We start from the raw sequence: 57,671 nt of genomic DNA, 5'->3' as shown, positions 1-57,671 counted from the left end.
CAGATTGTAGCCAATAAATGTGATGGCGTGATTATGGTAGTGTCGAGCGGCAAGACAAACAAACAAAGCGCAGTAAAAGCAAAGGAGCTTTTATTGAAAGCTAACACATCCTTGCTTGGAGTCGTTTTAAATGGCGTTGAAATGGATAACAGCAATTATTACTATTATAAATCTTAAATGAAATAAGACAAAATTCGACAAAATAACACCCTGTTTAATGGCAGTTTTATATGCTACGATTATTCAGGGTATTAATTCCTATCTGTTTTCTTAGTGATTAAGCCTATTATCCCAATTTGTTAAAAGGAAGTGTGTGAAATTTGATTGACATACATTGTCACATTCTCCCAGGAGTTGATGATGGATCCGCGGACATGAAGGAAAGCTTGAGCATGGCAAAGAAAGCGGTAGAAGCAGGAATCACCCATATATTTGCCACGCCACATCATTTAAATGAGAAATATGTAAATGTTAAGAGTAACATCATTGACCGTGCAGTGCGGTTAAATGAGAGTTTACAACAAAACAATATTCCTCTTATCATCCATCCTGGACAAGAAGTAAGAATACACCGAGACATATTTACTTCACTTGAAAACGAAGAAATCCTAACGTTAGACGATAATGGTACATATTTGCTGCTAGAGCTTCCATCGGGAAGGGTTCCTACATACACACAAGATGTAATTTATGAGCTGTTGCTGAAAGGAATCACACCGATTATCGTACATCCGGAGAGAAATAAGGAATTGATTGAAAATCATAAACTATTATTTGAATTGGCCCAGGAAGGCGCATTAACTCAACTTACCTCTGGCAGTATCATCGGGAACTTCGGTAAAAGTATCCAATCATTTTCGAAAAAGATAATCGAACATAATCTGGCTCATTTTATTGCAACAGATGCACATAACAGAGGCTCAAGAGGATTCACGTTACAACAAGCATATGAAACAATTACAAAAGTATATGGGATAGAACGTACATTTTATTTCAAAGAAAACGCTGAACAACTATTAAAGGATCAAAGCCCTGCTGTTGAAAAGCCCGTGCCATTCAAAAAGAAAGTTTTAGGAATCTTTTAGAATGATAGATAATTATAAAACGCTTTCATCATTATAATATAAGTTTTACCTATGTAAAACTATATGGATTTGAGTCAATATTTTGGACACGAAAAAGTTAAATCTTAAGCTGCATTTCTAATTTGGTCTTCAAATGCTTGTGGAGTTTTATATCCTAAGCTGCTGTGAATTCTTTTTCGGTTATACCAACCTTCAATAAATTGGAATATCGCTAATGTAGCTGTTTGGTAGTCTAGATACTAGACGTGGTTGACTTCTTCCTTTTTTAATATCGCATGAAAGGATTCAATACAGGCATTATCATACGGGCAACCTTTCTGACTAAAGGATTGCTTAATATGATGGTTTTGGATATGTTTAGTAAACTCACTGCTTGTATATTGTAAGCCAAGGTCCGTATGAAGAACTAAGCCCTTCGAGGGCTTTTGTGAAAAGTGAACGTTATTGAAAGCTTTTATGACCAGTTCTGTCGTCATAGAACGTGAAAAGGAAAACCCTACTACTTTTTCTTAGAATGAAGATCCAATACAGAAGCTATATAACACCATCCGTCTTTTAACGTGTGGATATACGTAATATCAGCTACCCATTTCTCATTAATGGTCTGGGTGGTAAAGTCTCGTTTAAGCAAATTATTTAACTGAATAACCTTTTCTTTAGATGGATAAGGACGGTATTTTTTCTTCGTGATAGAACGAATACTCGCCTTGCTTTCTAGGTAAATGAGATGAATTTGCTTCATTAGTCTTTGTTTTCCTGTTCGCGTTGGATACGATAAGTTGAAGAGAATGATAATGGCTGCTTCTTGGGATTTCTAGTATTTCACACATCTTCTGTACGGGATATAAATTCTTATGTTCCTCGATAAATTCGGTAAGATCTGTCTCGGTTACTTTTTTGCGAATATGGCCATAGCCTTTTTAAGATTTCAACTTCCTACTTTAACCGAAGGTTTTCCTTCTGTATGGCGGCTAATTCCTTCGGGGTCATGGACTCTTCCCCTAAACTGATAGGGGTAAATTCTTTAACTCATTTATAATTTGTTACTTCTGATACACCATATTCACTACTTAATTCTCTTACTGAATTACCCGAGTGATAAAGATCTACAATGGTCTTCTTGAATTCATTATTATATTTCTTCCCTGTATTCTTACGTTCCAATACGAACACATCCTCTCAAAAGTCATTGTAAGGACTTAACTAAAATGTGTCCATGAAACTATACTAACTCCAATATATTGTTTTTTTTTTTGAATAAATTAGCTAGAAAGGGCTGATATCTAAATGAAAAAAGTACGTAAAGCAATAATACCAGCAGCAGGACTAGGAACAAGATTCTTACCAGCTACTAAAGCTATGCCAAAGGAAATGCTTCCAATAGTAGATAAACCGACGATTCAATATATTATTGAAGAGGCTGTAGCATCTGGAATCGAGGATATTATTATTGTTACCGGAAAAGGGAAACGAGCAATTGAAGATCACTTCGATAACGCGTTTGAGCTGGAAAACAATTTAATGGAGAAAAATAAATTTGAATTATTGGAGAAAGTCCAAGCACCTTCCAAAGTAGATATTCACTATATCAGACAGAAAGATCCAAAGGGATTAGGCCATGCGGTTTGGTGTGCAAGAAAATTCATTGGTAATGAACCATTTGCCGTATTGTTAGGTGATGATATCGTCCAAGCAGAAACACCTTGCTTAAAACAGTTAATGAATGAATATGATAAAACCTTATCTTCTGTCATCGGTGTACAAACAGTTCCTGAAGAAGAAACTCATCGTTATGGAATTGTCGATCCAAGTAACCAAAATGGGCGACGCTATGAAGTAACTAACTTTGTCGAAAAGCCTGCAAAGGGTACAACTCCATCCAACTTGGCAATCATGGGCAGATACATTTTTACACCTGAAATATTTATGTTCTTGGAAAAACAAGAACTAGGAGCAGGCGGAGAAATTCAGCTGACTGATGCGATTCAAAAATTAAATGAAATTCAACGAGTATTTGCTTATGATTTTGAGGGAAAACGATTTGACGTAGGGGAGAAGCTAGGATTTATCCAAACGACAATTGAGTTTGCTTTGAATGATATAACTCTAAAAAATGATGTTTTAGAGTTTATAGAGAACCTACTAGAAAAACAAAAGATATAAGAATAATAAGAGTAAGGGAGGAGCCAATTTGAAAGCTGTAGCAGTTGAGCAGAGCGTGGCATCATCGAAACATTTATTAACCGCTGAACAAGTAAATTCTAATTTAAGCTATTTAAGAATGAAAAGATTGATAGACATAATTGGATCACTATTTGGACTTGTTTTTCTGTCACCCATTTTTTTGATCGTAGCTATTTTAATAAAAATAGAAGACCCAAAAGGACCTGTGTTTTTTAAGCAAATTCGAATTGGAAAAGATGAATCTGAGTTTCATATGTATAAATTCCGATCGATGGTCTCAGATGCGGAAGAGCGGTTAAAAGAGTTATTAGTATTAAATGAAGCTTCAGGGGCAATGTTTAAGATGAAGGATGATCCTAGAATTACAAGAATCGGGAAATTTATTCGGAGAACAAGTATTGATGAATTACCACAGCTATGGAACGTATTTAAAGGAGAAATGAGCCTGGTAGGACCAAGACCCCCGGTTCTGCGTGAAGTAGATGAATATTCTTCATATGATAAACAGAGATTGCTTGTTACCCCAGGATGTACTGGATTATGGCAAGTTAGTGGAAGAAGCAATCTCCCTTTTAACATGATGGTTGAGCTTGACCTTAAATATATAGAGCAACGTACCATATATTTTGATATGAAAATTATTTTTAAAACATTATTTGTTTTATTTGGTTCTAAAGGTGCCTATTAAGAGTATAAGTAAATCTATGGATTGGATGGGAATTAAACACCACTTTCTTTAATTTGGTTCAATATATAGAAGTAGAATGAAAAATTGTAGGCTTGAAATTTATTATATTAAGCTTATTTGACAGATGTAAAAGTGAGTTTAAAATATACTTGCTCTTTATGTAAAGCATAAGAATTTAATTATAAAAGGTGGTCTGGTAATTGAAAAACATACTCTTACTCTGCGAAGCATATGGTGGTGGTGTTAAAACTTATATTGATGCTATCACTTTAAATGAAGAGCGGTTTCCTAAGTGTCAATTTAATGTTCTTGTTAGTTCAAAACGTAATGAAACCGGGTCAAAAATCAATAGGGACTTTATTATCGATGACAATTTATCGTTTGGTAAATCACCACTTAAATTAATAAGAGCGATAAATAAAATTCATAGTGTGGTTAAAAAAAATAATATTAATATTATCCATTCTAATAGTACATTTTCTGGACTTCTTATTTATATCTATTCTTTCTTTAATCGCCGAATCACATTTATTTATACGCCTCATGGGTATTACTCACTTAAATCTATGAATAAGTTTAAAAAAAAAATTATAAGATTTGTTGAGAAAAAAATAAATCATGTTTCTCATAATGTGATTCATGTTTCCAATAGTGAGGAAAATGAAGCTATTAAACATCAGATTGTATCCGAAGAAAAATCTATGGTTATATTTAATGGAGTAGAGGATCCCGATAGGGATTATAATAAGAAAAATCTAAAAGAAACATTTAAAATTGTTAATTTGGCTAGAGTAGATGATCAAAAAAATCCCTTTGAATTTATTGAAATTGCTAAACAAATTATTGATGAGGGTGTAAATGTAGAATTTATATGGGCAGGTAATGGTGAATTTTTAGAAGATGCAAGAAAAAAAATCAAAGAATATAATATGGAAGAAAAAATAAGATTCATTGGGTTTTCCAATCAGAAAAATGATATCTTATCTCAAGCTGATTTATATTTTTCCACTTCATACTACGAAGGCTTACCGTTTTCAGTAGTAGAAGCAATGTCTTATAAATTACCACTTATTTTAAGTAATATTGTAGGCCATAGCGATTTGGTAGATCAAGAAAAAAATGGAATTTTATTCGAGCTAAATGATAGGACATCGGTTATCCACTTTATACAAAGTATGATTAGTGATAGAGAGAAGTGGAATTATCTATCCAGTAATTCATATGAACGCTATAAAAAACATTTTAGTTTAGACATAATGCTACAAAGTTTGTCGGAAGTCTATGAAAATGATGAGCATAAATATTAATTTTGTAAGGGTCTTTACTTTCTACTTTACAAATTAAAATAAAATGCAAATGATAAGATTAAAAACATAGTTTGAAAATAGTAAAATCAAATATTTATTGTCCCTCGTAATATAAAGGGACTTTTTTTAAAAGTCCCTTTATAATAAATACTTTAGTAACTAATAACATGGATGTTGTTAGTTTTCCACTTACAATAAAATTTTTTGATGATCCATTAAGGAGTCAAATATGTTCATATATATTATTTTAGGAATTGTTCTTTTGTTCTTTTGGTTATTTAATTTACCCTTCTTGACAGTAAAACGAGGAGAGATTGTTTATATAAAATGCATAAATTGGCTATTTATTTCTTGCGTATTTATATTTTTGTTTTTTTTATCTTATATGAGGGGAATCAATGTAGGGACAGACTATTACCTTTATTATAATTTTTTCAATAAATTAATGTACAAAGAGTATTTTGACCTAGGCATAAGATCTATTTATGATATAGCAAATTATTTTAATGATTTTAGAATAATAACATTAATTGCAACTTTAGTTTTCTTATTGATCTTTTATTATTTACAAAATAAATATTCATATTCAGTTGCTAATTTTATATACATGTTCGTAATCTCTTTCCTGTTTTTCTTCTTTTTAAATGGACTTCGTCAAGCAATAGCAATAGCAATACTATGGATTGGTTTATTATCATTATCTGAAAATAAAAATACTAAAAGAGAAATGTTTTTCTTTTTTTTAATTGTAGTTATTGCTGCGCAATTTCATATAAGTGCTGTAATGGGATTCTTCTTTTTAGTAGTTAAAAAATTAAAAATTAATGCCAGAACATTAACTATTGGATTTTTGGTAGTAACTTTCAGTTTCTTTACAGATATCTTAAAAGATTTTATTGGAAGTTTACTAATGAATATAGAATTTTATACAGAGAAATATTCTTACGATACAGACTTTTTCTTTAGAGTAAATAAAGAAAAAGGTATTATCCAGTTCATCCCGATATTAATGCAGTTTAGCTTCTTTTTTGTTTGGTTAAAGTGGAAGAAATTAAAGGGGATAAAAGGTAACTATATTATTGAAAATTATTATTATTTGTATTTATTATTTTATGCTGCTTCGGGAATTGAGGCAATAGACAGATTTCAGTTATATCTCTACCCTTCTATTGTGTTCTTTTATGATATGGTCCTCTTTTTAATAATTAAAAGTTGTAATACTAAAAAAGAGCTTTTACTTGCATGGGGTTCTTCTGCTATAATTGTCTTTTTTTGGTTAGCATATTATTTACTTCGAATTTTTCAAAATACTAATGGTATAGTTCCATATTCATTCTGGTCTATGTAGTGAATAAAGAAAAGGAAAAAGTGTATATAGATTAGTTTGTCGGAGGTAGAAATATTTAAAAGGATTTTTTCTGAAAGTACTTAGAAAAAAACTTCTCTAAAAAGTTATTAACCTAATAATACAATTGATTGAAGTGGAGAAACTTACTTTATGAATTCAGAATAAGGAATGCTTTTCTAAATCATATAAATATTATAGAAAAAAGTTTATTATGCAAAAGATAAATTTTATTAGACTTAATGATTGAAGAGTAAGTAACTAAAGTATATAAATTCACATTAAAAGGATGTATATATTATGAAAGAGTTTTCTCCAACTTCTGTAATAGTACCTTGTTATAATAGTTCTAAAACAATTGGAAGAGCATTAAATTCAATATTAAATCAAACGATGTCTGTTAAAGAAGTTATTATAATTGATGACAATAGTAAAGATAATACAGGAGTAAATGTATTAGAATACAAAGAATTATTTAAAATTAACAATATTAATTTTAAGGTGATTACAAATAAAAATAATAAAGGGGCTGGATATAGTAGAACTATTGGAATCAAAGAAGCTAAAAATAAATATATTGCATTTTTGGATTCTGATGATATATGGCATCCTCAAAGGATAGAAATACAAACAAATATAATGGAACAAAATAGGGATATCTTTATTATTGGTGGTTATCAGAAAGTATTAAACTATGATGATCCTAATGAAGTTAGTTCTTATCTAAATAGTGAAATTTGTGATGTTAAGTTTAAATACATTAATAAGAAAAAGGCTTTATTTAAGAGTCCAACACAAACATCTGTTGTGTTTACAAGAAATGATACTTTTTTAATTTTTGAAAATGGAAAAAGGTATTCAGAAGATTTTCTTTTATGGCTAAATATACTTTTTAAAGGACATAAAATGATCCAAGTTGATAATTATTTAGCTGCATCATTTAAGGCTAATTTTGGTGAAAGTGGACTTAGTTCTAACCTTTTATTAATGGAGAAAAATGAAATAGACTCTATCTTAAGGATAAGAAAAATGTATAAAAAAGGTATAGGAGATGAACTCATATTCATGGGGGCGATTAACTTTAGCCTTTTAAAATTCCTAAGAAGAATAATTATTGTTTTATCTAAAAAAAAATAAACATTATAAGGGTAAATTAAATAAATACGATTAGGCATGGAGTGTAAGGAAAAGAAAATAACTTTAAAAGTGATGTGGCATTTGATATGAAAAAAATATTAGTATTGGGATACTTAAATAAGAATTTGGGTGACGATTTGTTTTTTAAAATCTTATTTGAGAGATATAAAAAAGTGGAATGGTATTTTGTAGATGTAGATGAACAACACATTTCTCCTTTTATAAATTTAAATGTAAACTCAATCTCTAATAAAGATTTTCTATTGAGTTTTTACAAGTATGATGGCCTTGTTAATATAGGTGGTTCTATTTTTATACAAAATAAAAGATGGTTACTTCAATTTATAAAAAGATTATATTATACAATCCCATTAAAATTATTAAGAAAAAAAGTAATAATAATTGGTGCTAATTTCGGACCTTTTAAAGGCAAACTATTTAAAAATATATATGCTTCTTATTTTAAACTCATAGATTTTGTCTCTTTCCGAGATAAAAAAAGTTTTCTTTTATTTAAGGGAAATAAAAAAGTAAATAAGGCATCAGATATTGTTTTTTCCTTGAAAATTAAAAAGAATAATAACATTAAAAATGTAATTGGAATATCATTAATGGACTTTAGTTGGCGTGAAGGTTCAAAAGAAAATCATGATAATTATTTAAAGTCTATGATTAATTTGACGGATTGGCTCTTAAAGAGAGATTATAGTGTGAAACTCTTTTCTTTTTGCGAAAATGAGGGTGATCATGCTATTTCAAGGATTCTAATAGATAAATTTAAGGATAAAAATATTTCCTCGATAGACTATAATGGTGACATAGATAGGTTTCTTGAAGAGTATTCGATGGTAAGTGGGCATGTATGTTTGAGATTCCATTCGGTTATTCTCTCTATACTACTAAGTATTCCTTTCTATCCAATAATTTATAGTGGGAAGACTTTAAATCTTCTAGAGGACTTATATAGTGATACAGATTTTGTTAATGTAAAAGAAATCCATAAATTAAATCCAGAAAATATAATGGAAAACTTATTTCTAAAAGATATTAATTTAGAAGGAATAATTAAAGACTCGAATAATCATTTCAAACTACTTGATAATTTCTTAGGAGAAAAAAGAATTGGAGAAAAATAATCTTACTTCACAATTTCTAATGACAATATGTAGCACCTTATTACTTCAATTTTTTCTCCTTTATCAGAATGTAATAGCTGCTTCAAATTTTGGAATTAGTTATAAAATGGATGCATATAATATTTCCTTTAATATAACAACCTTCATTTTTAGCTTTTTTGCTGTTTCAGTCACTACAATTTTAGTTCCAGCATTAATAAAGGACAACAATTCAAAAGGAGTAAATACTTTCATTACAGTATTTGGTGTTTTGGTTTTGTTTGTTGTTCTTTTAATTGTTGTAGGAGGTAATAAGGTAACACATATTTTTGGACAGAACACTCTCGTGAGCACTTTACTAATTATATTATCCTGTGGATATTTATTTAGAGCATTCACAGGAATTTTTATAGCCATTTTTCAAGTGAATCATAGTTTTGTCCTTCCTAAAATGGTACAGGCAGGATCTGCTATGGTAGTTGTATTATTTTTAATCATAAAAGAAGACCAAAGTATTATATACTATAGCATTGTAATATCGTTTGGTTTTTTTATGGAATTTATTTTACAGGTAGTCTTCTTGAAAATTAAAAAAATAAAATATTCTTATAAGATAACATTTGATTTAAAAAATAATGAATTTAAAAATATGGTTATTAATTTTTTTCCGCTTTTTTTTAGTACCGCTTTATTTCAAGTCACTATATTAATAAATATTTTTATTGCAACAAAATTAGGAACAGGAAGTGTTTCACTCTTGACATATAGCACTCAGTTATATGGCATGGTTAATTCTCTATTAGTTGTCAACTTGCTTGCTATAATGTTTCCAAAATTGGTCAGATTAATTTCAAATAATAAAAAAGAGTCAAAAAAAACGTTAGAAAAATATATTATACTTTTAATAACAATAATGATTTATATTTTAACTGAATTTATTATACATGGTCGAGATATGATTGCAATTTTGTTTGAAAGAGGTTTATTTGATACCAACGTAACTAATTCCGTGTACAACCTTTCGTTACTATATTTTATTCTTTTACCTATAGGAGCGGTAAGAGATTTATTTTATAGATACTTTTACGGAGATAATGATACTAAAACTCCATTCAGAAATAGTATTTTAATTTCTATTATTAACATTTTTCTTAGTATAATTTTGTCAGTTTACTTTGGAATCTTTGGTATTGTTCTAGGTACCGTTTTATCTGGAACGCTATCAATGTTCCTTATTTATTTAAGGTTTAGGAAAAAGTATAACGTGCAATTAAATGTTAAAGGAATCATAATCGAATTATTAAAACTACTTTTTGCTATGGTTATTGTGGGCTTATTAATGAAACAATTATTAATGTTAGAATTAGAGAACTTATTGCTAATTCCTATATCTACCATTATCTTCTTTTTAACCCTCTATCTTCTAAAAGGCAAGGTATTTAGTATAAGAATATAATATTTGGAATTTTCACTCTTGCTTTTGTTACTCTACAATGCTCCTTAATCTAGTTAAATAATGGAAATTACTAATATATTTGTGCCCAAATGTTTCATAAAGCGTATTTTAATAATTGGATAAGTCAATTCTTGACCTTGAAATTGAAAGTTATTTGGAGATTTTCTTCAAGAGTTTTTCCCATAAGAGCTAGATCTCCACGAAATATGAAAATACATATGTAAATGTATTTTTCGAAATAAATAATTTTACTAGTGTAGTTTAAGGGGGGGTATTGTGGATCGTAGAAACTTCTTAATGGAATCGATGTTTTGGTTAGTATCTTTTATTTTGGGATATACATCTAGAAGTTTAAAAGTGGATTCGACCACGGTTATGGATAGCGATAGAAGTTCAGATGAAATAAATGAAATGTCAAAGAAAAATAGCGATTTTATAGATGTAGTTGATGACTTTAATGCTGACCCAACAGGTGTAAAAGACAGTACAATAGCTATCCAAAACGCTTTAAATAGTGCTAAATTACTTGTAATAAATAATAGTTTTACAAAGTTGGCTCAAGTTATCTTTCCTGCTGGAAGGTATAAAATTAAATCTCAAATAATAGGTTCACAGTTCGTCAAAATAAAAGCGGTAGGTTTGGTTATATTTGAAACTAGTGTTTATAATGATGCAGCATTTTGGTTTAGTCCATTAAAAGATGATCCCACATATACAACTCTTATTAAAAAGCAGCAATGGTTTAGAGCACCCTTTATAAATGGAATTGATGGTGGTTTTATTTTTGTTAACAAACTAAATAAAAAAACATCTAATTCAACTGCAATAGAGTTTGGTTCTAGAACAGATTTATCTGGAAAGCCGTTTGCTCGTTATTCTGCTTGTGATATTGCAGTTGAGAATTATAATATAGGTTTTAAATTTAATCATTTCAATAACTATATTTCATCCTTTGAACGCGTTCATTTAGAAGGAAATAATATTAATGTCAGTTTTGGAGTAGATGACCAAAACGTAGTTAATTCTGGTGAGAATATACACTTTTCTGATTCTATTTTTGCTGGGGCTGATTCAGCTTTTGAGTGGCTTAGTGATGGTTTTGATTTAAGGCTTGTTAACTGTTCTACTGACTTTTTACAACGAGTATTCTATATGAAACGTGGTTGGAGAAACATTACATTTTTCGGTGGGCATATTGAAGCGATTGGAACCAGATATCACGACAATATTATGAAAGGAGGTATTGCAGTCTATGATGTTACCAATACTAAAGATGAGATAGTTCATCTTTCTATTATTGGTACGTCTGCTTTACTAAGAAGATTTTCTATGTTCCGTTGTTCAATATCTTCAAAACTAAGGATTTCTTTAGATAACTTTCAATATAGAAGTACTGACTTGGAAACAAATGCTAGCGTGGCGTGGTTAGCTGATGATGAAGTTATAGTTGATAAAAAGAATATTTTCTTTCAGGGTGAAGGTATCTTACCTTCAAGACAGGTTAATGAAATTGCAAACTCTACGTTTAAAAATGATACAAATACTTCTGGATCTGACATGATTTCATCACCACCTGTTGGATATTCACTATCTAGGAAGTACTCTGTTTCAAATAAAGTGGTATCAACTGTAGGTTATAATCATGGAAAAGCAGTTGAATTTATCTCTTATAACAAATTAGCATATGTTAAACTAACTACTACTGAATTTAGAAATGTAAAAGCTGGTCAGACAGTTATTGCCTCATGTGCTTTAATGACAAAAGATGTTACAAAAGCCAATATTAAAGTTAGGATTATCTTTTATGATAGTGATGATAGGTTACTATATTCAAGTAAGTTAGAGATTATAAACAAAGGGTTCAAAAATGGAATATGGAACTATCCTATTAGACCACATATTGAAGTTGCACCACCAGGATGTGCAAAATATAAAGTTGAGTTTGTATTAGGAAATTGTAATGGCGTTTTTGGATATATGTCAGGATTATTCTCGACTGTGTGTGAATAATATAAACAAGGTATGATAATAATTTTTTAAATTAGAATAAATTCTCTGGTACTCCTCCTTGTAAAGTATATATTTAACAGAATATATTTATATATCTTTAAAGTTATACAAAGGAAAAAAGTTCTTTGTTTATCAGTTCTATTTAAAACTTATGGTGATTAGATAGTTTTAATAATTTTCTAACTAAGGAGAAGTTATGAAAACAAAACACAGTCTCGATTTGTCCTTTCTTTCAAATGAAATAAAATTATTACTTGAACTAATGAAAGTGGAAGAGAAAAAATCATTTGATAATGTATTGATAAGGGATATTAATTGGAATCATTTTCTCCAATTAGCAATGTATCATCGTGTGTATCCATTGATTTACCACACATTAATTAGGAGTGATGAAAAGAACATTCCTAAATACGTTATTCAAACATTAAAACAAGAATACAAAAAAAATACTTTTCAAATGCTGCATTTAAGTGGAGAAATGGAACTTTTAAGTGAATTATTTACCGATAATAAAATTCCTATCCTTTTTTTAAAAGGGCCGATAATTGCTTCAGATCTTTATGGCGACATTTCATTAAGAACCTCTAAGGACTTAGATATTTTAATACCTATAACAAAATTAGAATATGCTGAAGAACTACTTTTAAATTTTGGCTATAAAAGAGAGGAGGAGACCTCTTTATTAAATGAGCTGAAATGGAGAGGACACCACATAACATATATCCATACCCAAAAGAATATCGAACTCGAAATTCATTGGAGACTACACCCAATTCCTTCGAAAGAACCATCCTTTAACGAATTATGGGACCAAAGAAGAGTGAGTAAAACAAGTTATCCAATCTATTTTTTAGGGGAAGAGCATTTGTTTTTATATCTTGTATCTCATGGTGCTCGGCATGGTTGGTTCCGCCTACGGTGGTTGAAAGATATCGACCAGATGTTAAGTAGAGATTTCAATATAGTTAATGCTAATATCCTTATGAAAACGTACGAGAGTCAACATATGGTAGGGCAAGCTCTTATTTTAGTTTCAGAGCTACTAAAAACTCCTCTCAATGAGGATATGAAGATAATAACAGAAGGAAGTCTGCCAAGAAAATTGGCAGACAGTGCATTATACTTCATCAAAGAAATGGAGCCTTTACATATTCTCGCTTCAACTAATAAATTTAGACGTTATCTTTTTTTATTAAAGCCATCAATTGTGCAAAAGGTTATCCATTTTATAATATTGTTTTATCCTAGCTCTAGTGATGTCAAGACCTTGAGATTGCCTAAGTATCTCAACTTCCTGTATTTTCCACTGCGTCCTTTTTTGTCCATATGTAGAATGGTAAGGAAAACCCCTTAGGAAGTCTATTCAGTGAAAGAAGTAAGAAATTAAAAAGTCCTCAAAAATTAGAAAATTTATAAGCTTGGATAACTATTTCAAAAAAGATTCCCATAGTAAAATGGAGGCCTCCATTGACTTCTCATTCATATATGACTTGGTGAAAGATATGTATTCAGAGGTAGGACGCCCAAGTATTGATCCAGTTATTTTGGTTAAACTTGCATTCATTCGATATACCTTCGGTATTCGTTACATGCGTAAAACAATTGAAGAAGTTGAAACAAATATGGCTCACCGTTGGTTTATAGGTTACGGTTTCCACGATAAAGTGCCTCACTTCTCAACATTCGGCAAAAATTATGAACGACGCTTTAAAGATACTGACCTGTTTGAACAGATTTTCTATCGCATCTTAATGACAGCTTCCGAAAGAAAGTTAATAAGTGCAAAGCATGTATTCGTTGATTCCACTCATGTGAAAGCCAGTGCAAATAAGCGAAAGTTCGTAAAGAAAGTCGTTCGCAAGGAAACACGAGCGTATCAAGAACGACTTCAAGAAGAAATAAATCAAGATCGTGAAAACCATGGAAAGATACCTCTTCCACCAGATAAATTTGATATGGAAGAAACCCAAAGAGATTAAAGAAAGTACAACAGATCCTGAGAGTGGTTACTATGTGAAAGATGAACGGACAAAACAGTTTGCCAATTCATTTCACACGGCTGTAGACCTCAACGGTTTTGTGCTAGGGACGTTTATCACTTGGAAATACGCATGATAGCCATATGTTAGAGCCACTGGTTGAACAAGTGATTGGGAAAGTTGGAAAGCCTGAAGCCATTTTTGCCACAGATGCAGCTTATAAAACTCCAGTCATTACAAGCTACCTTTTTGACAAAGAAATCATACCGGCTTTACCCTATACACGGCCTCGAACAAAAGAAGGATTATTCCGCAAACATGAGTATGTTTACGATGAGCATTTTGATTGTTACCTTTGCCCATCGGGCGAGATTTTTAAGTGCTCAACAACGAATAAAGAGGGCTATTGCGAGTACAAAGCACCAAAACACATTTGTAAGATATGTCCATTTTTTATCACAGTGCACAGAAAGCAAAGACCACAAATTGGTGACGCGCCATATCTGGCAAGAAAATATGGAAGAATCAGATCACCTGCGTCATCATCAAGATGTAAAACCTATCTATGCGAAACGCAAGGAAACGATTGAGCGTGTATTCGCAGATGCAAAAGAAAAGCATGGTATGCGTTGGACTACTTTAAGGGGACTTAAAAAATTGTCGATACAGGCGATGCTTACTTTCGTTGCCGTGAATTTAAAGAAGATGACCAATTGGACATGGCAAGGTCCAAAAATGGCCTAACATAGAGGCTCGTAGAGACCCAAGCTCTTAATCTTGAGTAAAATTCCAAGAAAATATCAAAAGGGGTTCGGAATTAAAACATTCCTAACCCCTTTTGTCTACAAACTGAAGGAACTACTTGAGTAGTTTCTTCTATTTAGCAAGTTGTTTCAGATTTACTCGAGTTCGAAAAGTTTATATCGATAAGTTCGTTATTATATACTTCTGATTGAACTCTTACCTTTAAGGACTAACGGATTCTCTTAAATGAAAGTATTAAACTATATTGTTCCTATGGAGAAATCCAATGTAGAAGTAGAAATAAACTAAATTACTTTGATCAAAAAAACGATTATATTTCAAATTTGAAACAGGGTAATCAAATAGTTCCAGACATAAAATATCAATTAAAAATTGGAAGATTCCTTAACACTTTATAGGACTTTTTATTCAGGTGGAAAAGTTATTGACATAGGAATAAATAGGTGGTATTTTTAACTTATGAAATTCGTTATTAAGAACATGATATTTGTAAAAAGGAACTGCAGAAGTTAAACAGGGAAAACGTTCCATAAAAGATAGTGAATTAGAAAAAAATTAAATTGATGTACAATGTCTGAATTTTTCCTTTTGAATGAAACAATTAAACATTTGTTATTAAACTATAGTGAGATCTTATTAAATAGATAAATTACTAGAAAGTAAAGACCTAAAGACATCATCTTAAAGTAACCTCATGTTATAGGTTAACGAAGAAAGGAGGAATATTTATGCCTCTATTTCTAATGAAAGAAATATGGACACCTTTAAAATTAGTTGGGGTGAGGTTTTTCAAGTCAGATGATAGAAGTATTTTCATCAAGGTTTTTAACCAACATCGAAGGAAAATCATGTAATTTATTTACATAACAAAACAAGCAGGGGGAAAACATGAGTGCTATTGCCGGTATTTATCATTTTAATGAAGAGTCTATAAATCTTCAACAATGCCATAATTTGATGTCGGCTTTACAAAAGTACCCTGCTGATTCGATCCAAATGTGGCATTCGGAAAAGATTTTCCTTGGTTGTCATGCTCAATGGATCACGCCGGAATCTGTTGGAGAGCAGCTCCCATTTTATGATTTTGAAAGGCAATGTACCATTACTGCTGATGCAATTATAGATAATCGTGATGAGTTATTTGAGAGGTTACAAGTTAAGTCATCCGCTCAAAAGGACATGACGGATAGTGAACTGATTCTCCTTTCCTACTATAAGTGGGAGGAAGATGCGCCCAAATTTTTAGTAGGGGATTTTGCTTTTGTCATTTGGGACGAAAAGAAACAGAAGTTGTTTGGGGCAAGGGATTTTTCAGGGAGCAGGACTCTTTATTATCACCAAAACTATCAGAAGTTTGCATTTTGCACGACTATGGATCCACTTTTGTCATTACCTTTTATTGAAAAAAAGTTGAATGAGCAGTGGCTTGCTGAGTATTTGGCAGTATCGGGAATGATTGATGCAGTAGATTCTTCATTAACGCCGTATACAACCATAAATCAGATACCACCATCCCATAGCTTAACAATAGAGAATAATAGGGTAACTTTAAAACGATATTCCTATTTAACTCAGGGGGATAAGTTAAAACTTAAATCTAATGAAGATTACATAGAAGCATTTCAAAGTGTCTTCCAGGAAGCTGTTACATCTAGATTAAGGACACATCGGAAAGTTGGCGCCCAGTTGAGTGGTGGGTTGGATTCTGGGGCTGTTGTTGGCTTTGCTGTGAATAAATTGCAGCGGGAAAGCACTGCACTACATACATATAGTTATATTCCTCCCGAAGATTTTAAAGATTTTACGCCTACATACTTTTTGGCGGATGAGCGCCCTTTCATCAAATCGACGGTAGGACATGTTGGTGGCATTATTGATCATTATTGTGACTTTAAGGGGAAAGACTCCTATTCTGAAATGGAAGACTTTCTTGACACCATGGAGATGCCATATAAGTTTTTTGAAAATTCTTTCTGGTTGAAAGGGATGTTTGAAAAGGCGAATGAGGATGACATAGGTGTGTTGCTTAATGGGGATAGAGGGAACTTTTCAATCTCTTGGGGATTCCCATTAGAGTATTACTCGCTCCTATTAAAAAGATTAAAATGGGTTCGACTTTACCAAGAGTTGGACCAACATAGTAGAAATGTTGGCGGATCTAGATTGCGAAAGATGAAAGCTATTGCTAGAATCGGCTTTCCAATAATTGAGCGGATTTTTCCGGAAGGTGCACCATATAAAATTCCTTCCTTAATCAATCCAAGATTTGCAGAAGAAATAGGCGTGTATGACAAATTTAAAGAATTCGGCATGGATGAAACAGGCTGGTATTCGAATTCTGATATTTTTAATGAAAGAAAAAAGCATTTTGAAGATATCTTTCAATGGAATGCAGGGAATACGCTTTCCACAAAGCTCTCCTTACGATACAAGTTGTGGAAGCGAGATCCGACGAATGATATCCGTGTTATTCGCTTTTGTTTATCACTTCCGGAAAGTCAATATGTACAAGATGGCATGGATCGTGCCCTGATCAGAAATGCTACAGTGAATTTCTTACCCGATAAAGTAAGGCTTAACCAAAGATACAGGGGTGTGCAAGGAGTTGATTGGATACACCGTATGCTTCCTAAATGGGGTGAATTCATAGAGGAGATAGAGCAGCTTAGCACAGATGATAAAGCTCTTGAATTCCTGGATGGTCAAGCGATAAAGAATGCACTAGTTACGATAAAAAAAGGAACGGGACCAGAGCTTGCTACAAATCCTGAACATAAATTCCTAATGCGAAGTTTAATCGTGTATCGGTTTTTAAAACAATTCAATTAAAAGGAGGTGAATACTATGAAAAAGGAATGGAAAAAACCTGAATTAGAAATTCTTGATGTTAATCAAACGATGCTTGGAACTGATGGTGAATACACAGATGCTGCTTTCCCATCACATACTCCTAAAGGTGATATAACTTTTAGTTAACCTTTTTTTGCGCAACAAAGTCTGTTAGGATTCCCCTAAGCCCCTATTCCAGTTAATAGGGGTATGACTTCAATAACAAAGTATTAAACATTAGGACCAGCTAATGAAGAGACGTTATTTATTGTTCGGGGGTATTTATATGATTGATATCAAAAAAAAGACGGTTTATGAAGCGTATGGTTTAACAATTTCAAGTGAAATACCTTTGCCTGAATTGCTTCCTATTAATGTAGAGGATGATAAAACGGATATTGTTATCGAAAAAGCTGATTTACATACATTATGGTCTGAGCGATCAGTTCCAGATGATGATTTTGTCATTAAGAAAGACTGGATCATGTTCCATGTTTCTAAGACGGCCATTTTCTTGATTCAAAGTGGAAATAGAATAGTATTTTCCCCAATTGATGCGGCACAGGAAGATGAAATTCGACTTTATCTCCTTGGGACCTGTATGGGGGCCATATTGATGCAAAGAAAGATTCTTCCTATACACGGAAGTGCGGTAGCCATAGATGGAAAGGCATATGCGATTGTTGGTGATTCTGGTGCTGGGAAATCCACTCTTGCTTCAGCTTTTTTAAAAAGGGGCTATAAGCTCATGAGTGATGATGTCATACCAGTAACTCTTAATCATGAGAATATACCAATTGTAACACCTTCATATCCTCAACAAAAGTTATGGTTGGAAAGCTTAAATCATTTTGAAATGGATTCAAATAACTATCAGCCACTCATTGTTAGAGAAGATAAATTTGCTGTTCCTGTTCAAAGTCAGTTTTTTTCTGAACCACTCCCGCTTGCTGGTGTATTTGAATTGATCAAGGGAGAAGATTCAGAGATAGATATTAAGCCTATACAATCTCTTCAAAGGTTTTATAAGTTGTATCATCATACATACCGTAATTTTTTTATACAAAAGTCTGGATTGATGGACTGGCATTTTAAGACTTCTGCTAGAATGATCAAGAAAATTGAGTTTTTTCAAATAAGCAGACCAACAAATCGTTTTACAGCAACAGACTTATCGGAAATAATTTTACATGTATTAAAAGGGGAGGAAATGGTTCATGAATATTAATCAACTTGATACGAAAATTCTATATAGCCAAAGTCCAGGAAACATAGTAAGTGATATGGATGGGGAAAAAGTGATGTTAAGCGTTTCTAACGGAAAATATTATAATTTAGGTGAGCTGGGCGGAGAAATATGGGAGTTAATGAAGGAACCCATTTCAATTCAAGAGCTAGTTATAACATTACAGTCACAATATAATGTCGATCCAGCCGATTGTATGTCACATGTCACTGGCTTTTTAAATCAATTGTTAGAACAAGGCTTAGTTAGTATCAAATCCTAGTAATGAATCTTTATCTTTAGGCTCTAGGAGGCTAAAAAATGAATATCATAAAGAAAGCTCAGACTTTTCTTCGATTGAATTTTAAGACAAAGTTGCTGTTTATCGAAGCTTTTTTACATTTAGGCAAGGCCCGTTATCTTAAAAGCCTTTCATTTTCAAAGGTTGCCCCAACACTTGGTGAGCAGATGAAAGAGTCATCATATGACTTGAATGCAGCGAATAAAGAGACTTTAGCAAATGTATCGAGGGCTATAAATATTATGAGCCGCTATACCATATGGGAAAGCCAATGTCTTGTTAAAGCTATTGCAGGTATGAAAATGCTGGAGAAACGAAAGATTGATAGTACGCTCTATTTAGGTACAGCTAAAGATGAGAATGGAGGGCTCATTGCACATGCTTGGCTACGCAGTGGACCTTTTTATATAACTGGTTTTGAAGTGATGGATAGGTTCACTGTTGTTTCTAAGTTCTCTAAAAAGAACGATTCTAGGAAGCTGAAGGAACAAGAATCTGGTTAAAGTTTATAATACCCCAGATGTTGAGTATCAATAATGAATGTAAGCATATCCATGAGCCCACGCTTCACCAACCCCACACATACTCATTTATATCTTCATCTTCAATGTGAATTAATATTAGAAAAGTGGATACCCAATACCTTTCCTTCCATTTTCGCTCTTTACCACAATACAATATGGTGCCACCGGGTAACATGGAGGAAAACGATTAAATAGGGCCTGCGAATGGAGGACATGATTATGAAGCATCTCTTACTTTTTACCAAACGAATACATGATTATTCTGGGAAAATTCTATATATCAATCTTATTTGTATGATTTTAATAGGTTTTTTAGAAGGTGTAGGAATTTTCTTATTGATCCCATTGATTGGATTGACCGGTGTAATGGATATAAAAACGGATGAAGTTCCTTTCTTAAGCTGGGTTAATGAATTATTCTTAGGAATCCCGGAAACGCTCAGTCTTATATTAATACTTGGAGTTTACGTGATATTAATGGTAGGACAAAGTGTATTTAAGCGGAATCAAACAATCCTGGGAGTGAAAATCCAACAGGGTTTTGTTAGAAAGTTAAGGGATGAGGCGTATGGCAGTCTGCTGCAAGTGAATTGGGGGTTTTACCTAAAAAAGAGGAAAACCGATATTATCAACATCATGACAAATGAAACCTTCAATGTAAGTGCAGGGATAAATTTATTTTTACAGTTTATAGCCTCCCTTATATTTACTTTCATTCAAATCGGTATAGCATTTTATTTATCTGTTCCAATGACGAGCTTTATAATAGCCTTTGGGTTGATCCTTATTTTTTCGTCCCGGAAATTTGTGAAAAAGTCTCAGTCTATAGGAAAGGAAACCTTTCAGTTAACACAAACATATTTAGCGGGTATGACAGATCACCTTAACGGAATGAAAGATATCAAAAGTAATTCACTAGAGGAATCTCATTTGAATTGGTTTCTTTCTTTAAGTGAAAGAATGGAAAAAAACAGAATCAAGTTAACGACGTTAAATACAACTTCCCAAATGATCTTCAAAATCGTATCTTCACTTTTAATTGCCATTTTTGTGTTTTTTTCGATAAAGATGTTCATGGCCCAGCCAGCACAATTAATGCTGATCATGGTTATTTTCTCAAGGTTATGGCCAAGGTTCACTAGCATTCAATCTAATTTAGAGCAAATAGGATCTACGCTTCCATCTTTTAAAGCATTGTCGGATTTACAAAACGAATGTAGAGTTGCGAGAGAGTTATATGAATCCGATTATAAAAATATCAAGCCTATTGAAATTAAACGAGGGTTAGATTGTCGTAATGTGTATTTTAGTTATGATCAAAGTGAGAGTACGTATGCCCTTAAAAATATAAACGTACACATTCCCTCTAACCGGATGACGGCTATTGTAGGGCGATCGGGTGCCGGAAAAAGCACCTTAATAGATATTTTAATGGGGTTAAATCAACCTAATAAGGGTGAAGTCAGAATAGATGATAATCCCCTTACAAATGACCGCTTATTATCGTTGCGGAGGTCCATAAGTTATATTCCACAGGATCCATTTCTCTTTAATGCAACAATAAGGGAAAATTTGCTGATCATTGACCCTGATGCAAGTGATGAATCCATATGGGAGTCTTTGGAATTTGCTGCAGCCGCGGATTTTGTCAGAAAGCTTCCTCAAGGCTTGGATACTCTCATAGGTGATCGAGGTGTCCGCCTGTCAGGAGGAGAAAGGCAGCGTCTAGTACTGGCCAGAGCGATTCTGCGCAAACCAGCCATCCTTGTTTTGGATGAAGCAACAAGTGCACTGGATACCGCGAACGAAGCAAAGATTCAATCCGCTATTGAAAGATTAAAAGGGAAAATGACCATCATTGTAATAGCTCATCGATTATCGACGATTCGCAATGCCGATCAAGTGTTGGTCATGGATCAGGGAGAAATTATTCAGGTCGGTGAATATAACCAATTAGCGAGTGAAAAAAGAGGGATGTTTAGCAATTTATTAGGGATCCAAATGGAATCAAGTGTGTAAACTCTAAAATATATAATAAACAGTCAGGTTACAGCCATATTATGGTTTGTAATGCTGGCTTTTTTTCTTAGGGAAAATTAATTAAAACTGAATCATTTTATTACTAGTAAAGCCAATTGATTCGAAATATTCTTCCGGTATAGGAAATATAAGTTAATTATAGGGATATATCTCTATTGTTTTTATAAAAGTGTTTTAAAGAAAGCACATTTTACCTGAGTTTATATATTGCAATGTCACTTTTTGAAGAATAATGTGGAAAAATGACATAAAAAAACGAATAATATTATGAGCAATTGTTACGTTTTTAAGTATAATTAATATTAATATAGTATTAAAGTAGGGGAATTTTTTTTGAGGACATGATGGCTGAGCGCCATGAAAACAGAGAATCAAAAAGTCTTTTTCAATAGATTTAAATAAAGGATTAATATATTCTTGAGAAAAGCAAACCTATTGAAAAGTAGGGACGCAAAATTACAGGTCTAAGGCTATGCTAAGACGGCTGTGTTACCACAAATGGGGCGGGATTTGTCATGAAAGCGAAAAATGAATTAGAAGAATGGGTTTATTTAATTTTAGAGGCTAAAAATTTAGGATTATCCATTGAAGATGTGCGGGAGTTCATCTTAGGTAATAGAGATAAAAAGTTCATAATGAGTTAATAAATATTTACTTTATGGAAGACTGATATTCAGTCTTTTTTTTTATGGACTTTTTTACCAAAAACATATGAAAGGGTATCCTGAACAATGAATCATGGACACAATAATAAAATCAACTTAAATGAGAGGGATTTTTATTATGGATGGACCTGCAAATATTATGATGGGAATCATATGGGGAACTTTATTCAGTCTGCCCTTATGGTTGTCATTTTTCGGTTGGATAAAAATTATAATGAACTTTATAAGATAAGAAATTAAAGACTCGGAATAAAAAGATACACTCATTGGTGATCGAGGAGTTCGACTGTCAGGAGGAGAAATACAGCGCGGGTTTAATATTAGGAAAATGGGGTTTTAGGCATCACACAAAGACGGTTGTTTTTGTGTGATGCCTGCCATATCCTTCAAATATCAGTTGGGTAAGCCCCACTAAAACAGGCTATACAGCGACTGCTAGTTTCTCCAAGATCTACATCTACTGCCTCTAATAACCCTTCGGTGCTTAAAAAGGCTAATGAATCTGCCCCGATAACCTGTCCCATCGCTCGTTCGTGTTCGTGTTTGTTGGCAAATAGTTCTTCCTTAGTTGGCATATCCACTCCATAAAAACAAGGGTTTCTAACCATAGGTGAACTAATTCTTACATGGACTTCCTTGGCACCTGCTTGCCGAATCAATTGGACAATGCGCTTGCTTGTCGTTCCCCTAACAATCGAATCATCGACTAATACCACCCTTTTTCCTTCCAAAATTTCTTGCACAGCGCTTAATTTCAGTCGAACAGCTAAGTCGCGCAATTCTTGCGTGGGCTCAATGAATGAACGACCAGCATAAGGGTTTTTAATAATCCCCATTTCATATGGAATTCCTGATTGTTGGGAGAAACCAATGGCGGCAGGGACGCTTGATTCGGGAACTGCAACGACGACATCAGCCTGTGTCGGATGTTCTTTTGCCAGAATTTGACCTAATTCCTTTCGGATTGCTAAGACACTTCTTCCTTGAATGACGCTATCTGGACGGGCAAAATAGACAAATTCAAAGGAGCAAAGGGAAACCTTTCCTTTTTCCGCAAATCTTCCAGTTTGAATTCCATTTTCATCTATAAGAAGCCATTCACCCGGTTCAACTTCCCGCCAGAACTTAGCATCAACTGCATTTAAAGCGCATGTTTCTGAGGAGGCGATGATTGATTCGCCAATTTTCCCAAGGCTAAGCGGACGTAACCCATGACGATCCAAGGCGATTAGTATTTGTTTTTCAGTCATTATAATCAAGGCAAATGAACCGTCGATACGTTTAAGCATATCAGGTGCGGCTTGGGCGAAATGCTTTTTACTTGAACGAGCTATTAAGTGAGCAATTATTTCAGTATCGGTTGTTGTTTGAAAGATGCTTCCCTGCTGTTGTAACACATCCCGTTCTATCCTTGCATTTACGAGGTTGCCATTATGAGCAACAGCCAAGTCCCCCTCGCTATATTTAAAAACGAGGGGTTGTGCGTTTTGCAGTAAACTTTCACCAGAAGTTGAATATCGTACATGGCCAATGGCCATATTTCCGCTTAGTCCATCAAGGATGTCCCGTGAAAATACTTGGGTTACTAATCCCATTCCCCTGTGACTCCTGAATGATTTTCCATCACTAGCCACAATTCCTGCACTCTCCTGACCACGGTGTTGAAGTGAATGAAGTCCGTAATAAGTTAATTCGGCTGCTTTGGGGTGATTAAACACCCCAAATACCCCGCATTTCTCCTGCATTTCTGAATTCATTTTTTCTCTTCCTCTCGTTGATATCATTTTTGTTATTTTTTGCAAAGGGTGATTTTCTATCCTTTTTATTTACTAATCGGTAAATGGATATGGTTTGAACAAATTGCAGCCCAAAAAACAGTTCTATGAACAGGTAGGGATAATTGCTTTGCATTAAGAATGAATACCTAGGAATAAAAGACTTGTTGGTAGAATGGAATATTTTAATTAAGGTACTTTGTATGATAAACTATATAGTTAATAATACCTAAATGTTTTTGGTTGTATGCCGATATAACTATAGAGATCAAGCGAAGGGACTTCGCGGAAGGCGATGTCAGATAGCTGCCATCAAAATAAAAGGAGATTATTTGATGACAAAAAACAAATTCATTACGTTCGAGGAAGTTTATGAAAAGAAACAGAGAAGCAAGAAAATTTTTATCGGGGCTTATATTTCCATTACTTTAGTATTGATTTCATTGATGACTTATTTAATGGGGCAATAATAGCGGGTATCGAAGGGGCTGAGGAATCGCCCCTTTTTTTGTTTTTTTTCATTTGGATCTTACACCAAATGAACTGCATGTATTCAACTGCTGATTTTAATATTCCGTCAGTTATGAACTTTTTGTGATCATTTCTTTAAAAATTCAGATTTTACCCTTTTGTAGATTAATTCCGCTTGCCAATCACCACTTTATATGTGATTATCAAATAAAAAGAGCTATATTCCTTATTTTTGAAAAAAAGGATTAGGACAACAGTATGAAGTGGTGGCTCAATGATATTGGAGTGGAACATTCAAATGGATTTTTTTGATATTTTAAAAGACACTTTTGCCAAGGGAGAGTCTGGGCAGGATGTTACTGTAAATGAACTTGTGGACGAGATTAAGGAAAAATTAAGCGGGATCATGGAAGAACCTGATAGTATATGATCCGTAGATACTACGTCCCGGGTTTGCTCGTTTTATGGGCGATGGTCATCTTCTTTTTTTCCTCGCAAACGTATGAGGAGCAAAGCATTTCCCCTTTATTAGCGCAGTTCAATACGCCGTATTGGTATGATAGATTAAGCGGCATTTCATTCATGTATGGTGGCGTTGAAGTGAGTGCCCAAACAGCAGGGGTGAATGGTTTTCTGGAGTTTTTCCTTCGGAAGGGTGCCCATCTTTTTATCTTTTTTGTGTTTGGATTATTGACATATGGTGTTTGGCGCCGTTTTGTGAAGAATCCTGTTCTTTCGTTTCCAGGCGCTTTTTTATGCATCCTTTTTTATGCGAGTGCTGACGAGCTGCATCAAAAACTAACGGGTGGCCGAACTCCCTTGTGGCAGGATGTCATGCTGGACACGTTTGGCGGTTTGCTGGGAATTTTCTTTTTTCTTTTCTTTTATCGATGGAGAAGTCCTAGAATCTGAGAGATCATTTCACATAAACTTAAGGGGCATGTCTAACAACATGCTTCTTTTTTATCGTTTTCCCCTATATATATAAATGAAAGATAACCTGTGAGGGTGATTGATGAGTGAGAAGACAAAATAAGATTCCACTGGGAGCATTGGCGATTATTCTCCTGGCATTGGCTGCAGGGGCTTGGATCATTTTTCTTTGGCCGAGCGGTTCAAAAAGCGTGGTGGAAGATTTTTATGAGTATGAAAGCGAAGCGGAGTTCGGGAAGTCCTGGGATTTGTTAAGTTCTGAAATGAAGCTGCGGTTTCCGAATCGGGCAGCTTATGTGCAAAATCGCTCCCATGTGTTTTTACAGCATATGGATGTGGAGACCTTTCAGTATGATGTAGGCCGTGTTAAGAAAGTGAAGAACTGGAGTCTGGATAAGGATGGAAGGGTGCATAAAACGGCCTTTAAAATTCCAGTTACACAGGTCTTCAATTCTCGTTTTGGGGTGTTTACATTGGAACAGGATTGCTACGTCGTTAAAGAAAAAGGCGAATGGCGTTTGTTATGGAATTATCAGTTTGAATAGATTCCTCTCCTTTTTCAGGCACAAGTTCGTTTTAGTGAAAAGGAGAGGCGATGCTCTCGTATAATGATTCCAATAGGTCTACTTATCATGAAACATATTTCATTCTTGAGCGATCACTGATGGCTTTCAGAATAAACATTTTGTCCTGTGTGCTTAGCATAGCCCAGCTGCCTGCTTTGATTTTCAATTAAATCCACTCCTTTTGTTTAGGATTATTTATTATGGTTGATGAATGATGGTTGATGGAATTCCGGGTCCAAAGAATAATAGTGTCAAGTGATGAAAGGGGCAAGGGGAAATGTAAGTATCAGCTCCTACTAGATTATACCGTTTTTTCATGCCTAATAAACAACAAAAATTCCAACAAATCTCTACAATTGGTGTTCGTTTTTTGTCAGATTATTGGACGGTGAAAATAAAAAAGCTGTCGGGATGCAGGCCCGGACAGCTTTTTCATTTTTTCTTATTTGATGGATAATTGTTCTTTTAATTCGGATTGAACCTTTTCTTTTTCCTCATCCGACACAATATAGTAGTAGATTCCGTCGATTTTCGTTCCTTTGCCATTTATGGATGATTGGGTAATGCTTTTGCTAGCGTCCCTGTAGTTCTTTTGGATGTCCATCATGTCATCAAACGTCAAATTCGTCTGGATATTATTGCCCAGTGCGTCGAAGACATCATTGTATTTCGTCAGAGAGGAAACGCTCGCACCCTCCCTGATGACAGCCTCAATGATGGAACGTTGTCTGGACTGACGACCAAAATCACCATTCGGATCATCATGCCTCATTCGTGAATAGGCTAAGGCTTCTTTCCCATTAAGAGTATGCGAACCTTTCGCAAAATGAATGCCATCGGAGGTGAAGTCCAAATCGTTTTGAACAGTCACGCCGCCGACTGCGTCAACGATATCCTTAAATCCTTCCATATTGATCTTCATATAATAGTCGATCGGGATATCGAGGAAGTTCTCAACAGTATCCATGGACATCTTTGCGCCGCCGAAGGCAAACGCATGGTTGATTTTATCCTGTGTACCATGACCGACGATCTCGGTCCGTGTATCACGCGGAATGCTTAGCATTTTGACTGACTTCTTTTGTGGATTGACCGTCAAGACGATCATTGTATCTGAACGGCCTTTGTCGCCATCACGTTCATCGACACCGAGCATGAGCATCGAGAAGGGCTCCTGATCCGATAGTGCTAGGTCTTTTGTTCGTTTATCCGTGTTACGGTCTATGGGTGTATGCATTGATTCAACGGTTTTAGTTAGAGCATTCCACATGGAGTAGGCAAACGCTCCCCCTGCTAATATGAAAAGTAGGACAATTATACCGACTACCTTTAGCCAGGTCCGTTTCTTTTTCGTCTTTTTTTCATGTCTCATATTTTACTTCCTTCCTCTTATTGTAACCACTTCATCTATTATATTTAAATTCACTATAAAAGAATAGTATATTTTGTTATTTTATAATACTTTTGACATATATCAGTGTAACTGTGTACTATGTAACTAGGACAATAATGAAGGGGTTGGGACGTTGAATTCGTTTAAAGGTTTAATGATAAAGGAGTGGCTGATCGGGAAATCCACACTTCTCTGGCTATTGGTTGCACAGGTTGGCTTAGTGGTTATTGCTTTATTGGCATCCAGGTATTTGGAAGTTGCAGGTCTTTTTTATATGTGCACATGGATAATCGTGTTCTTACAACCATTTATTATGTTCTCTTTGATTTTTGGATGTTTGAATTATGAGGGGAAGACGCAGTTGTGGATTCATAATCCCCAGTCTGCGGCGATTCTGCTTGGAAGTAAATTATTGTCAAGTGTGCTGTTTCAGGTGGTTTCAATTTTATTTGCCTGCTGTTTAGTATTTGTGGCTTTTAGGGTTCCGACCGGTTATTTTCAGCCAGACTTTCAGGTGGAAAGTTTTTCGGGATTAGTAGGCTTGTTACAGATAGGCGGGGTTATGACGGCGGTCAGTATTGTCATTGCCGTGCTAATGATGTTTTTATGGGTAGTGTATCATGCACTCGCAAGGATTCAGCTTATTAAAAATATTCGTTGGCTGATTGTGTCCCTTCTGTTTATAGGAATGGTTTTGGTGAAAAATTGGGTTGGAAATACCGAGATATATAAGAAACTGGATGATCTATGGGCTGTACCTGCTTTTAACGGTTCGTCGTTTACCTTGTCAAAAGCCAAGTTGGAGTTTTATCTAGAAGGTAGAGAGAATATTTCGCTTTTGACAAGCGGGTTGGATGTTATCGCATTAGTGATATTGTTCCTCGCTTCATGTTGGCTCTTGGACCGAAAGATTGAGGTGTAAAGGATGTCAGAGGATTTTCATGCTTCAAAACCGATTTATTTGCAGGTTGCCGATCGAATTTGTTATTCAATTGTACGGGGTGAGGTAAAGAGTGGGGATAAGCTGCCATCGGTCCGCGAAATGGCTGTCGAGATGGGTGTCAATCCGAATACGATCCAGCGCACTTATACCGAGATTGAGAGGGATGGAATTGTGGAGACGAGAAGGGGGCAAGGTACATTCGTCAAAAATGATCCGATGCTGATTGCATCATTGCGTACCCGGATTCAAACGGAGGTTATCGAGACATTCGTTGAAAATATGAAAGAAATCGGCTTGTCGAGAGAAGAAATGCTGACAGCGGTACAGCAATTTCTAAAGAAGCAGGGGGATGCAAAATGACGGTTGAGCTGCATGATGTAAAGAAAAAGTATGGAAGCATTACTGCCCTTGATGGTGTTTCACTCACGTTTGAAGTGGGGAAGATATATGGGGTGCTGGGGGCCAATGGCAGCGGTAAGTCAACATTGCTCAAACTGATTGCCGGACTCGCGAAACCGGATCATGGAGAGGTGACGGTCGAAAGGGTGACGGTAAGCAGGAGGACGGCTTCTGTTGTTTCTTATCTGTCAGAGCTTGATTTTTTCTATACCAATTTTACCGCAGGTCAGTATATTGATTTTCATGCGTCGCAATTTGCTGATTTTAATCTGGATAAGGCAATTGAAATGCTGGCATTCATGAAATTGGATGTCCGGAAGAAAGTCCGTACGATGTCGAAAGGGAATCGGGGACGTCTTAAATTAGTGCTGGCCCTGTCTCGGGAGGCACCGGTCGTGCTTTTGGATGAACCATTCTCAGGGTTGGACGTTATGGTTCGGGAGTCGATAGTACGGAGCTTGCTGTCTTATATCGATTTTGAAAGGCAAATGGTTATCATGGCCACTCATGAAATCGAGGAAATCGAGAAAATCCTTGATGTGGTGATCGTGATCAAGGATGGTAAGGCCATTGGAAAGGAAGAAGCTGAGGATCTCCGCGAAAACGGTGGGAAATCGGTAATCGGGTGGCTAAAGGAAAAACATAGGTAAATGTCATGCTCCAAATTTCGATTTGGAGTATTCTTTTTTTTTCCTGACAGACTTTCAGGTTATGAGGGAGTGCAAGTCTGTTTTGCAAATGGGAGGTATATAAAGATCTATTGGCTGCTTCCAAGGATCCTTTTCAATTCTGCTGATCGAGATGAATTTGCCGTCACCCAGTGTCAATGGAAGCGTTTGGCTCAGCAGTAGAGGGGAAATGACGGAATTATTAAGTAACTTGGAAGAAAGGCCATTTCGTTCAATAAGGTAAATGATGAAGTAACTCCGGGGAAAATTCCGGAGTTTTTTTATTAAAAAGGAAGGCCCTTTTTAATAGTTGAATAGAATGGAAAGAGTTTTTTCATAACATTTTTCTAGGCGTACGACGATTTACTACAAAATGGGTGATTAGCAGAGTCCGTATTAGAAAGAAGGCGCATATATATGCAGTACGGATATCACTAAAGTATAAATAACTATTGGAGGCTAAAGGAAAAATGGAAGAGACTGTTGGTTTACCGTACCTTGAAGCTTTAACAGGGAAATTTGTGAGGGCGTTTAAAGGCGGGCCTGATTCTAGAGAAGGCAAGCTTTTAACAGTTCAGAGCGATTATATCGTGATTCAAACAGAACAAAATCAACTCGTATATTTCGCCATCGAGCATTTGAAAATTGTTGTGGGGAATGCGAAAAAATCTCAACTTGATTTATGTTCGATCAACGAAGAAGAAACAGTTTATCCAGCAAATTTTTTAGGTATGCTGGAATCACTTCAAACTAGCATCATTCAAGTGAATGGCGGCGGTCCGGCATCAAAAGTTGGCCAGGTTGTAGATGTAAAAGAGGAATTTTTAGTTTTATCCAGTGAGAATGACGGGCTAGTTCTATACCCGATTTCCCATATTAAAAGTGTAACAGTGCTGGAGCTGGCGGACAATGAGTTATTGCCTCAATTTGGTGACGGTACAGAAACAATTAACGGCTTACTATCGCAGTTAGTCCACAATTGGGTATCCGTCAGTGCTGGAGGACCTAATAAAGTTGAGGGCATCCTGATGGAAGTTACTGACAGCCACCTTATCGTTGTTCATCATGAAGAATTATTTTATGTGACAACGGATCATGTCCAATTCGTAGTTATAACTGTGCAGGTAAATGAAAATTGCGAAGCAGAAGCAGAAGGTGAAAACTCTGCAAATGGAGGCTCTTCAGCTGGAGGTTCGTCAAAAGGAAGCAGTTCAAGCGGTTCATCAGACGAAAGCAGCAGTTCATCAGACGAAAGCAGCAGTTCATCAGACGAAAGCAGCAGTTCATCAGACGAAAGCAGCAGTTCATCAGATGAAAGCAGCAGTTCATCAGACGAAAGCAGCAGTTCTTCTGTTGAAAGCAGCAGCTCATTCATTGAAAGCTCTTCAAGCAGTTCATCAAATGGAGGTTTAGGGAGACTTCGGGGACCTCGAGTAAATACGTTCAAGCAAATATGGATTGAGAACTTAATCAAAGCAACATCCCAAAACCCACGGTAAAAGAAATACCAAACAGGTACAGCAACCAATATGGAGTTGTTGTGCCTTCTTATGGAAAGTGGACATGCCGCTTTTGCCCATGATGGAAGATGTTTCATTCTATAAAAATTTTTAATGACGATTTTATCAGTTCAAATGCTATTTGGAACTGACAAAAAAGTGGCCAAGCAACCATTATGACAGGTAACCTGGTTTCAAGTTGGAACAAAGCATACTGTTTGGTTTGATTGATTTCAATAGAAAGGAGGAAGCAACGCTTGTTATCAAAACATATAGGTCAGTATATGGAACTTGAGCTTGCAGGGAATATACATGAAGCGGGGATTTTAATTGAAGCAAGCTCGGACATCATCGTCTTGTATACTGGAAAAGTGTACCGTTACATTCCATTCAGGCACATTAAGAATTTTTCCTTTCCAATGATCGAAGAGGAGTTTGGGTCGGGAGGAGAGCCGGAGATCGAAGAGACATCGTTCCGAAAATTGTTGATGAATGCGAAGGGGAGGTTCGTTGAAATCCTGCTCACGAAAAAACACTCGGTTCATGGCTATATCGTGGGAATCATGAATAACTATTTCGTCTTTTATTCGCCCGTATTTAAAACGATGTTCATCTCGATGGATCATTTGAAGTGGCTTTCGGTTACAAATGATGAAAAAGGCCCTTACGGTTTGAATAAATCAGAGCAACTGGCACAGGTCTCATCTTTAAGCTGGGCCAGGACATTGGAGGAACAGATGAAAAGGCTGACCAATAAACTGGTGGTGCTCGACTTAGGTATGCATCCGAAGAATATTGGTAAGGTCAGTACGGTGAAAGATGGCATCATTGAGATGGTGAATGCACATGGGGAGGCGGTCATTGTCAATATGAGACATGTCAAAAGCTTTCATTTCCCACAATAAAAAACTCCGAGTCTAAAGCGATCCGGAGTTATTTCTTTTTCTCGATATTTTCATAGACCGATGCCAGGGCTTGTTCAAATTTCCCGCTCTTTTTCGGTTTGTAATATTTTTTGCTGCGCAGTTTATCCGGTAAGTATTGCTGCTTCACCCAGCCATTCTCGTAGTCATGCGGATAAAGGTAACCGATGCCGCGTCCGAGATCTGTGGCTCCTTTGTAATGGGCATCCTTAAGATGGTCCGGTACATCTCCGCTATGGCCGCTGCGAATGTCGGAAAGCGCTGCATCAATTGCGACAATGGCCGTGTTCGATTTAGGTGACAGGCATAACTCGACCACTGAGTTGGCAAGTGGAATCCGGGCTTCAGGAAAACCGAGCCTTTCAGCGGCTTCGACTGCAGCAAGGGCCCTAGGACCAGCCTGAGGATTGGCAAGACCTATATCTTCATAGGCAATGACCACCATGCGGCGGGCAATGCTGACAAGATCGCCGGCTTCGACCAAGCGCCCCAAATAATGAAGGGCTGCATTCACATCACTTCCGCGAATTGATTTTTGGAAAGCCGACAGAACATCATAATGGGCATCTCCATCCTTATCATGTGAGAAGCTTTTTTTCTGCATGCATTCTTCGGCAATTTGCAGATCTATATGAATCGTTCCGGACTCATCGGGTTCAGTGGAAATGACGGCGAGCTCAAGAGCGTTAAGGGCACTGCGGACATCTCCGTTTGAAGCAGTCGCTAAATGGGTAAGGGCATCAAGGCTGACATCCGTTTCATACGCACCAAGTCCCCGCTCTTCATCATGAAGTGCCCGTTCCAGAGCTGTAGTTATATTATTGGTTTCCAAGGATTTGAGCTCGAAAATCTGGCACCGGCTTCGGATAGCCGGATTGATTGCATGATAGGGATTGCTGGTCGTTGCACCGATCAAGGTAATCATCCCGTTTTCAAGGTATGGCAATAGAAAATCCTGTTTTGCCTTATCGAGTCGATGTACCTCATCAAGCAGCAGAATCACTTTACCGGACATCTTAGCCTCGGCTGCCACGATTTCCATATCCTTTTTATTATTGGTCACCGCATTCAGCGTCCGGAAGGCAAACTTCGTGCTTCCGGCAATCGCACTTGCAATCGATGTCTTGCCAATTCCCGGCGGACCATACAGAATCATGGAAGAAAGCTGCTTAGCCTTCACCATCCTTGCGATAATTTTCCCTTCACCGACCAGATGCTCCTGCCCGATGATCTCATCAATCGATCGAGGCCGCATCCGGAAAGCAAGCGGTTTAATATTCATTGCGCACCTCTCCTTTTAATATAAAGGTATCACAACTTATGGGGAAAATGCGCTGATTATGCTGTGAATGCAGTTGAATTAGTATTTAATGCGCCCTTCAGGCAGCTAATTCGTCCTTCAGGAAAATAATTCGTCCTTCACACCAATTAATTCGTCCTTCAGGAAAATAATTCGTCCTTCACACCAATTAATTCGTCCTATCCTCAATAATCGAACGTAAAAAGTAAACTCTTCCTTTGGTGTTGCCGGAATGATGTATTTTTAATGAAGTTAATAACTTTTTTGCACTTGATGGAGATTTGAGTTGGAGGAATTGCCGGAATTCGCTGTTGGTAATGGTAGGTTTAACGAGGAATACATAATCCTGAAGAGCGGAGATGTGGGCATCATGGGAAGAATGCAAGCATGTACGGCAAATCCACTTTCTTAATCGTCTCTCCATAGAAAATGCATAACATTTATGGCAGTATACTCCGGTTTGAAGGGCGGTAAGAGAGATTCCATAACTTTCCAAAAGATTTGGGATATAAGGTGTATGTTCGTCGAGCAATATAGTAGATATTCTTTTCATATTTTTAGTTGAAAGGATTTTCTTTTTATATTTTTCTTTGAATTCTGCAATTTTTATAAGAATACTATCTTTACGTATCACTTTTCTATGAATATCTCTGTTCTCAGCTCGTATTATCGTTGATGAATTGGCGCTGACGACTAATGTTTCTACTGGGAGATTGATGATTTTTTTTAATTTCAACCATTCAACTAGCTGTTGGCGCTGCCGGTTCACTTGCAGAATTGGATCATCAAAAGCTTCTGTTTTTCCATCTGGATTTGTACGGATAAGTTGATTGAATGTGTTGTCGAAATAGATTTCACCAGCCATGTTTTTCACTTCAATAATTAATAGAAAATAAGAAGTGAGAATAAGGATGTCGATTTGGAAGGGGAAGGGTGATCCAATTAGACGGAGGTCATGAAAAACTAGATACTCTTTTTCAGGAAGGGCATTTAGAGAGGATAAGACTCTATATTCCCCACTATATCCAGCTTTGATTTTTTTGATGTCTGAGTTTAATATCGGTTGCTTAGCATGATCAGGTGGTAAGCGTCTCATTAGAGCTTCTATCATATATACTTTTAAAGGTATCTCACATTCTTTCATCATCATAGTAACCACTCCTTATTAATAGAAATATTCTCTATTAATGATAGGTTTCCTGTATTTTTAGTAAAAGTAAATGTGTCAAAGAACAGAACTTAAAAAATGTACGTTGTCTTACAAAGAAGTTAATTCGGCCAAAATGCGGGATAATTCGTTCTTGGCGTAAGACAATTCGTCCTTGATAGATATAATTCGTCCTTGGCGTAAGTTAATTCGTCCTTGGCACTGGATAATCCGTCTTTTAACAATATATTCCCTACCTCTCCAATTAGGATAATTTGACAAATGGAGGGAGGTTGAATGCATTTCTGGCGGGAATATGCTATAATTTCAAAAGAATTTAGAAACGGATAAATAATTTGAGGTGTATATGTATGAAGATATCTACTAAAGGCCGTTATGGTTTAACGATTATGATCGAGCTTGCTAAACACTATGGAGAAGGCCCGAAAAGTTTGAAATCGATTGCCCAGACGCATAATCTGTCGGAGCATTATTTGGAGCAGTTGATTGCGCCGCTACGTAATGCAGGGTTGGTGAAGAGTGTCCGTGGTGCGTATGGCGGGTATGTCTTGTCTAAAGATCCTCAGGAGATTACTTCGGGTGATGTCATTCGCGTATTGGAAGGGCCGATTACCCCTGTTGAAGGAATTGAGGATGAAGAGCCGGTGAAGCGCCAGCTTTGGATCCGGATCCGCGATGCTGTGAAGGATGTATTGGATAATACGACGCTTATGGATTTGGCGAACTATAAGGATACGGGTGAAATCAACTCTTATATGTACTATATTTAAGTGATCAGCAATGCGCCTATTATGTGGGCGCTTGCGTTTTTTAATGGAGGCGACAATAAAGTGGACAGAATATATTTAGATCATGCTGCGACTTCACCGATGCATCCGAATGTGATCGATAGAATGATGACAGTCATGAGCCATGACTTTGGTAATCCGTCGAGCATTCATGCTTTCGGGCGGGAGGCTCGCCATGTTTTAGATGAGGCGCGTTCGAGTATTGCAAAAAGCATCGGTGCCGGGCGGAATGAAATCATTTTCACGAGCGGTGGAACCGAGGCGGATAATACGGCGATCATTGGTGTTGCGAATGCTTATGAAGAAAAAGGAAAGCACATCATAACGACGGAGATCGAGCATCATGCGGTTTTGCATACATGCCAATTCCTTGAGAAGTCTGGCTTTGAAATCACATATTTACCTGTGAATGAAGCGGGGCTTATTTCCATTGCCGATTTAAAGGCGGCATTGCGGGACGATACGATTTTGGTTTCGGTCATGTTCGGCAATAATGAGGTCGGAACGATCCAGCCGATTGCTGAAATTGGACAATTACTTAAAGGTCATCAAGCCATTTTCCACACGGACGCCGTTCAGGCATATGGTTTGATCTCTATCGATGTTCGTGAATTGGGTGTGGATTTGCTGAGTGTAACAGCGCATAAAATCAACGGTCCCAAAGGAATCGGCTTTCTTTATATACGTGAAGGCTTGAAGCTGAATCCGCATTTATATGGCGGGGAACAAGAACGAAAACGCCGAGCGGGTACGGAGAGTGTGCCGGCCATTGCCGGTTTTTCAGAAGCTGTTTTAATTGCACAAAGCATGATGGAAAAGAAAACGGAGCAATACAAGCAATTTAAAGACGTATTGCTTGCCGTCCTTGATGGAGCGGATGTACAATATGAAATTAACGGATCAATGGAACAGTCGCTGCCACATGTGCTGAATGTTAGTTTCCCGGGTACGAATGTGGAATCGATGCTCGTTAATATGGACTTGGCAGGTGTTGCGGTATCGAGCGGATCCGCTTGTACAGCAGGGTCAATCGATCCGTCGCATGTGCTTGTGGCGATGTTCGGGAAAGATTCGGAGCGGACGAAGAATTCGATTCGTTTCAGCTTCGGTTTGAACAACACGGAAGAGGAAGTCAGGCATGCTGCTGAAACCACCGTGAAAATCGTAAAAAGATTAGTTGGAAGATAATTCCTTCTTTAAATAAATGAGGTGACAGAATGAATAAAGCACCACAAGATACCCGCGTCGTCGTGGGTATGTCAGGAGGCGTGGATTCTTCTGTTTCAGCCCTGCTATTGAAGAATCAAGGCTATGATGTGGTCGGGATATTCATGAAGAACTGGGATGATACAGATGAAAATGGAGTCTGTACGGCAACGGAAGATTACAATGATGTAATTGCCGTTTGTAATCAAATCGGCATCCCTTATTATGCGGTCAATTTCGAAAAGCAATATTGGGATAAAGTATTCACTTATTTCTTGGATGAGTATAAAGCGGGCCGCACCCCGAATCCGGATGTAATGTGCAATAAGGAAATCAAGTTCAAGGCATTTTTAGAACATGCGGTAAGCCTTGGTGCTGATTATGTGGCTACAGGCCATTACGCACAGGTTGAATACCGGGATGGCGAATACAAGATGCTTCGCGGTATTGATAATAATAAGGATCAAACCTACTTCTTGAACCAGCTTACTCAAGAACAATTGGAAAAAGTCATGTTTCCGCTTGGGCACATTGATAAGAAGGAAGTCCGTGAGATTGCGAAAGAAGCGGGTCTTGCTACGGCAGCGAAAAAAGATTCAACAGGCATCTGTTTTATCGGTGAACGCAATTTCAAAGAGTTTTTAAGCAATTACCTGCCAGCACAGCCCGGTGATATGGTCACGATGGATGGAAAGGTCATGGGCAAGCATGACGGATTGATGTATTACACGATCGGTCAGCGTCACGGTCTAGGGATTGGCGGCAGCGGCGAACCTTGGTTTGTTGCGGGAAAAGACTTGAAGCGCAATGTTTTATATGTGTGTCAAGGCTTTGATAATGATGTGCTGTATTCCAATTCCCTTCGAGCAGTGAATGTCAGCTGGGTAGCGGAACATATACCTGCGGGTGAATTTACATGTACGGCAAAGTTCAGGTACCGTCAAGAGGATAGCGGTGTTAAGGTGAAGGTTCTGGAAAATGGTGATGTCGAAGTCATCTTTGACGAGCCAGTCCGCGCGATCACACCTGGACAGGCAGTCGTATTCTATGATGGTGAAGTGTGCCTGGGTGGCGGTACGATTGATGAAGTATTTAAAAAAGGTGAAAAACTGACTTACGTAGGGTAAAATAAGCATGTCCCCAGCTGTGTTTGCGGTTGGGGACTTCTTTTGGATTAAGGGTGTGTTTTCTGAATTCAACTGATGGCTTATGCTATACTTTTTAATATGAAAAATGGAGTGTGAAATGATCATGGATAAGAATCAACAAGGAATTGAGTTTATGCAGCAAGGAAAATACGAAGAAGCGGCGAAAGTTTTTAATGAGGCGATCGAGGAAAATCCGAATGAGCCTGTTGCCTACATAAATTTTGGGAATGTACTGACTGCCGTGGGTGAAACGGATAAAGCGGTCAAGTTTTACAAAAAGGCGATTGAGCTGGATGAAAATGCAGCTGCGGCTTACTATTCATTAGGAAACTTATACTATGAAACCGATACTAAATTAATCGAAGCGAAGGATATGTTTGAAAAGGCTATTCGTTTGGGACTGGAGAACAGCGATGCTTACTTTATGCTTGGATTGACATTGATGGCGTTAGATCAACCTAAATTGGCGATGCCTTATTTACAGAGAACGGTGGAGCTGAGCCCTGAGGACGTTGATGCGAGATTCCAATATGCGCTATGTCTTGCAAATGCGGAATTATATGATGAATTGATCAATCAACTGAATTTAGTCGTGGAACAGGATCCAGGCCATGCCGATGCTTATTATAATTTAGGTGTTGCGTTTGCCGGGTATCGTGAGGATGCGCAGGCGGCGATGGCTTATTTTGATAAAGCTTTGGAAGCACAGCCTGACCATATGCTTGCTGCACACGGTAAGAAACTGATGGAAGAAATGAATGCTGAGTAAATAGACTGCATATGCATGGAAAGGTGGGGAGAAGCGTTGAGCCAGCAAGATTCATTGGATTTGTTTTCAGAAGAGAAAATGTTCATGAAAGGAAGTCATTTAGTGACGATCTTTCATAATGAAGAAAATATGTACTCGGTTGTAAGAATTCGTGTGCATGAAACGAATCTGAATTATGAAGAGAAGGAAGCTGTCGTGACAGGTTACTTTCCAAGGATGCATGAGGATGAGATCTATATTTTTTATGGGGCGATAAAGGAACATCCGCGTTTTGGCCTTCAATTTCATGTAGAGCATTTTCGCAAGGATTTGCCCCAATCAAAGGAAGGCATCGTCAGTTATTTATCCGGTGACCTGTTCAAAGGCATTGGGAAAAAAACAGCCGAGAGCATTGTTGATACACTAGGGGAAAAGGCAATTTCCAAAATTCTGGCTCAGCCTTCGTTACTTGATGATATCCCGAAGCTATCCGGGGAAAAGGCAAAGGGCCTCTATGATACATTAGTCGAGCATCAAGGTCTGGAGCAGGTAATGATCGCCCTGAATCAATATGGCTTCGGTCCGCAGCTGTCGATGAAGATTTATCAATTGTATAAACAGGATACGATCACGATGGTTCAGGGAAATCCATATAAGCTCGTAGAGGATATTGAAGGGATTGGTTTTGGACGGGCGGATGAGCTTGGGCATCAGCTTGGCATTTCCGGCAGCCATCCCGACCGAATCAAGGCTGCGTGCTTGTATACACTTGAATCACAATGCCTTCAGGATGGAAATATCTACATAGAAGCCGAGCAGCTATTGGAAGCGGTCAAGCGATTGCTTGAGGAAAATAAACGGGATCGCATAGAGTTCACGAACATTTCCTCGGAAATAATCGAATTGACGGAAGAGGGAAAAATCGTTGTCGAGGATCAACGAATTTATCCGCCTTCACTTTACTATTCTGAAAAGGGAATTGTTACGAACATCAAGCGGCTACTCGCACAAACCGAGTATGAAGACCAGTTCCCGGAATCGGAATTTTTACTGGCCCTTGGAAAGCTGGAAGAGCGTCTAAATGTTTCTTATGCCTCAGCTCAAAAAGAGGCGATACAAACAGCCCTGCAGTCGCCCATGTTGATCTTGACGGGGGGACCCGGTACTGGGAAGACGACGGTAATCAAAGGGATTGTTGAGCTATATGCAGAGCTGCATGGTGTATCCATGGACATTAACGACTATAAAAAAGAGGGAAGCGATCCATTTCCATTCGTTCTTGCGGCTCCTACTGGCCGTGCAGCGAAACGAATGGCCGAATCGACTGGACTCCCCGCTGTTACGATCCACCGTTTGCTGGGGTGGAACGGGAGTGAAGGCTTTTCCCATGATGAGGATAATCAGTTGGATGGCCGGATCGTGATCATCGATGAGGTTTCCATGGTGGATACATGGCTGGCCAATCAATTGTTTAAGGCTTTGCCGGAAAATGTCCAAGTGATATTGGTAGGTGATGAAGATCAACTGCCATCGGTTGGCCCTGGGCAGGTTTTAAAGGATTTGCTTGCATCGAATTGTGTGCCTACTGTCAGTCTGGAACATATTTATCGTCAAGCTGATGGCTCATCGATCATTGAATTAGCCCATGGTATCAAAAAAGGAAAGCTTCCGGATGATGTGACGAAGCAGCAAGAAGATCGATCGTTCATTCGCTGCCAGACCGGGCAAATCGCTCAAGTAATCGAGAAAGTGGTTGCGAATGCGAGGACGAAGGGGTTCACGGCCAGGGATATACAGGTGCTGGCTCCCATGTATAGAGGGCCTGCCGGGATTGATGCACTGAATAAAATGCTTCAGGAAGTGTTCAATAGCAATGCGGATGAAAAGCGGCGGGAAATTAAATTCGGAGACGTGATATACAGAACGGGAGATAAGGTGCTTCAACTGGTGAACCAGCCAGAGGAGGGTGTCTTTAACGGCGATATGGGTGAAATCGTGTCCATATTGTTCGCTAAGGAAAATACCGATCATGTCGATAAAGTAATCATATCGTTCGAGGGAATCGAAGTGACATACACGAAACAGGACTTGAACCAGATTACACATGCGTATTGCTGCTCCATCCATAAGTCGCAGGGAAGCGAGTTCCCCATTGTCATTTTACCTGTAGTGAGAAGTTATTATCGGATGCTCCGCCGTAATTTATTGTATACGGCGATTACCCGCAGTAAAAATTTCTTGATCCTTTGCGGTGAAGAAGATGCATTCCGTCTAGGGATCGAGCGTAATGATGAGATGCGCCGGAAAACGACTTTGCGTGAAAAGCTGCGGGAGATTTTGAGTGAAGAAGATATGCCGGTGGAAAAGGGAGAGGTGCAAGAGCGTGAGGCAAGTTATCTTGAAATCTTCACGAATGCTGACCCGATGATCGGGATGGAGGATGTCACGCCTTATGATTTTATGTAGCTGATGATCAATGTTTGGTTCTTCATTTTGATAAATTTTGTTTGAAATTCATAGTTTTGGTGGAACTAATATAGAATATAACTTATATGAATGTGAAAGAGCAGGGGGGATTATGATGAAAAAAGGTTGGATAATAGGTATAGTCGTTGTCGTTTTACTTGTCATTTATGGGGCATCTTCTTACAACGGTCTTGTAAGCGCAAATGAAGACGTAGACAATAAGTGGTCACAGGTGGATAACCAATTAAAACGCAGAGCGGATTTGATTCCGAATCTTGTCGAAACGGTGAAGGGTTATGCTTCGCATGAAACGGAAGCCATTAAAGCGGTGAGTGATGCACGCTCGAAGTTGGCAGGTGCCAATTCGACTAAAGATGCTATTGATGCGAACCAAGAATTGAGTGGGGCTTTAAGCCGTCTTTTGGTGGTTGTCGAGAACTACCCGGATCTAAAGGCCAATGAAAACTTCAAGGGTCTCATGGATAGTTTGGAGGGGACGGAAAATCGCTTGTCGGTAGCACGGAAAGACTATAATGATGAAGTTACCAACTATAATAAGACGATTAAACGTTTTCCAAAGAATATGATGGCAGGCGCGTTCGGGTTCGATGCCAAACCATATTTTGAAGTGACCGATCAAGAAAAAGAAACGCCAAAGGTTGATTTCGGGAGCGATAAATAATGAAAAGACTCGCTGTGTTTGCGCTATTTTTCATTCTCACGTTCAGTTTAGCAAACGTAGTCGCAGCACAACCTAAAATTCCTGAACCAGTTGGGGATATATATGTCCAGGACTTTGCCGGAGTCCTGGATGATCAGGAAAAATCCGAACTCATCGAGCTTGGGAAACGGTTGGATGATGCCACAAAAGCACAAATTTCCGTTTTGACGGTTGATTCGTTAGAAGGATCTGAGATTGAGGAGTACTCGGTCCAGGCATTTAGGTCATTCAAGCTTGGTGATAAAGAACTTAACAATGGAGTCCTCATCGTCCTGGCCAAGAAAGAACGGAAAATCCGTATTGAAGTGGGGTACGGTTTGGAAGGTGCCATTACCGACATAAGATCGGGACAGATTTTGGACAATGTGGCTATCCCCGAGCTGAAGGCGGGTAAATCCGACCTTGCCCTTACTGAAACCTATAAGGCCGTATATAACGATGTCACGAAAGAATATAACTTAGGTGACGAGTTTCATCAAGATCTATCCGTTCAGCCCGAGTCTGAAACTTTTCAGCCATCAGGTTTACAGATTTTTCTCATTATCATCGTTGTCATCATCGTATTCATCATCGATGCCAAGTTCTTTAAAGGGTTTTTCCTTCAAATATTACTCAATATCCTCTTGATGTTCATCAGTCGCGGAGGTGGCGGTGGCCGTGGAGGCGGCAGCGGTCCACGGGACGGCGGCGGCGGAAGTTCCGGCGGCGGAGGTTCCAGCAGAGGATGGTAAGGTGGATCTGACCGGGAAACCGGTCTTTTTTTATGCCCGCTCTCTGGGTATCCGTAAGGTCGAGCAACAATGGAAAACCTTTCAGCACATCTATTTTCATGATGAAAGAAATAATAAAAATGTTCGGAAAGGCGGGATGACCTTGCGGACGTTTTCTTTATTGAAAGGGATGCCGGTTTTTACAACCAAAGGAGAAAGAATCGGCACGGTCCACGATTTATCGATATCTGAATCGGGTCAGGTGACAGGCTTGGTCATTCATCAACAGGCATTGTTCAAAAGAGCTTTTCATTTAAAACTGGACGAAATATCTTCTTTCGGTCAAGATGGGATCTTCATCGTCCATCAGGATTCAGCCCTAGGGAAAGTGCCTGCGGATTCCATGTGCTTAACGAAGGACGAATTATTGGGACGCATGCTTTTTTCAGAAATGGGTGAGGAGCTTGGTTTACTGCAGGATGTATATTTCAGGGAAAAAATGGGCACGATTATAGCGTATGAAACAACGGATGGTTTTTTCTCGGAGTCGACAGTGATAGAATCAAAACAGCCGCCTGCATTTGGGAAGGATACCATCATTGTTTCAGTTTATGAACAGTGAGGTGTCCATTTTGGAAATGAAATGTCCGAATTGCCGCAGTAAAGATGTTGGGAAGATTGGCGTTAATCAATATTATTGTTGGAATTGCTTTATTGAAATGACCTTATCCGAAGGGATCATTAATACGCACCAGGTCGAGGAAGATGGAAGTTTAAGCTCTTTGGACGACTTGTTTGATGAAAATGACCGCCGCTTCAGTATGTAATTAACGGAAGAGGTGTTTGCAATGGCTAGACGTTCACGCAATAATCTAATGAATATGGGTTCGGACTTGATGAACTCGAAGATGATCAAACGGAATATGAAGAAAATACGCAAAAGATTAAAATCATTATTATAATCGGAATGGGTGTCCTGATAATGAGGGCACTCTTTTTTATGTATGAAAACCTTCCGCCTTTCGAAGAATAAATGAGCGGGAGGTGTTTAATTGTGAGTATTCGTCTAAAGTGGTTTTATCGCCTGGGTTTTTTATTGCTCTTATTTTTCGTTATCTATATTTTTATGAAACTTAAGCCCATGTGGGGACCTGTCGTTACTGTTTGTGTGACGGTACTGCTGCCTTTTTTGGTTGGTGCGTTCATCAGTTATTTGCTGCACCCGGTAGTGGAATATTTAAATGAGAAAGGGATGCGTCGCTGGCTTTCGATAACGATCATCTATTTGCTGTTTTTCGGAGGGGCTGGTTTTGCTGTTTATAAAGGCATTCCAATAATGGTCAGTCAGGTTCGAGAGCTGTCGGAAAGCGTACCGGAACTGGTTGAACAGTACAGGAGCCGGATAGATAAGCTTAATCATCAAACGGCGGCCTGGCCGTTCGGAATTCATGAAAGATTCGAAGAAGGTGTCATCCTTTTTGAAGCTTGGCTGAAGCGTATTCCCGAAAAGGCGATGGAGTATGCAATGAAGATGATTGATTTCATCGTACTGATTGCGTTGATTCCATTCATTGCTTTTTATATCCTGAAAGATTTCACGGCATTAAAAAAAATGGCATGGTATATGACACCGAAAAAATGGCGAAAGCAGGGACGGGCATTCGTTCGTGATGTGGATGCGTCGCTTGGAGGCTATATTCGCGGACAAATCATCGTCTGTGTCGTGATCGGTTTAATTTCCTCGCTGCTTTTCTGGATAGTCGGAATGCAATATCCGCTGCTTTTGGGGGCGATAATCGGAATAACGAATGTCATTCCCTATTTCGGTCCCATAATCGGGGCCATTCCTGCAGTGATTATCGCCGCGACAATGTCAGTGAAAATGGTATTGATCATAGCGGTCATCGTGCTTGCACTCCAATTCCTGGAGGGGAATATCCTGTCGCCGCTAATAGTCGGTAAAAGCCTCCATATGCATCCGCTGTTCATCATGCTTGCATTATTGGCCGGTGGTGAAATAGGCGGGATCACGGGCATGGTCCTTTCGATTCCCATTTTGGCAGTATTGAAAGTTTTTGTTCTGCATGCCCGCGTTCACTTTAGAAAGAAGCCGTCCCTTGTTGACAAATAAAAGTCTTGTGAATATAATCCATTACATAAGATAATTCGTTGAAGGATGAAGTATGCTGAAGTCCATCTAAAAGAGAGGGGTCCCCTAGGCTGAAAGGGACTGCAAGGTGAAGAGCAGCAGAAAGCTAGTCCTGAGAGCAGCTAATACCTGCCGTCATGCCGCGTTAAGGCTTTTATGAAGGTGATGGACATGGGATTTCCCTGCGTCCATAATCAGGGTGGTACCGCGAGTCAACTCTCGTCCCTGTTTTGGGGATGGGAGTTTTTTGTGTGCTCAAAATTACATAATTTTAAAAGGAGGATATATATATGAAGTATTTAACTGGTGCTCAAATCCGCCAAATGTATTTAGATTTTTTTAGTGAAAAAGGCCATAACATCGAACCAAGTGCGTCATTGGTTCCTCATGAAGATCCATCACTGCTTTGGATAAATTCAGGTGTCGCTACTTTAAAGAAATATTTTGATGGACGGGTGATTCCTGAAAATCCAAGGATTACAAATGCACAGAAGGCAATCCGTACAAACGATATTGAAAACGTAGGGAAAACTGCACGTCATCATACGTTTTTCGAAATGCTCGGTAACTTTTCCATTGGTGAATACTTCAAAGAAGAAGCCATCACATGGGCATGGGAGTTTTTGACGGATGAAAAATGGATTGGGTTCGACAAAGAGAAATTGGCTGTGACAATCCATCCTGAAGATGATGAAGCATTCGAACTCTGGAATAAAAAAATCGGTGTTCCTGCTGAAAGAATCATTCGTCTGGAAGAAAACTTCTGGGATATCGGTGAGGGTCCAAGCGGCCCGAATACAGAGATTTTCTATGACCGCGGACCAGCGTACGGCGATGATCCGAATGACCCGGAACTATATCCAGGCGGGGAAAATGAACGTCATCTAGAAGTCTGGAATCTTGTGTTTTCTCAATTCAACCATAATCCTGACGGCTCTTATACACCTCTTCCAAAGAAAAATATCGATACGGGCATGGGACTTGAACGTATGGCTTCCGTCGTTCAAGATGTGGCGACGAACTATGATACGGATTTATTCATGCCAATCATCCGGGCAGTCGAAGAAATCTCAGATGTGAAATATGGTGTCGATGCAGAAAAAGATGTTGCATTCAAAGTCATTGCCGACCATATTCGTACGGTAGCCTTTGCGGTAGGTGACGGGGCTCTTCCATCCAATGAAGGGCGCGGTTATGTATTACGCCGTTTGCTTCGAAGAGCGGTTCGTTATGCTAAGCAAATCAACATCAATCGTCCATTCATGTTCGAGCTTGTGACGGTCGTTGGCGAAATCATGAAAGACTTCTACCCTGAAGTCCTCAAGAATAAAGAGTTCATTGCAAAAGTTATCAAGAATGAAGAGGAACGCTTCCATGAAACTCTAAATGATGGACTGTCCATCCTTTCTGAAGTCATAAAAAAGGAAAAGGAAAAAGGCGGTACGACCATTCCGGGCAGTGATGCATTCCGTTTATATGACACATATGGTTTCCCGATCGAGTTAACGGAGGAATATGCAGAAGAAGAAGGCATGACGGTCGATCAAGCTGGATTTGAAAAAGAAATGGATGCACAGCGCGAACGTGCCCGTTCAGCGCGTCAAGATGTTGATTCCATGCAAATCCAAGGCGGGGTATTAGGAGATATTAAAGTTGAAAGTGAGTTTGTCGGCTATGATCAAGTTGCGATCGAAGCCAAAGTTTCTGCTATCATTAAAAATGGCGAGCTTGTAACGGACGCACAAGAAGGTGAGGAAGTTCAGGTAATACTGAACAGGACTCCTTTCTACGCGGAAAGCGGGGGTCAAATAGCTGATAAAGGAACGATGGCTAATGAATCCGTTAAGTTGGATGTCCATGATGTTCAAAAAGCTCCAAATGGCCAAAATCTGCACCGTGTAACTGTGGCTGCCGGCACTTTAATGTCAGGTTCCGATATCGTTGCTTCGGTAAATCATGAAAATCGCATCCATATCACGAAAAATCATACAGCGACACATCTTCTGCATCAGGCGTTGAAAGATGTGCTAGGTACACATGTCAATCAGGCAGGTTCACTCGTACAAGCTGAGCGCCTTCGCTTCGATTTCTCTCATTTTGGCCAGATAACGGCGGAAGAGATTGAGCGGATCGAAACGATTGTAAATGAAAAGATTTGGCAAAGCCTTCAAGTGAACACTGATTATAAAAACATTGAAGAAGCCAAAGCGATGGGCGCAATGGCCCTGTTCGGCGAAAAATACGGCAAGATTGTCCGTGTCGTGCAAATAGGCGATTATAGTCTTGAACTTTGCGGTGGAGTTCACGTCCCGAATACCGCGGTAATAGGCTTGTTCAAAATCGTTTCAGAAAGCGGCATCGGTGCGGGAACTCGCCGGATAGAAGCAGTAACGGGTGCAGGAGCATACAAATTGATGACTGATCAAATTGGTGTCTTGAAAGACGCGGCTGCTAAATTGAAAACGAACTTGAAAGATGTACCGTCAAGAATTGAAACGGTCTTGGCTGAAGTGAAGGATCTTCATCGTGAGAATGAAAGCCTGACTGCAAAATTAAGTAATATTGAAGCAGGAAGCCTTGTTTCTAACGTAAAAGACATAAATGGGGTTCAAGTATTGGTGGCAAAGGTTCAAGCTACCGACATGAATAATCTTCGTGCCATGGCGGATGATTTGAAACAAAAGCTCGATTCTGTCATTATCGTATTAGGATCGGCTCAAGGTGATAAAGTCAATTTGATTGCCGGAGTTACGAAGGATTATATCGATCGCGGTTTCCATGCAGGTAAATTGATCAAAGAAGTTGCTTCCCGTTGCGGCGGAGGCGGTGGCGGACGTCCAGATATGGCCCAAGCCGGCGGAAAAGACCCAGAAAAATTGGATGCAGCACTTAATTTTGTTGAAGAATGGGTCTTATCGATTTCATAATCAATGGAAAGTGTTGTACAATGTAGATATTAGTGGATTCTGGACGCTGAGGAGAGGTGCATGTTAATGAGTTCCTTTGATAAAACGATGAAATTTAATTTTCCCGAAGAACCATTCGAAAGAGATGTACAAGAAGTATTGTCTCAAGTGTATGTTGCACTTCAGGAAAAAGGTTATAACCCGATCAACCAGATTGTCGGTTATCTATTATCTGGTGACCCGGCCTATATCCCGCGCCATATGGATGCTCGAAACATTATTCGTAAGCTTGAACGCGATGAAATCATCGAAGAATTGGTTAAGTCGTATCTTAAGAACCATCGAGAGGAATACTAATGCGCACAATGGGACTTGATTTAGGTTCAAAAACCATCGGCGTTGCCGTGAGTGACGCGATGGGGTGGACTGCACAAGGATTGGAAACGATCAAAATTAACGAAGCTGGTAATGACTTCGGCTTTAAACGTCTCAATGAAATAATAAAAGAGCATGAAATTTCTAAAATTGTCCTAGGTTTACCTAAAAATATGAATGGAACCGTTGGACCGCGAGGCGAGATCAGTCAAGATTTCGCCAAACGATTAGAAAAAAAATTCAAGCTGCCTGTGTTTCTCTGGGATGAACGGTTGACAACTATGGCGGCTGAACGTGTCCTTCTTGAGGCGGACGTGAGCCGAAGCAAACGCAAGAAAGTCATTGATAAAATGGCAGCTGTCATGATTCTGCAAGGTTTCTTGGACAGACAAACAAATTCAATATGAGGTGGAATACAAATGGAACACGGCGAAAACAATATTACAGTAGTAGATGAAAACGGAAACGAGCAGCTTTGCGAAATCCTTTTCACATTCGACTCAGATAAATTCAACAAATCTTATGTACTTTATTATCCGATGTCTGCAGAAGATGAAGAGGAAGAAATTGAAATCCACGCTTCATCATTCGTACCAAGCGAAGATAATAAAGATGGTGAACTTACACCGATCGAAACCGAAGAAGAATGGGATCTGGTCGAAGAAATGTTAAATACATTCCTTGACCAAGAAGAAGCTGAAGAAGAATAAGATTAGAAATAACCGACCTCGATCAGGTCGGTTTTTTTCATTTATGTACCAGCAATTTATCTTTTCTCTACTAATAAAAGAATAAAAGTAGCGAGCGGACCCAAAAATAATGATAGCAAGAACCAATTCAACGCCGTTCTATTTTTACCTTGAGCAAGTCCGGCGTTTATGAGTGCCAATGTCCCCCACCCTACAAAATAAGAATTATCCAACTCCTTCACACCCTTCTTCAGCTTATAATTAATAATAGCATTCCTTCATGCGTATTCCAGTCATTTCCTGAAAATTCCTTACACATGCAGGGGGGAAAATTGGGGGCGTTTTTTAAGCTAAAGAGAGAAGATGTCACTATTTTCCTGGTGAATTACATCTGTATATTGACAAAACTAGTGCATTTTTGCCATAAATAGAGTAGAAATGAATGTAGTTTTGCAAAAACCATGTAATTATTTGTTGATTTTAGTATAATGTTCGAAGCAAAGTTTAATTAAAGAAAGCATCACCTAGAAACCATTCTGTAGTTGGTGTGAGTTTGCAGGGGGAATGAAAATGGATGAAAAAGATAAAAATCTATCTAAAAAGGAACATATCCGAATGAAATTGTTAGAACGGCAAGGAGAAGCCAAGCTGGTACGTAAAATCATCATGATTACGATAGCTTCGCTTATTTTATTAATTGGGATAGTTGGTCTTGTGGGCTTTTTATATATCAACTCAGCCATGAAACCAGTCGATCCTGATGATGACACCATCAAAAAAGTGAAAATCCCAATCGGATCTTCCGTGAACGAAATTTCAACACTGCTTGAAGAGCAAGGAATAATCAAGGACGCACGCGTATTCAAATATTATATTAAATTTCGGAATGAATCCGGTTTTCAGGCAGGTGAGTATAAATTGTCACCTTCCATGCCAATTGAAGATATTGTCACAAGCATCAAAACCGGGAAACTCATGAAAGAGGCTGCATTGAAGATAACGATTCCTGAAGGAAAGCAGCTTATCCAGATTGCCGATATCATTGCAGTGAAGACGGATGAAGATCCGAAAAAGGTCTTTAAGGAATTGAATGATAAGAAATTCGTTAAGTCCATGGAAAAGAAATTTCCGGAGCTCTTGACGTCGGAAATTGAAAATAAAAAGGTTTTATATCCACTTGAAGGGTACCTTTTCCCAGCTACATATGACTTTTATGAGAAAAAGCCGACATTGGAATCCATAGTCACCGAGATGCTGAAGAAAACGGAAGAGACATTGCAGGCATACGAGCCCCAGATGGACAAAAGCGATTATTCCGTACACCAGATGCTGACTTTCGCTTCGCTTGTCGAAGAAGAAGCCACGGCAAAAGTTGATCGCGGAAAGATAGCTTCCGTCTTTTATAATCGGATGAAGGAAGGTATGCCGCTTCAAACGGATCCGACCGTTCTGTATGCAAAAGGTTCACATAAGAGTAAGGTGTACTACAAAGACCTTGAGGTGAAGTCCCCGTATAATACGTATAAGAACAAGGGGCTGCCGCCAGGACCGATTGCCAATGCCGGAAAGACCTCGATTGATGCGGTTTTGAAACCTCAGAAAACGGATTTCCTATACTTTTTGGCAACACCTGAAGGGGAAGTCCTTTACTCCAAAACTTTGGATGACCATAATAACAAAAAGGCAGAGCATATTTCCAATAAATAAATAAAAAAATGGCAAAGCGACTGAGGGGGGAGAGATATTACTTTCCCCTTGTTTTTATGATAGAATAGTACAAGTGAATTTTAGATCCGATTTTTATCGGTGACGTAACTCGGCGAATGCCGGGTTTTATTTTGAAAGATAAGGAAATGTAGATCGTCAAGCATACTTGTTTCAGCTCCTTGTGAAAAATTGTAGGCATTTGAAGATGAAATCTTTTTTGACCGATCAATTTCTTCATGTACTGACCAAGCGCTTTCGTTTTTCTTATAATTGGAGGAAACGTTTTGAACGGAAAAATAGAACAATATCTTCATTCCTTAATTCCGGAGCGTACGGGTTTGATTAAGGAGTTGGAAGACTTTGCAATTGAAAATAGTGTGCCGATCATGGAGCCGGAAGGTATTGAGGTGCTGCTTCAGATTTTAAGGCTTCATCAGCCTAAGGCGATTCTGGAGGTAGGTTCGGCCATTGGCTATTCGGCCATAAGGATGGCTGAGACCCTTCCGGAGGCTCAAATCGTTACACTTGAACGAAATGAAGCCCGTATTGAGCAGGCAAGAACTAACTTCGAGAAGGCTGGACTGTCCAAAAGGATTACCCTCATTGAAGGTGATGCCCTTGAAGCGGGACCGAAAGTCATGGAACATGGTCCGTTTGATATCATCTTCGTTGATGCAGCTAAAGGGCAGTACAAGCGATTCTTTGAACTATTTGAACCAATGCTTGCAGATGCTGGCATTATCATTACGGATAATGTTTTATTTAAAGGATTGGTTGCCGAAAATATTGAAGAAATGGAAATGACGAGACGTAAGCGAGCTCTCATCAAAAAAATCAGAGACTTTAACATCTGGTTACATGACCATCCTCATTTCGATACCGTAATTTTGCCGATTGGTGATGGTGTGGCCATAAGTAAACATAGAGGTGACAAAAATGAAAAAACCTGAATTACTCGTGACTCCAACAAGTGTCAGTCATATAACAGAACTCATCGATGCAGGAGCAGACGCCTTCGTCATTGGCGAACAACGTTATGCCCTTAGGCTGGCAGGGGAGTTCAAACGTGAGGATGTCAAGAAGGCGATTGAGCTTGCACATGCCGCAGGCAAGAAAGTGTACGTGTCAATGAACGCCATTTTCCATAATGAAAAAGTGGACGAGCTTGAAGAGTATGTCACATTCCTTAAGCAGAATGGTGCTGACCGGATCATATTCGGTGATCCGGCAGTCTTAATGGCTGTCCGTGCCGCGGCACCTGATATGCCCCTGCACTGGAATACAGAGATGACGGTAACGAACTGGTACACATGTAATTATTGGGGAAAACGCGGTGCTGTCCGTGCCGTGGCTGCCCGTGAAATAAGCCTGGACGAGATAGTGGAAATGAAAGAAAATGCCGAAGTGGAGATTGAAGTGCAAGTGCACGGCATGACGTGTATGTTCCAATCCAAGCGTACGCTTCTGGGGAATTACTTTGAATACCAAGGCAAGGCATTGGAAGTGGAAAATCGGAAGGAACATAGAAATATGTTCTTGCATGATAAGGAACGTGAAAATAAATACCCGATTTATGAAGATGAAAATGGTACACATATCATGAGTCCCAATGATATGTGCATGATTGATGAACTTCAGGAATTGATTGAAGCGGAAATTGATTCCTTGAAAATCGAAGGGTTATTACAAACACCGGAATATACCATCGAGATGACAAAGTTATATCGGGAAGCGATTGACGTATGTGCAGATGACCCTGACCGTTATGATGATATGAAATCGGAACTATTTGAAAAGGTCAAAGCGGTTCAGCCGGATAGTCGTGAGTTGGATACAGGATTCTTCTTTAAAGAATCGGTTTATTAAAGAAAAGGGTAAGAGAAAGAGGAGGAATAGCCTTGAATGCTATTGCTGATAAAATTTCCAAGATCGTTGATGGAAAGAGAGTCATTGTAAAAAAACCGGAATTGCTGGCTCCGGCTGGCAACCTGGAAAAATTAAAAATCGCCGTCCATTACGGCGCGGATGCCGTATTCATTGGCGGGCAGGAATATGGTCTTCGTTCCAATGCAGGCAACTTCACGTTTGAGGAAATGAAGGAAGGCGTCGAATTCGCTAAAAAGTATGGTGCTAAAGTATATGTAACAACAAATATCTTCGCACATAATGAAAATATCGATGGTCTTGATGAATACCTGGAAGGTCTTCAGGAGGCTGGTGTTCATGGAATCATCGTCGCCGATCCATTAATCATCGAAACTTGTAAACGGGTCGCTCCTAACGTCGGAATCCATTTAAGCACACAGCAATCGCTGTCGAACTGGAAGGCTGTTCAGTACTGGAAAGAGGAAGGCCTGGAGCGCGTTGTTTTGGCACGTGAGACGAGTGCTGATGAAATCCGTGAAATGAAGGAGAAGGTCGATATCGAAATCGAGGCTTTCGTTCACGGGGCCATGTGCATTGCCTATTCTGGACGCTGCACCCTTTCGAACCATATGACGGCGCGTGATTCGAACCGTGGCGGCTGCTGTCAGTCATGCCGTTGGGATTACGATTTATATGAGTTGGATCAAGATGGGGAAAAGGCTCTATTCGATAAAGAAGATGCTCCATTCGCAATGAGTCCAAAAGACCTGAAGCTTATTGAATCCTTGCCAGGCATGATTGAAATTGGCATTGATAGCTTGAAAGTCGAAGGAAGAATGAAGTCCATTCATTATATTGCTACAGTTGTCAGTGTCTATCGTAAAGTGATTGATGCGTATTGTGCCGATCCGGACAATTTCAAGATTAAAAAAGAATGGCTTGAGGAGCTTGATAAGTGTGCAAACCGTGAGACGGCATCATCGTTCATGGAAGGGGAAATTCCTGGGTATAAACAGCAAATGTTCGGGAATCATACCGTAAAGACTCGCTTCGACTTCGCGGGATTGGTGCTTGAATATAACGAGGAAACTCAAATCGCCACCATGCAGCAACGTAACTTCTTCAAGCCTGGTGATGAAGTGGAGTTTTTTGGACCGGAAATCGAAAACTTCACTCAAAAAATCGGTACGATCTGGGATGAGTCAGGTAAGGAGCTGGAGGCAGCTCGCCATCCGCTTCAAATTGTCCGCATTCAAGTAGATAATCGAGTATATGTGAACAATATGATGCGGAAGGAGAATTGACATGACAAGGAAAAAACCAGTGGTCATCGGAGTTACCGGAGGGTCAGGATCAGGTAAAACAAGTGTTACCCGTTCCATTTTTGAATTCTTTCAAGGACATTCGATCTTGATGATCGAACAAGATTATTACTATAAAGATCAAAGTCATTTGCCTTTTGAAGAACGGTTGAAAACGAATTATGATCACCCTCTGGCATTTGATAATGATTTGTTAATCGATCACATTAACGCATTGCTGCGCTATGAAACGATAGAAAAACCAGTTTATGATTATTCGATCCATACACGTTCAGAAGAAGTCATCACAGTTGAGCCCCAGGATGTCATCATCCTTGAAGGGATTCTTGTGCTGGAGGATGAGCGCCTCCGGGATCTGATGGATATGAAACTGTATGTTGATACTGACGCAGACTTGCGGATACTCCGTCGGATGACCCGTGATATTAAAGAACGCGGCCGTTCCATAGATTCCGTCATCGATCAATACATCAGTGTCGTTCGCCCGATGCATAATCAATTCATAGAACCGACGAAGCGTTATGCCGATATCATCATTCCAGAAGGCGGTCAAAACCATGTGGCGATTGACCTTATGGTGACAAAAATAAGGGACATACTTGAAACATCATTGCTGTAACAACGTTTTAACAAAAATATTACCTGAAAATTGAATAGCAGCCCACTCTTTGCCCACCAAGTAAAGGATGTGGGCTGCAAAATCATTAACTTGCATAATTGATTTTATTTGTTTATTTATCTCTTTACTTATATGAGCGTATACGTTTAATGTAGCCTTTATAGATGCGTGTCCGACCCTTAATTGTATTCCTGGAACTGTTTCTTCGTTTTCTAATAATAAGGCCGTATGAGTGTGCCTGAGGCCGTGTGGAGTGATTTTGGGAACTCCTGCTTTTTTAAATAGTATTTAGTTGATACCCGAAATTCGAGCTGGGTCAGGTTTGTCCGGTTTATCGGAAAAGATAAAATTAAAATCCTTATGATTTCAATTGTTTAATTACTAGTGGCGGAATAGGCATCTTACGTTTTAGAGCTGATATATACTCATTTCTTAAGTCGTTTTTATGAAATAATGTCTTATTAACATTAAGAATCGCACTTTCAAAATCAATATCATCCCACTTTAACCAACAGCCTCACCAATCCTTAATCCAGAAAAGGCCAATACAAGAAATAAAGTTAATTCTTTTTTTGATTTCAACTTAAGCTCTCCTTTGCCCAATACCCTTTATTTCCTTCTCCAGTTTCAATGTATTTCTCTCTTGGTAATTTTGCCTCCACTATTTAATTTTCCACTGAACATTTCCTACTCTTTTCTTGATCACTTTTATGCTTATATTGTGGATTAATCGACGAGGGTCCCTTCGAATATCTTCATTACATTAATTAAATTTACTTACTTCAGGATTTTGTTTATAAAGGCTTTCTTATAAGGATATAGAAAAAACCCGAATAATAAGGGGACTTTTTTTACGTGTCCATTATTCGAGGATAGTACAAGACCGGAGGGGAGCTTTTCTTAATTCGTGTTCAAGGATTGAAAGGTAAATTTCTTTTTGAAAGGAGAATAAATGAATAGTAATTGGGAAATTATTCATTAAAAACAGGTATCTGCTCAGTTTATAAGTTTATTATAGATTGAAAGGCTACTCCCGCTGCAATAAATGAACCAATATGAAAAAAAGCAGTGCCCCCTAGTGTAAACAACCTCCCTATTCAATTTGCGAAATGTCGTTATATTATTGCCTCCAACATAGACTTTAATATGATTATACAGGCAAGATTTACTGTTGATGAAAATTGGGATAAACGTAGTTTTGTAAGAAAATCACTTCTCTTTTTAGGGATTCGGTAATTGAAATTAACGACTCCATATTCTGCTGTAATGAATTGATTTGTTTTTCCATTTTTCTTATTTTTCTACTTTGTTCCTTTGCTTCTTTTTCTGCTTGTTTCTCTACTAAAGCGGATTGTTCAATTTCAAGTGCAACACCTCCTGATGCAACCAAATCTCCAATGGTAACGATTATAGCTCCGACCAATGCTAATATAAATCCAGCATTAGACTCAGATTCTGCTTCTGATTTTGATTTTGATTTTGATGTATTTTTTGAGTTGTCAGTTACTCCTTCTTCAACTTCTTCAACTTCTTCTTCAATTTGTGCAACTTCTTGGGCCTCTAATGCAATTCCCAAAATAGTGAGAATGTTTCCTATGTTTACAATCATCGAACCAAAAAAACTAATCTTATCCCCAGCATGAGCAGGTAAGGAATACAATATATTATTTTCCTCAGGTCTTTGGTCCAAAGCTTCTCACCCTCTTGGTTGTGAATTTATTTTTTCAATTAAACACATTGTAATGTCAGTTAATGAGTCCTGAATCACTAAAAATTTGGAAATTTCCTCTTTAATATCATTTTCTTTTAAATCTGTGGGTACAACATTTTCTACCCTGGATATTAAACTATTTAGACAATCTAATATATCATTGAATGTTTTGATTAATAATTCATGTTCCGTTACTAAGATATATGGAGGGGAAATGGTCTCAAGAGATTGTAAACTGCTTTGACTTACACTTATCGCATTTTTTATATCTAAACAATATTGATTATAATCAGAAATGATTCCATTCGAATAAATAGGATAAATCATATTAGATACATATACTAAATTCCCTCCAACGAGATGGAGAGTTTGACCGTATTGCTTGAAACTTTTTCTCATTAGAATCCCCCCTTGATTAACCGAAAGACTTTGGGCTTATTACTTAAATAATGTATGTGAAAGTAAATAAAATGGTTCAATATAAAAGTAATGTTGGTAAATAATTAGACCTGTTAGAAAATCGATCTCTTTTTTGTCAGCACAACATACGCCCGCCGGTTAAAGTGAATTAGGTGGTATAAAAAAGGTGATTATATTCATGGCCCATGAAATCCACATCAAAATGCGAACTTGTCCATCAGTTTATTCACAATTCCATTAAAGTTCATGCATGGTTAACCCCGCTTTTCACCTTCATCGCGATTCCTATTCCCTGTATACATGTGAATGCTATTTTGTTAGCAGGATAATCAATACCTTATTACACTGTTTAATAATCTTCCAGAATTCCTGTATGGTTTCAGCTTTTCCGCAGAAGGAACTTACAGGTTCTATAAATACATCTAGAACCCAATGGGCTGTGTAATAAAGAATTTTCTCGAGAATTATCCACATGAGAGAATTGAGCAATGGCTTTACGTTTATTTTTTAATATTTTGTTTTAAGGCTGGACACTTTCACAGGGGGCTTGGGGGACATTTCATCTTTCAAAGGTTGAATAATGATGGCATTGGCTGTCAGCATCCTGTTTCTCTTCTTTGGAACTTTGCGGATCATGCCGAGGTCTTCAAGTTTTTTCATTAAACGTTTGCCTGTTTTATATGAAACTCCCAGGTTAAAAGCGATTGTATTTTTACACATGTAGCTCACACCGATTTGCTTGCAGCTGTGGCGTTTTAAAACCTCCAGTGAAGCCAATTAGTCTATCCTGTACGTCCGCGCGCTTAAGACGCACGTATAGTGTCTCTATAAGTAAGCACGTACTGCTTTATTCATTACTTCTCTTTCTGTGAAAGGTGATAGGTTTTTATATGATTCTTGATTGGATATTACATCGATTCGTTTCTTCATTAATATATTGTCTCGTGTTTGGAAATAAAAAAGCAACGTTCACCATAATGAATCATGGCAAACCATCAATTATACACGCTGTGCTCTTTTGTATATGGGGGAATGGTCTGCCCACCTATTGCCCACCGATTATCAATTCATATCTATAATCGTCTGAAAAGAAGAGGTAATTGGTGTTCATGAAACTTTGATGTATTGCATCTTGATTTAGATGGAATACTACCCCTTATCCCATATAACGTTTGACCTTATGGTGACAAAAATTCAAACAATCCTTGAACAAAAGTCTTTTTTGTAATAACATAGCATAAATAATGATATGTGCCATTTTCCTCCGTTTTTTAAAATAATCCCATTTATTTATTGGGAAAGACTGGACAAATGTTGGAAAACGCAATACTCTATTCTTGATACAGAACGAACCGGCTGCTCACCGCAGTCGGTTTATATACTAAGGAACGGATGTTTCTTAGTATCAATGCGCGTACTTTTTTATT

55 protein-coding genes, 2 pseudogenes and 1 riboswitch (1 of these 58 running past the window's edge) are annotated in these 57,671 nt (G+C 38.0%); of the genes and pseudogenes, 47 read left to right on the top strand and 10 right to left on the bottom strand.

What is annotated here, in order from left to right; all coding sequences use genetic code 11:
- Positions 1-177, top strand: the final stretch of a protein-coding gene (locus tag ACFX4L_RS06635) for a CpsD/CapB family tyrosine-protein kinase (RefSeq protein WP_377404336.1). It extends 501 nt beyond the left edge of the window; only the last 177 of its 678 coding nucleotides appear in the window; its start codon lies beyond the left edge, outside the window; its stop codon occupies positions 175-177.
- Between the two features lie 143 nt (positions 178-320).
- Positions 321-1,085 (top strand): tyrosine-protein phosphatase, encoded by a 765-nt coding sequence (locus ACFX4L_RS06630; RefSeq protein WP_377404333.1) that lies wholly within the window; start codon positions 321-323, stop codon positions 1,083-1,085.
- 104 nt (positions 1,086-1,189) lie between these two features.
- On the opposite strand, the pseudogene ACFX4L_RS06625 reads toward ACFX4L_RS06630, so the two are convergent.
- Positions 1,190-2,249: pseudogene (locus ACFX4L_RS06625) on the bottom strand (IS3 family transposase).
- A 123-nt stretch (positions 2,250-2,372) separates the two neighbouring features.
- On the opposite strand from ACFX4L_RS06625, the gene galU reads away from it, so the two are divergent.
- From galU to ACFX4L_RS06540, 17 genes and pseudogenes are all read left to right on the top strand, one after another.
- Positions 2,373-3,248, top strand: a complete 876-nt coding sequence (gene galU, locus ACFX4L_RS06620; RefSeq protein WP_377404330.1) for a UTP--glucose-1-phosphate uridylyltransferase GalU — start codon at positions 2,373-2,375, stop codon at positions 3,246-3,248.
- Between the two features lie 55 nt (positions 3,249-3,303).
- Positions 3,304-3,957, top strand: a complete 654-nt coding sequence (locus ACFX4L_RS06615) for a sugar transferase (RefSeq protein ID WP_377404400.1) — start codon at positions 3,304-3,306, stop codon at positions 3,955-3,957.
- 200 nt (positions 3,958-4,157) lie between these two features.
- Complete coding sequence (locus ACFX4L_RS06610; protein ID WP_377404327.1) at positions 4,158-5,264, top strand: glycosyltransferase; 1,107 nt, start codon at positions 4,158-4,160, stop codon at positions 5,262-5,264.
- 229 nt (positions 5,265-5,493) lie between these two features.
- Complete coding sequence (locus tag ACFX4L_RS06605) at positions 5,494-6,612, top strand: EpsG family protein (RefSeq protein ID WP_377404324.1); 1,119 nt, start codon at positions 5,494-5,496, stop codon at positions 6,610-6,612.
- Positions 6,613-6,909: 297 nt separating this feature from the next.
- Positions 6,910-7,746, top strand: a complete 837-nt coding sequence (locus tag ACFX4L_RS06600) for a glycosyltransferase family 2 protein (protein ID WP_377404321.1) — start codon at positions 6,910-6,912, stop codon at positions 7,744-7,746.
- Positions 7,747-7,832: 86 nt separating this feature from the next.
- Positions 7,833-8,882 carry a polysaccharide pyruvyl transferase family protein gene (locus ACFX4L_RS06595; protein WP_377404318.1) on the top strand — a complete coding sequence of 350 codons (1,050 nt, stop codon included), beginning with the start codon at positions 7,833-7,835 and terminating at the stop codon, positions 8,880-8,882.
- Positions 8,869-10,317 carry a murein biosynthesis integral membrane protein MurJ gene (gene murJ / locus ACFX4L_RS06590; RefSeq protein ID WP_377404315.1) on the top strand — a complete coding sequence of 483 codons (1,449 nt, stop codon included), beginning with the start codon at positions 8,869-8,871 and terminating at the stop codon, positions 10,315-10,317. The genes ACFX4L_RS06595 and murJ overlap by 14 nt, the downstream gene beginning before the upstream one ends.
- 276 nt (positions 10,318-10,593) lie before the next feature.
- The gene (locus ACFX4L_RS06585; RefSeq protein ID WP_377404312.1) at positions 10,594-12,327 is read left to right on the top strand and encodes a glycosyl hydrolase family 28-related protein; all 1,734 of its coding nucleotides are present in this window, start codon (positions 10,594-10,596) and stop codon (positions 12,325-12,327) included.
- 196 nt (positions 12,328-12,523) lie between these two features.
- Positions 12,524-13,681 carry a nucleotidyltransferase domain-containing protein gene (locus ACFX4L_RS06580; protein WP_377404309.1) on the top strand — a complete coding sequence of 386 codons (1,158 nt, stop codon included), beginning with the start codon at positions 12,524-12,526 and terminating at the stop codon, positions 13,679-13,681.
- 46 nt (positions 13,682-13,727) lie between these two features.
- Positions 13,728-15,050: pseudogene (locus tag ACFX4L_RS06575) on the top strand (IS1182 family transposase).
- 909 nt (positions 15,051-15,959) lie between these two features.
- Positions 15,960-17,900 carry a lasso peptide isopeptide bond-forming cyclase gene (locus tag ACFX4L_RS06570; protein ID WP_377404306.1) on the top strand — a complete coding sequence of 647 codons (1,941 nt, stop codon included), beginning with the start codon at positions 15,960-15,962 and terminating at the stop codon, positions 17,898-17,900.
- 15 nt (positions 17,901-17,915) lie between these two features.
- A complete protein-coding gene (locus ACFX4L_RS06565; protein ID WP_141133597.1) occupies positions 17,916-18,047 on the top strand; it encodes a paeninodin family lasso peptide in 132 nt (43 codons plus the stop codon).
- Between the two features lie 139 nt (positions 18,048-18,186).
- Positions 18,187-19,128, top strand: coding sequence for an HPr kinase/phosphorylase (locus tag ACFX4L_RS06560; RefSeq protein ID WP_377404303.1), 942 nt, complete (start codon positions 18,187-18,189; stop codon positions 19,126-19,128).
- On the top strand, positions 19,118-19,408 hold the full coding sequence (locus tag ACFX4L_RS06555; protein ID WP_377404300.1) for a lasso peptide biosynthesis PqqD family chaperone: 291 nt from the start codon (positions 19,118-19,120) through the stop codon (positions 19,406-19,408). Before ACFX4L_RS06560 ends, ACFX4L_RS06555 begins: the two co-directional genes overlap by 11 nt.
- 38 nt (positions 19,409-19,446) lie before the next feature.
- Positions 19,447-19,929: a lasso peptide biosynthesis B2 protein gene (locus tag ACFX4L_RS06550; protein ID WP_377404297.1), complete on the top strand. Its 483-nt coding sequence runs from the start codon at positions 19,447-19,449 to the stop codon at positions 19,927-19,929.
- 240 nt (positions 19,930-20,169) lie between these two features.
- Positions 20,170-21,969, top strand: a complete 1,800-nt coding sequence (locus ACFX4L_RS06545; RefSeq protein ID WP_377404295.1) for an ABC transporter ATP-binding protein — start codon at positions 20,170-20,172, stop codon at positions 21,967-21,969.
- Positions 21,970-22,405: 436 nt separating this feature from the next.
- Positions 22,406-22,487, top strand: a riboswitch (cyclic di-GMP riboswitch).
- Between the two features lie 18 nt (positions 22,488-22,505).
- On the top strand, positions 22,506-22,634 hold the full coding sequence (locus tag ACFX4L_RS06540) for an anti-repressor SinI family protein (protein WP_284470162.1): 129 nt from the start codon (positions 22,506-22,508) through the stop codon (positions 22,632-22,634).
- A 407-nt stretch (positions 22,635-23,041) separates the two neighbouring features.
- Here the strand turns inward: ACFX4L_RS06540 and purF are convergent, their stop codons facing one another.
- The gene (purF, locus tag ACFX4L_RS06535; RefSeq protein WP_125162179.1) at positions 23,042-24,412 is read right to left on the bottom strand and encodes an amidophosphoribosyltransferase; all 1,371 of its coding nucleotides are present in this window, start codon (positions 24,410-24,412) and stop codon (positions 23,042-23,044) included.
- A 353-nt stretch (positions 24,413-24,765) separates the two neighbouring features.
- On the opposite strand from purF, the gene ACFX4L_RS06530 reads away from it, so the two are divergent.
- From ACFX4L_RS06530 to ACFX4L_RS06515, 4 genes are all read left to right on the top strand, one after another.
- Complete coding sequence (locus tag ACFX4L_RS06530) at positions 24,766-24,900, top strand: hypothetical protein (protein ID WP_377404292.1); 135 nt, start codon at positions 24,766-24,768, stop codon at positions 24,898-24,900.
- A gap of 275 nt (positions 24,901-25,175) precedes the next feature.
- Entirely contained in the window at positions 25,176-25,331 is a 156-nt protein-coding gene (locus ACFX4L_RS06525) for a YwzD family small protein (protein ID WP_377385379.1), read from the top strand.
- Complete coding sequence (locus ACFX4L_RS06520) at positions 25,328-25,813, top strand: VanZ family protein (protein ID WP_377385382.1); 486 nt, start codon at positions 25,328-25,330, stop codon at positions 25,811-25,813. Before ACFX4L_RS06525 ends, ACFX4L_RS06520 begins: the two co-directional genes overlap by 4 nt.
- A gap of 107 nt (positions 25,814-25,920) precedes the next feature.
- Positions 25,921-26,379, top strand: a complete 459-nt coding sequence (locus ACFX4L_RS06515) for a hypothetical protein (RefSeq protein WP_377404289.1) — start codon at positions 25,921-25,923, stop codon at positions 26,377-26,379.
- Between the two features lie 463 nt (positions 26,380-26,842).
- Here the strand turns inward: ACFX4L_RS06515 and tagU are convergent, their stop codons facing one another.
- Positions 26,843-27,772: a polyisoprenyl-teichoic acid--peptidoglycan teichoic acid transferase TagU gene (tagU, locus tag ACFX4L_RS06510; protein WP_289320011.1), complete on the bottom strand. Its 930-nt coding sequence runs from the start codon at positions 27,770-27,772 to the stop codon at positions 26,843-26,845.
- A gap of 154 nt (positions 27,773-27,926) precedes the next feature.
- Here tagU and ACFX4L_RS06505 point away from each other — a divergent pair, with 154 nt between their 5' ends.
- The 5 genes from ACFX4L_RS06505 (at position 27,927) to ACFX4L_RS06485 (ending at position 32,207) form a co-directional block, all read left to right on the top strand.
- On the top strand, positions 27,927-28,715 hold the full coding sequence (locus tag ACFX4L_RS06505) for a hypothetical protein (RefSeq protein WP_377404286.1): 789 nt from the start codon (positions 27,927-27,929) through the stop codon (positions 28,713-28,715).
- 3 nt (positions 28,716-28,718) lie between these two features.
- Positions 28,719-29,096 (top strand): GntR family transcriptional regulator, encoded by a 378-nt coding sequence (locus ACFX4L_RS06500; RefSeq protein ID WP_089361589.1) that lies wholly within the window; start codon positions 28,719-28,721, stop codon positions 29,094-29,096.
- The gene (locus ACFX4L_RS06495) at positions 29,093-29,785 is read left to right on the top strand and encodes an ABC transporter ATP-binding protein (RefSeq protein ID WP_377404283.1); all 693 of its coding nucleotides are present in this window, start codon (positions 29,093-29,095) and stop codon (positions 29,783-29,785) included. The genes ACFX4L_RS06500 and ACFX4L_RS06495 overlap by 4 nt, the downstream gene beginning before the upstream one ends.
- A 488-nt stretch (positions 29,786-30,273) precedes the next feature.
- On the top strand, positions 30,274-31,302 hold the full coding sequence (locus tag ACFX4L_RS06490; protein ID WP_377404280.1) for a hypothetical protein: 1,029 nt from the start codon (positions 30,274-30,276) through the stop codon (positions 31,300-31,302).
- 257 nt (positions 31,303-31,559) lie between these two features.
- Entirely contained in the window at positions 31,560-32,207 is a 648-nt protein-coding gene (locus ACFX4L_RS06485) for a DUF2642 domain-containing protein (protein WP_377385400.1), read from the top strand.
- A gap of 28 nt (positions 32,208-32,235) precedes the next feature.
- On the opposite strand, the gene ACFX4L_RS06480 is transcribed toward ACFX4L_RS06485, so the two are convergent.
- Both ACFX4L_RS06480 and ACFX4L_RS06475 read right to left on the bottom strand, forming a co-directional pair.
- Positions 32,236-33,507 (bottom strand): replication-associated recombination protein A, encoded by a 1,272-nt coding sequence (locus tag ACFX4L_RS06480; protein WP_377404277.1) that lies wholly within the window; start codon positions 33,505-33,507, stop codon positions 32,236-32,238.
- 187 nt (positions 33,508-33,694) lie between these two features.
- Positions 33,695-34,675, bottom strand: a complete 981-nt coding sequence (locus ACFX4L_RS06475) for a nuclease-related domain-containing protein (protein WP_377404274.1) — start codon at positions 34,673-34,675, stop codon at positions 33,695-33,697.
- Positions 34,676-35,043: 368 nt separating this feature from the next.
- Between ACFX4L_RS06475 and cymR the strand changes: the two genes are divergently transcribed.
- The 14 genes from cymR (at position 35,044) to ACFX4L_RS06405 (ending at position 48,620) form a co-directional block, all read left to right on the top strand.
- On the top strand, positions 35,044-35,463 hold the full coding sequence (gene cymR / locus ACFX4L_RS06470; protein WP_089361582.1) for a cysteine metabolism transcriptional regulator CymR: 420 nt from the start codon (positions 35,044-35,046) through the stop codon (positions 35,461-35,463).
- Positions 35,464-35,523: 60 nt separating this feature from the next.
- The gene (locus tag ACFX4L_RS06465) at positions 35,524-36,669 is read left to right on the top strand and encodes a cysteine desulfurase family protein (RefSeq protein WP_377385409.1); all 1,146 of its coding nucleotides are present in this window, start codon (positions 35,524-35,526) and stop codon (positions 36,667-36,669) included.
- A 29-nt stretch (positions 36,670-36,698) separates the two neighbouring features.
- Positions 36,699-37,814 carry a tRNA 2-thiouridine(34) synthase MnmA gene (gene mnmA, locus ACFX4L_RS06460; RefSeq protein WP_377404271.1) on the top strand — a complete coding sequence of 372 codons (1,116 nt, stop codon included), beginning with the start codon at positions 36,699-36,701 and terminating at the stop codon, positions 37,812-37,814.
- Between the two features lie 124 nt (positions 37,815-37,938).
- Positions 37,939-38,604 carry a tetratricopeptide repeat protein gene (locus ACFX4L_RS06455; protein WP_061466152.1) on the top strand — a complete coding sequence of 222 codons (666 nt, stop codon included), beginning with the start codon at positions 37,939-37,941 and terminating at the stop codon, positions 38,602-38,604.
- 36 nt (positions 38,605-38,640) lie between these two features.
- Positions 38,641-41,049, top strand: a complete 2,409-nt coding sequence (gene recD2 / locus ACFX4L_RS06450; RefSeq protein ID WP_377404268.1) for an SF1B family DNA helicase RecD2 — start codon at positions 38,641-38,643, stop codon at positions 41,047-41,049.
- A gap of 112 nt (positions 41,050-41,161) precedes the next feature.
- On the top strand, positions 41,162-41,731 hold the full coding sequence (locus ACFX4L_RS06445; protein ID WP_377404265.1) for a LemA family protein: 570 nt from the start codon (positions 41,162-41,164) through the stop codon (positions 41,729-41,731).
- Positions 41,731-42,501: a TPM domain-containing protein gene (locus ACFX4L_RS06440; protein ID WP_377385421.1), complete on the top strand. Its 771-nt coding sequence runs from the start codon at positions 41,731-41,733 to the stop codon at positions 42,499-42,501. Before ACFX4L_RS06445 ends, ACFX4L_RS06440 begins: the two co-directional genes overlap by 1 nt.
- Positions 42,428-43,102 (top strand): PRC-barrel domain-containing protein, encoded by a 675-nt coding sequence (locus ACFX4L_RS06435; RefSeq protein WP_377404262.1) that lies wholly within the window; start codon positions 42,428-42,430, stop codon positions 43,100-43,102. The genes ACFX4L_RS06440 and ACFX4L_RS06435 overlap by 74 nt, the downstream gene beginning before the upstream one ends.
- Positions 43,103-43,118: 16 nt before the next feature.
- On the top strand, positions 43,119-43,307 hold the full coding sequence (locus ACFX4L_RS06430) for a hypothetical protein (RefSeq protein WP_089361771.1): 189 nt from the start codon (positions 43,119-43,121) through the stop codon (positions 43,305-43,307).
- Positions 43,308-43,534: 227 nt separating this feature from the next.
- The gene (locus ACFX4L_RS06425; protein WP_377404259.1) at positions 43,535-44,611 is read left to right on the top strand and encodes an AI-2E family transporter; all 1,077 of its coding nucleotides are present in this window, start codon (positions 43,535-43,537) and stop codon (positions 44,609-44,611) included.
- Positions 44,612-44,919: 308 nt separating this feature from the next.
- The gene (alaS, locus tag ACFX4L_RS06420) at positions 44,920-47,556 is read left to right on the top strand and encodes an alanine--tRNA ligase (RefSeq protein ID WP_377385428.1); all 2,637 of its coding nucleotides are present in this window, start codon (positions 44,920-44,922) and stop codon (positions 47,554-47,556) included.
- Positions 47,557-47,622: 66 nt separating this feature from the next.
- Positions 47,623-47,892 carry an IreB family regulatory phosphoprotein gene (locus ACFX4L_RS06415; RefSeq protein WP_034311358.1) on the top strand — a complete coding sequence of 90 codons (270 nt, stop codon included), beginning with the start codon at positions 47,623-47,625 and terminating at the stop codon, positions 47,890-47,892.
- The gene (gene ruvX, locus ACFX4L_RS06410; protein ID WP_061464156.1) at positions 47,892-48,317 is read left to right on the top strand and encodes a Holliday junction resolvase RuvX; all 426 of its coding nucleotides are present in this window, start codon (positions 47,892-47,894) and stop codon (positions 48,315-48,317) included. Before ACFX4L_RS06415 ends, ruvX begins: the two co-directional genes overlap by 1 nt.
- A 12-nt stretch (positions 48,318-48,329) precedes the next feature.
- Positions 48,330-48,620 carry a DUF1292 domain-containing protein gene (locus tag ACFX4L_RS06405; RefSeq protein ID WP_034308630.1) on the top strand — a complete coding sequence of 97 codons (291 nt, stop codon included), beginning with the start codon at positions 48,330-48,332 and terminating at the stop codon, positions 48,618-48,620.
- A gap of 56 nt (positions 48,621-48,676) precedes the next feature.
- Here ACFX4L_RS06405 and ACFX4L_RS06400 read toward each other — a convergent pair whose 3' ends face one another.
- Entirely contained in the window at positions 48,677-48,832 is a 156-nt protein-coding gene (locus ACFX4L_RS06400; RefSeq protein WP_284470178.1) for a hypothetical protein, read from the bottom strand.
- A 337-nt stretch (positions 48,833-49,169) separates the two neighbouring features.
- Between ACFX4L_RS06400 and mltG the strand changes: the two genes are divergently transcribed.
- The 5 genes from mltG to udk all read left to right on the top strand — a co-directional run bounded on the left by mltG (position 49,170) and on the right by udk (position 54,113).
- Positions 49,170-50,306, top strand: coding sequence for an endolytic transglycosylase MltG (gene mltG, locus ACFX4L_RS06395; protein WP_377385432.1), 1,137 nt, complete (start codon positions 49,170-49,172; stop codon positions 50,304-50,306).
- A gap of 284 nt (positions 50,307-50,590) precedes the next feature.
- A complete protein-coding gene (locus tag ACFX4L_RS06390; protein WP_176431778.1) occupies positions 50,591-51,256 on the top strand; it encodes an O-methyltransferase in 666 nt (221 codons plus the stop codon).
- On the top strand, positions 51,243-52,172 hold the full coding sequence (locus ACFX4L_RS06385) for a peptidase U32 family protein (RefSeq protein WP_377404255.1): 930 nt from the start codon (positions 51,243-51,245) through the stop codon (positions 52,170-52,172). The genes ACFX4L_RS06390 and ACFX4L_RS06385 overlap by 14 nt, the downstream gene beginning before the upstream one ends.
- Before the next feature lie 32 nt (positions 52,173-52,204).
- Positions 52,205-53,476: a peptidase U32 family protein gene (locus tag ACFX4L_RS06380; RefSeq protein WP_377404252.1), complete on the top strand. Its 1,272-nt coding sequence runs from the start codon at positions 52,205-52,207 to the stop codon at positions 53,474-53,476.
- A 1-nt stretch (position 53,477) separates the two neighbouring features.
- Positions 53,478-54,113, top strand: coding sequence for a uridine kinase (udk, locus tag ACFX4L_RS06375; protein WP_061464150.1), 636 nt, complete (start codon positions 53,478-53,480; stop codon positions 54,111-54,113).
- Here the strand turns inward: udk and ACFX4L_RS06370 are convergent.
- From ACFX4L_RS06370 to ACFX4L_RS06355, 4 genes are all read right to left on the bottom strand, one after another.
- The gene (locus tag ACFX4L_RS06370; protein WP_377404397.1) at positions 54,102-54,371 is read right to left on the bottom strand and encodes a tyrosine-type recombinase/integrase; all 270 of its coding nucleotides are present in this window, start codon (positions 54,369-54,371) and stop codon (positions 54,102-54,104) included. The two genes, udk and ACFX4L_RS06370, sit on opposite strands and share 12 nt — an antisense overlap.
- A gap of 907 nt (positions 54,372-55,278) precedes the next feature.
- Positions 55,279-55,803 (bottom strand): hypothetical protein, encoded by a 525-nt coding sequence (locus ACFX4L_RS06365; protein ID WP_377404249.1) that lies wholly within the window; start codon positions 55,801-55,803, stop codon positions 55,279-55,281.
- Between the two features lie 6 nt (positions 55,804-55,809).
- Positions 55,810-56,223 carry a hypothetical protein gene (locus ACFX4L_RS06360; RefSeq protein WP_377404246.1) on the bottom strand — a complete coding sequence of 138 codons (414 nt, stop codon included), beginning with the start codon at positions 56,221-56,223 and terminating at the stop codon, positions 55,810-55,812.
- A 528-nt stretch (positions 56,224-56,751) separates the two neighbouring features.
- On the bottom strand, positions 56,752-56,964 hold the full coding sequence (locus ACFX4L_RS06355; protein WP_377404243.1) for a hypothetical protein: 213 nt from the start codon (positions 56,962-56,964) through the stop codon (positions 56,752-56,754).
- Between the last annotated feature and the right edge of the window lie 707 nt (positions 56,965-57,671).

This window comes from Peribacillus sp. YIM B13482 (assembly GCF_042787975.1).
Classification (GTDB): Bacteria; Bacillota; Bacilli; order Bacillales; family DSM-1321; genus Peribacillus; species Peribacillus simplex_A.
Note: the sequence above shows the minus strand (reverse complement) of the source record. Positions and strands in the feature narration are given on the sequence as shown.

What these genes read in the sequence shown, in the direction of transcription:
- galU (WP_377404330.1), top strand. Translation starts at nt 2,373, where the DNA reads ATGAAAAAAGTACGTAAAGCAATAATACCAGCAGCAGGACTAGGAACA.
- ACFX4L_RS06605 (WP_377404324.1), top strand. Translation starts at nt 5,494, where the DNA reads ATGTTCATATATATTATTTTAGGAATTGTTCTTTTGTTCTTTTGGTTA.
- ACFX4L_RS06600 (WP_377404321.1), top strand. Translation starts at nt 6,910, where the DNA reads ATGAAAGAGTTTTCTCCAACTTCTGTAATAGTACCTTGTTATAATAGT.
- ACFX4L_RS06595 (WP_377404318.1), top strand. Translation starts at nt 7,833, where the DNA reads ATGAAAAAAATATTAGTATTGGGATACTTAAATAAGAATTTGGGTGAC.
- ACFX4L_RS06580 (WP_377404309.1), top strand. Translation starts at nt 12,524, where the DNA reads ATGAAAACAAAACACAGTCTCGATTTGTCCTTTCTTTCAAATGAAATA.
- ACFX4L_RS06570 (WP_377404306.1), top strand. Translation starts at nt 15,960, where the DNA reads ATGAGTGCTATTGCCGGTATTTATCATTTTAATGAAGAGTCTATAAAT.
- ACFX4L_RS06565 (WP_141133597.1), top strand. Translation starts at nt 17,916, where the DNA reads ATGAAAAAGGAATGGAAAAAACCTGAATTAGAAATTCTTGATGTTAAT.
- ACFX4L_RS06560 (WP_377404303.1), top strand. Translation starts at nt 18,187, where the DNA reads ATGATTGATATCAAAAAAAAGACGGTTTATGAAGCGTATGGTTTAACA.
- ACFX4L_RS06555 (WP_377404300.1), top strand. Translation starts at nt 19,118, where the DNA reads ATGAATATTAATCAACTTGATACGAAAATTCTATATAGCCAAAGTCCA.
- ACFX4L_RS06550 (WP_377404297.1), top strand. Translation starts at nt 19,447, where the DNA reads ATGAATATCATAAAGAAAGCTCAGACTTTTCTTCGATTGAATTTTAAG.
- ACFX4L_RS06545 (WP_377404295.1), top strand. Translation starts at nt 20,170, where the DNA reads ATGAAGCATCTCTTACTTTTTACCAAACGAATACATGATTATTCTGGG.
- ACFX4L_RS06540 (WP_284470162.1), top strand. Translation starts at nt 22,506, where the DNA reads ATGAAAGCGAAAAATGAATTAGAAGAATGGGTTTATTTAATTTTAGAG.
- purF (WP_125162179.1), bottom strand. Translation starts at nt 24,412, where the DNA reads ATGAATTCAGAAATGCAGGAGAAATGCGGGGTATTTGGGGTGTTTAAT.
- ACFX4L_RS06530 (WP_377404292.1), top strand. Translation starts at nt 24,766, where the DNA reads ATGACAAAAAACAAATTCATTACGTTCGAGGAAGTTTATGAAAAGAAA.
- ACFX4L_RS06525 (WP_377385379.1), top strand. Translation starts at nt 25,176, where the DNA reads ATGATATTGGAGTGGAACATTCAAATGGATTTTTTTGATATTTTAAAA.
- ACFX4L_RS06520 (WP_377385382.1), top strand. Translation starts at nt 25,328, where the DNA reads ATGATCCGTAGATACTACGTCCCGGGTTTGCTCGTTTTATGGGCGATG.
- tagU (WP_289320011.1), bottom strand. Translation starts at nt 27,772, where the DNA reads ATGAGACATGAAAAAAAGACGAAAAAGAAACGGACCTGGCTAAAGGTA.
- ACFX4L_RS06500 (WP_089361589.1), top strand. Translation starts at nt 28,719, where the DNA reads ATGTCAGAGGATTTTCATGCTTCAAAACCGATTTATTTGCAGGTTGCC.
- ACFX4L_RS06495 (WP_377404283.1), top strand. Translation starts at nt 29,093, where the DNA reads ATGACGGTTGAGCTGCATGATGTAAAGAAAAAGTATGGAAGCATTACT.
- ACFX4L_RS06490 (WP_377404280.1), top strand. Translation starts at nt 30,274, where the DNA reads ATGGAAGAGACTGTTGGTTTACCGTACCTTGAAGCTTTAACAGGGAAA.
- ACFX4L_RS06480 (WP_377404277.1), bottom strand. Translation starts at nt 33,507, where the DNA reads ATGAATATTAAACCGCTTGCTTTCCGGATGCGGCCTCGATCGATTGAT.
- ACFX4L_RS06475 (WP_377404274.1), bottom strand. Translation starts at nt 34,675, where the DNA reads ATGATGATGAAAGAATGTGAGATACCTTTAAAAGTATATATGATAGAA.
- cymR (WP_089361582.1), top strand. Translation starts at nt 35,044, where the DNA reads ATGAAGATATCTACTAAAGGCCGTTATGGTTTAACGATTATGATCGAG.
- mnmA (WP_377404271.1), top strand. Translation starts at nt 36,699, where the DNA reads ATGAATAAAGCACCACAAGATACCCGCGTCGTCGTGGGTATGTCAGGA.
- ACFX4L_RS06455 (WP_061466152.1), top strand. Translation starts at nt 37,939, where the DNA reads ATGGATAAGAATCAACAAGGAATTGAGTTTATGCAGCAAGGAAAATAC.
- ACFX4L_RS06445 (WP_377404265.1), top strand. Translation starts at nt 41,162, where the DNA reads ATGATGAAAAAAGGTTGGATAATAGGTATAGTCGTTGTCGTTTTACTT.
- ACFX4L_RS06440 (WP_377385421.1), top strand. Translation starts at nt 41,731, where the DNA reads ATGAAAAGACTCGCTGTGTTTGCGCTATTTTTCATTCTCACGTTCAGT.
- ACFX4L_RS06430 (WP_089361771.1), top strand. Translation starts at nt 43,119, where the DNA reads ATGAAATGTCCGAATTGCCGCAGTAAAGATGTTGGGAAGATTGGCGTT.
- alaS (WP_377385428.1), top strand. Translation starts at nt 44,920, where the DNA reads ATGAAGTATTTAACTGGTGCTCAAATCCGCCAAATGTATTTAGATTTT.
- ACFX4L_RS06415 (WP_034311358.1), top strand. Translation starts at nt 47,623, where the DNA reads ATGAGTTCCTTTGATAAAACGATGAAATTTAATTTTCCCGAAGAACCA.
- ruvX (WP_061464156.1), top strand. Translation starts at nt 47,892, where the DNA reads ATGCGCACAATGGGACTTGATTTAGGTTCAAAAACCATCGGCGTTGCC.
- ACFX4L_RS06405 (WP_034308630.1), top strand. Translation starts at nt 48,330, where the DNA reads ATGGAACACGGCGAAAACAATATTACAGTAGTAGATGAAAACGGAAAC.
- mltG (WP_377385432.1), top strand. Translation starts at nt 49,170, where the DNA reads ATGGATGAAAAAGATAAAAATCTATCTAAAAAGGAACATATCCGAATG.
- ACFX4L_RS06385 (WP_377404255.1), top strand. Translation starts at nt 51,243, where the DNA reads ATGAAAAAACCTGAATTACTCGTGACTCCAACAAGTGTCAGTCATATA.
- udk (WP_061464150.1), top strand. Translation starts at nt 53,478, where the DNA reads ATGACAAGGAAAAAACCAGTGGTCATCGGAGTTACCGGAGGGTCAGGA.
- ACFX4L_RS06360 (WP_377404246.1), bottom strand. Translation starts at nt 56,223, where the DNA reads ATGAGAAAAAGTTTCAAGCAATACGGTCAAACTCTCCATCTCGTTGGA.
- ACFX4L_RS06355 (WP_377404243.1), bottom strand. Translation starts at nt 56,964, where the DNA reads ATGTGTAAAAATACAATCGCTTTTAACCTGGGAGTTTCATATAAAACA.